The 57,671-nt window shown below is 58.9% G+C and carries 47 protein-coding genes (1 of these 47 running past the window's edge); 22 read left to right on the top strand and 25 right to left on the bottom strand.

Annotation, left to right across the window (positions count from 1 at the left end):
• Nucleotides 1-1,221 carry the 5' portion of a phytase gene (locus KGB18_RS28140; RefSeq protein ID WP_223570845.1) on the bottom strand. 693 nt of this gene lie to the left of the window's left edge, so 1,221 of the gene's 1,914 nt are visible here — the first part of the coding sequence; it begins with the start codon at nt 1,219-1,221; the stop codon falls past the left edge of the window.
• Between the two features lie 63 nt (nt 1,222-1,284).
• Nucleotides 1,285-3,813 carry a TonB-dependent receptor gene (locus tag KGB18_RS28135; RefSeq protein WP_223570844.1) on the bottom strand — a complete coding sequence of 843 codons (2,529 nt, stop codon included), beginning with the start codon at nt 3,811-3,813 and terminating at the stop codon, nt 1,285-1,287.
• Nucleotides 3,814-4,311: 498 nt separating this feature from the next.
• On the opposite strand from KGB18_RS28135, the gene KGB18_RS28130 reads away from it, so the two are divergent.
• The gene (locus KGB18_RS28130; RefSeq protein ID WP_223570843.1) at nt 4,312-5,226 is read left to right on the top strand and encodes a GGDEF domain-containing protein; all 915 of its coding nucleotides are present in this window, start codon (nt 4,312-4,314) and stop codon (nt 5,224-5,226) included.
• A 9-nt stretch (nt 5,227-5,235) separates the two neighbouring features.
• Nucleotides 5,236-6,273 (top strand): AraC family transcriptional regulator, encoded by a 1,038-nt coding sequence (locus tag KGB18_RS28125; protein ID WP_123721210.1) that lies wholly within the window; start codon nt 5,236-5,238, stop codon nt 6,271-6,273.
• Nucleotides 6,274-6,307: 34 nt separating this feature from the next.
• Here the strand turns inward: KGB18_RS28125 and KGB18_RS28120 are convergent, their stop codons facing one another.
• Nucleotides 6,308-7,162 carry a LysR family transcriptional regulator gene (locus KGB18_RS28120; RefSeq protein WP_123721209.1) on the bottom strand — a complete coding sequence of 285 codons (855 nt, stop codon included), beginning with the start codon at nt 7,160-7,162 and terminating at the stop codon, nt 6,308-6,310.
• A gap of 94 nt (nt 7,163-7,256) precedes the next feature.
• Between KGB18_RS28120 and KGB18_RS28115 the strand changes: the two genes are divergently transcribed.
• Entirely contained in the window at nt 7,257-7,898 is a 642-nt protein-coding gene (locus tag KGB18_RS28115) for an FMN-dependent NADH-azoreductase (RefSeq protein ID WP_223570842.1), read from the top strand.
• Between the two features lie 32 nt (nt 7,899-7,930).
• On the top strand, nt 7,931-8,311 hold the full coding sequence (locus tag KGB18_RS28110) for a RidA family protein (RefSeq protein WP_038983873.1): 381 nt from the start codon (nt 7,931-7,933) through the stop codon (nt 8,309-8,311).
• A 108-nt stretch (nt 8,312-8,419) separates the two neighbouring features.
• Here the strand turns inward: KGB18_RS28110 and KGB18_RS28105 are convergent, their stop codons facing one another.
• Entirely contained in the window at nt 8,420-9,433 is a 1,014-nt protein-coding gene (locus KGB18_RS28105; protein WP_187326426.1) for a GlxA family transcriptional regulator, read from the bottom strand.
• Nucleotides 9,434-9,682: 249 nt separating this feature from the next.
• Here KGB18_RS28105 and KGB18_RS28100 point away from each other — a divergent pair, with 249 nt between their 5' ends.
• From KGB18_RS28100 to phnE (KGB18_RS28080), 5 genes are all read left to right on the top strand, one after another.
• Nucleotides 9,683-9,901 (top strand): hypothetical protein, encoded by a 219-nt coding sequence (locus KGB18_RS28100; protein ID WP_123721206.1) that lies wholly within the window; start codon nt 9,683-9,685, stop codon nt 9,899-9,901.
• Between the two features lie 235 nt (nt 9,902-10,136).
• Nucleotides 10,137-10,988 (top strand): putative selenate ABC transporter substrate-binding protein, encoded by an 852-nt coding sequence (locus KGB18_RS28095; protein WP_223570841.1) that lies wholly within the window; start codon nt 10,137-10,139, stop codon nt 10,986-10,988.
• The gene (locus tag KGB18_RS28090) at nt 10,985-11,782 is read left to right on the top strand and encodes a phosphonate ABC transporter ATP-binding protein (protein WP_223570840.1); all 798 of its coding nucleotides are present in this window, start codon (nt 10,985-10,987) and stop codon (nt 11,780-11,782) included. Before KGB18_RS28095 ends, KGB18_RS28090 begins: the two co-directional genes overlap by 4 nt.
• Entirely contained in the window at nt 11,776-12,603 is an 828-nt protein-coding gene (phnE, locus tag KGB18_RS28085) for a phosphonate ABC transporter, permease protein PhnE (protein ID WP_223570839.1), read from the top strand. Before KGB18_RS28090 ends, phnE (KGB18_RS28085) begins: the two co-directional genes overlap by 7 nt.
• Nucleotides 12,600-13,367: a phosphonate ABC transporter, permease protein PhnE gene (phnE, locus tag KGB18_RS28080; RefSeq protein WP_123721202.1), complete on the top strand. Its 768-nt coding sequence runs from the start codon at nt 12,600-12,602 to the stop codon at nt 13,365-13,367. The genes phnE (KGB18_RS28085) and phnE (KGB18_RS28080) overlap by 4 nt, the downstream gene beginning before the upstream one ends.
• 282 nt (nt 13,368-13,649) lie before the next feature.
• On the opposite strand, the gene arsN2 is transcribed toward phnE (KGB18_RS28080), so the two are convergent.
• Nucleotides 13,650-14,099, bottom strand: a complete 450-nt coding sequence (gene arsN2 / locus KGB18_RS28075) for an arsenic resistance N-acetyltransferase ArsN2 (RefSeq protein ID WP_123721260.1) — start codon at nt 14,097-14,099, stop codon at nt 13,650-13,652.
• A 248-nt stretch (nt 14,100-14,347) separates the two neighbouring features.
• Between arsN2 and KGB18_RS28070 the strand changes: the two genes are divergently transcribed.
• Together KGB18_RS28070 and KGB18_RS28065 are read left to right on the top strand one after the other, a co-directional pair.
• Nucleotides 14,348-14,680, top strand: a complete 333-nt coding sequence (locus tag KGB18_RS28070) for a carboxymuconolactone decarboxylase family protein (protein ID WP_123721201.1) — start codon at nt 14,348-14,350, stop codon at nt 14,678-14,680.
• Nucleotides 14,681-14,724: 44 nt separating this feature from the next.
• Complete coding sequence (locus KGB18_RS28065) at nt 14,725-15,837, top strand: alkene reductase (protein ID WP_123721200.1); 1,113 nt, start codon at nt 14,725-14,727, stop codon at nt 15,835-15,837.
• A 41-nt stretch (nt 15,838-15,878) separates the two neighbouring features.
• On the opposite strand, the gene KGB18_RS28060 is transcribed toward KGB18_RS28065, so the two are convergent.
• The 10 genes from KGB18_RS28060 to KGB18_RS28015 all read right to left on the bottom strand — a co-directional run bounded on the left by KGB18_RS28060 (nt 15,879) and on the right by KGB18_RS28015 (nt 26,008).
• On the bottom strand, nt 15,879-16,208 hold the full coding sequence (locus KGB18_RS28060; RefSeq protein WP_123721199.1) for a thioredoxin family protein: 330 nt from the start codon (nt 16,206-16,208) through the stop codon (nt 15,879-15,881).
• 63 nt (nt 16,209-16,271) lie between these two features.
• Nucleotides 16,272-16,964, bottom strand: a complete 693-nt coding sequence (locus KGB18_RS28055; RefSeq protein ID WP_123721198.1) for a DsbA family oxidoreductase — start codon at nt 16,962-16,964, stop codon at nt 16,272-16,274.
• A gap of 119 nt (nt 16,965-17,083) precedes the next feature.
• Nucleotides 17,084-17,857, bottom strand: coding sequence for an SDR family NAD(P)-dependent oxidoreductase (locus KGB18_RS28050; protein ID WP_123721197.1), 774 nt, complete (start codon nt 17,855-17,857; stop codon nt 17,084-17,086).
• Nucleotides 17,858-17,938: 81 nt separating this feature from the next.
• A complete protein-coding gene (locus KGB18_RS28045; RefSeq protein WP_123721196.1) occupies nt 17,939-18,493 on the bottom strand; it encodes an OsmC family protein in 555 nt (184 codons plus the stop codon).
• Between the two features lie 398 nt (nt 18,494-18,891).
• Nucleotides 18,892-19,467, bottom strand: coding sequence for a TetR/AcrR family transcriptional regulator (locus KGB18_RS28040; protein ID WP_123721195.1), 576 nt, complete (start codon nt 19,465-19,467; stop codon nt 18,892-18,894).
• A 238-nt stretch (nt 19,468-19,705) separates the two neighbouring features.
• Nucleotides 19,706-21,025 carry an outer membrane protein transport protein gene (locus KGB18_RS28035; RefSeq protein ID WP_223570838.1) on the bottom strand — a complete coding sequence of 440 codons (1,320 nt, stop codon included), beginning with the start codon at nt 21,023-21,025 and terminating at the stop codon, nt 19,706-19,708.
• 162 nt (nt 21,026-21,187) lie between these two features.
• Nucleotides 21,188-23,089 (bottom strand): acyl-CoA synthetase, encoded by a 1,902-nt coding sequence (locus tag KGB18_RS28030; RefSeq protein ID WP_223570837.1) that lies wholly within the window; start codon nt 23,087-23,089, stop codon nt 21,188-21,190.
• The gene (locus KGB18_RS28025) at nt 23,089-24,045 is read right to left on the bottom strand and encodes a fumarylacetoacetate hydrolase family protein (RefSeq protein ID WP_223570836.1); all 957 of its coding nucleotides are present in this window, start codon (nt 24,043-24,045) and stop codon (nt 23,089-23,091) included. The genes KGB18_RS28030 and KGB18_RS28025 overlap by 1 nt, the downstream gene beginning before the upstream one ends.
• Before the next feature lie 172 nt (nt 24,046-24,217).
• Nucleotides 24,218-25,309 (bottom strand): VOC family protein, encoded by a 1,092-nt coding sequence (locus KGB18_RS28020; protein ID WP_223570835.1) that lies wholly within the window; start codon nt 25,307-25,309, stop codon nt 24,218-24,220.
• Between the two features lie 84 nt (nt 25,310-25,393).
• Complete coding sequence (locus tag KGB18_RS28015; RefSeq protein WP_123721190.1) at nt 25,394-26,008, bottom strand: TetR/AcrR family transcriptional regulator; 615 nt, start codon at nt 26,006-26,008, stop codon at nt 25,394-25,396.
• Nucleotides 26,009-26,363: 355 nt separating this feature from the next.
• On the opposite strand from KGB18_RS28015, the gene KGB18_RS28010 reads away from it, so the two are divergent.
• Nucleotides 26,364-27,599, top strand: a complete 1,236-nt coding sequence (locus KGB18_RS28010) for an NADH:flavin oxidoreductase/NADH oxidase family protein (protein WP_223570834.1) — start codon at nt 26,364-26,366, stop codon at nt 27,597-27,599.
• 22 nt (nt 27,600-27,621) lie between these two features.
• Here the strand turns inward: KGB18_RS28010 and KGB18_RS28005 are convergent, their stop codons facing one another.
• Together KGB18_RS28005 and KGB18_RS28000 are read right to left on the bottom strand one after the other, a co-directional pair.
• On the bottom strand, nt 27,622-28,266 hold the full coding sequence (locus tag KGB18_RS28005) for a TetR/AcrR family transcriptional regulator (protein WP_123721188.1): 645 nt from the start codon (nt 28,264-28,266) through the stop codon (nt 27,622-27,624).
• A gap of 2 nt (nt 28,267-28,268) precedes the next feature.
• Nucleotides 28,269-29,927, bottom strand: coding sequence for a bifunctional 3-(3-hydroxy-phenyl)propionate/3-hydroxycinnamic acid hydroxylase (locus KGB18_RS28000; RefSeq protein ID WP_123721187.1), 1,659 nt, complete (start codon nt 29,925-29,927; stop codon nt 28,269-28,271).
• Nucleotides 29,928-30,204: 277 nt separating this feature from the next.
• Here KGB18_RS28000 and KGB18_RS27995 point away from each other — a divergent pair, with 277 nt between their 5' ends.
• From KGB18_RS27995 to KGB18_RS27975, 5 genes are all read left to right on the top strand, one after another.
• Nucleotides 30,205-33,102, top strand: a complete 2,898-nt coding sequence (locus KGB18_RS27995) for an AAA family ATPase (RefSeq protein WP_223570833.1) — start codon at nt 30,205-30,207, stop codon at nt 33,100-33,102.
• A gap of 122 nt (nt 33,103-33,224) precedes the next feature.
• Complete coding sequence (locus KGB18_RS27990) at nt 33,225-33,440, top strand: hypothetical protein (RefSeq protein WP_123721185.1); 216 nt, start codon at nt 33,225-33,227, stop codon at nt 33,438-33,440.
• Nucleotides 33,441-33,557: 117 nt separating this feature from the next.
• Nucleotides 33,558-35,072, top strand: coding sequence for an efflux transporter outer membrane subunit (locus tag KGB18_RS27985; protein WP_223570854.1), 1,515 nt, complete (start codon nt 33,558-33,560; stop codon nt 35,070-35,072).
• Nucleotides 35,073-35,101: 29 nt separating this feature from the next.
• A complete protein-coding gene (locus KGB18_RS27980; RefSeq protein WP_223570832.1) occupies nt 35,102-36,214 on the top strand; it encodes an efflux RND transporter periplasmic adaptor subunit in 1,113 nt (370 codons plus the stop codon).
• Nucleotides 36,211-39,306: an efflux RND transporter permease subunit gene (locus tag KGB18_RS27975; protein WP_223570831.1), complete on the top strand. Its 3,096-nt coding sequence runs from the start codon at nt 36,211-36,213 to the stop codon at nt 39,304-39,306. Before KGB18_RS27980 ends, KGB18_RS27975 begins: the two co-directional genes overlap by 4 nt.
• A gap of 179 nt (nt 39,307-39,485) precedes the next feature.
• Here KGB18_RS27975 and KGB18_RS27970 read toward each other — a convergent pair whose 3' ends face one another.
• Genes KGB18_RS27970 through KGB18_RS27960 form a run of 3 tightly spaced genes read right to left on the bottom strand, consistent with a single transcriptional unit; the run spans nt 39,486 to nt 43,922 of the window.
• Nucleotides 39,486-42,635 carry an efflux RND transporter permease subunit gene (locus tag KGB18_RS27970; protein ID WP_223570830.1) on the bottom strand — a complete coding sequence of 1,050 codons (3,150 nt, stop codon included), beginning with the start codon at nt 42,633-42,635 and terminating at the stop codon, nt 39,486-39,488.
• Complete coding sequence (locus KGB18_RS27965; RefSeq protein WP_223570829.1) at nt 42,632-43,741, bottom strand: efflux RND transporter periplasmic adaptor subunit; 1,110 nt, start codon at nt 43,739-43,741, stop codon at nt 42,632-42,634. The genes KGB18_RS27970 and KGB18_RS27965 overlap by 4 nt, the downstream gene beginning before the upstream one ends.
• On the bottom strand, nt 43,659-43,922 hold the full coding sequence (locus tag KGB18_RS27960; RefSeq protein ID WP_201060135.1) for a hypothetical protein: 264 nt from the start codon (nt 43,920-43,922) through the stop codon (nt 43,659-43,661). Before KGB18_RS27960 ends, KGB18_RS27965 begins: the two co-directional genes overlap by 83 nt.
• 26 nt (nt 43,923-43,948) lie before the next feature.
• Here KGB18_RS27960 and KGB18_RS27955 point away from each other — a divergent pair, with 26 nt between their 5' ends.
• Both KGB18_RS27955 and KGB18_RS27950 read left to right on the top strand, forming a co-directional pair.
• A complete protein-coding gene (locus tag KGB18_RS27955; protein ID WP_223570828.1) occupies nt 43,949-45,409 on the top strand; it encodes an efflux transporter outer membrane subunit in 1,461 nt (486 codons plus the stop codon).
• Nucleotides 45,410-45,581: 172 nt separating this feature from the next.
• Nucleotides 45,582-46,367 carry an SDR family NAD(P)-dependent oxidoreductase gene (locus tag KGB18_RS27950; RefSeq protein WP_223570827.1) on the top strand — a complete coding sequence of 262 codons (786 nt, stop codon included), beginning with the start codon at nt 45,582-45,584 and terminating at the stop codon, nt 46,365-46,367.
• A 111-nt stretch (nt 46,368-46,478) separates the two neighbouring features.
• Here the strand turns inward: KGB18_RS27950 and KGB18_RS27945 are convergent, their stop codons facing one another.
• From KGB18_RS27945 to KGB18_RS27930, 4 genes are all read right to left on the bottom strand, one after another.
• A complete protein-coding gene (locus KGB18_RS27945; protein WP_223570853.1) occupies nt 46,479-47,750 on the bottom strand; it encodes an OmpP1/FadL family transporter in 1,272 nt (423 codons plus the stop codon).
• Between the two features lie 197 nt (nt 47,751-47,947).
• Nucleotides 47,948-48,574 (bottom strand): TetR/AcrR family transcriptional regulator, encoded by a 627-nt coding sequence (locus tag KGB18_RS27940; protein ID WP_123721178.1) that lies wholly within the window; start codon nt 48,572-48,574, stop codon nt 47,948-47,950.
• 250 nt (nt 48,575-48,824) lie between these two features.
• A complete protein-coding gene (locus KGB18_RS27935; RefSeq protein ID WP_223570826.1) occupies nt 48,825-49,220 on the bottom strand; it encodes a GFA family protein in 396 nt (131 codons plus the stop codon).
• A 164-nt stretch (nt 49,221-49,384) separates the two neighbouring features.
• Nucleotides 49,385-49,921, bottom strand: a complete 537-nt coding sequence (locus KGB18_RS27930) for a DUF2867 domain-containing protein (protein WP_123721176.1) — start codon at nt 49,919-49,921, stop codon at nt 49,385-49,387.
• 426 nt (nt 49,922-50,347) lie between these two features.
• On the opposite strand from KGB18_RS27930, the gene KGB18_RS27925 reads away from it, so the two are divergent.
• From KGB18_RS27925 to KGB18_RS27915, 3 genes are all read left to right on the top strand, one after another.
• Nucleotides 50,348-51,505, top strand: a complete 1,158-nt coding sequence (locus tag KGB18_RS27925) for a two-component system response regulator (protein ID WP_223570825.1) — start codon at nt 50,348-50,350, stop codon at nt 51,503-51,505.
• 43 nt (nt 51,506-51,548) lie between these two features.
• Nucleotides 51,549-55,928, top strand: a complete 4,380-nt coding sequence (locus KGB18_RS27920; RefSeq protein ID WP_223570824.1) for a response regulator — start codon at nt 51,549-51,551, stop codon at nt 55,926-55,928.
• Between the two features lie 112 nt (nt 55,929-56,040).
• On the top strand, nt 56,041-56,658 hold the full coding sequence (locus KGB18_RS27915) for a LysE family translocator (RefSeq protein ID WP_123721173.1): 618 nt from the start codon (nt 56,041-56,043) through the stop codon (nt 56,656-56,658).
• Nucleotides 56,659-56,887: 229 nt separating this feature from the next.
• On the opposite strand, the gene KGB18_RS27910 is transcribed toward KGB18_RS27915, so the two are convergent.
• Nucleotides 56,888-57,409 carry a hypothetical protein gene (locus KGB18_RS27910; protein WP_223570823.1) on the bottom strand — a complete coding sequence of 174 codons (522 nt, stop codon included), beginning with the start codon at nt 57,407-57,409 and terminating at the stop codon, nt 56,888-56,890.
• Between the last annotated feature and the right edge of the window lie 262 nt (nt 57,410-57,671).

Raw genomic sequence — 57,671 nt, 5'->3', positions numbered from 1 at the left:
GTTGTGATCGCGATTGCTCGCCACCGCGAGGTCGACGGTCTGCTGACCGAGCTTGAAGTTCGGCCGTATATCGACGTTGTTCAGTCGCCCCACCGGCAACTCCTGTAGCAGCTTGCCTTGCAGGTCGTACGCCATCAGCCCCTGCTTTTTATTGGTGCCCAGCACCCGACTCAGGGCTGCTTGCTGCGGATGAATCCAGATCGCCGGATCATCCGCGGCATCGCCCTGGCGCCCTACCGGGTCGCTTTGGCTGATTGCTTTTACGTTCGGCAGCACCGGCGCCAAGGGCACCGGCGTGGCTTGCCAGTCGAGTTCGCCCTGATACAGACGACCGTCGTCATCGTCGCGCAGCAGTACTTGCAAGCCTTTGGCCGTCGGGCGCAGAGCGAGGTTTTCCGGCTCGTTCAAGCCTGGCAACGCCAAGGTGGCCTGAGCCGTCCAGCGTTCGCCCTGCTGCTGATAGAGATGCAACTGCGCGGCTTTCGGATCGAGTGCGACGATGCCACCCGGCTCCAGCGCCATCGCACCCGCTGCCTGTTTGATCTCGCCGAACGGTTCGCGCATGGCCACCGGTGTGCGCGTCACATCGGCTTCGGCATGCGCCGGGTAGGCCCACCAACCGACGTTCTCCTCATTGACCACCAATTGATTGGCCGCATCGTCGACCTGACAGAACTGTGCCGACGGCGGCAGCGGCAGACCGCGCACCCGTTGCGGTTGCGGGTTCAAAGTGGCGCCGTTGCCCACCAGCCATTGCTCACCCTTGCCCTCCTCGCCCACCAGAAACAGGAATAGATTGCTGGCTTCGTCGCGGTACAGGCACAGGCCGTTCACCGGGTAATCCCGCGTCGGCAGATACACCGGTTGCCCCCAACTGCGCTTGGCCGGATCGAGGCTGACCAGCAACGCTTGTTGACGGGCGTTGTCGAGGCTAGCCACCAAGACGTGTTGGTCGGCGGCGCGGCTGTCGAGGCTACTGAACGAACCTTTCAGGCGTGCCAGCTCTTTGCCTTGCGCGTCGAGCAGCAGCAAGCCGTCACGCTCGCTGGCGGCCAGGCGTTCGGGGCCGAGGTCGGCGGGCAAAAACGCCACCGCGTCGACCGCCAGGTTCGGTGCCCAGGGTGTGAGGCTCAGGTTCGGCGCGGCCGCCATGGCCTGGCCGATGGTCAAGCTGATCAGGGTGGTCAGCAGACCGTGTTTGGGTAACCACGAAATACTCATGAACAGGCAAAGTCCTTGTCGTGCATCCATCACGGCGGCAACACCGGGCTGCCGCCCCGGGGCTTAGAAGTGGGTAAAGGTCAGGCCGAGCTTGTAGGTCGGGCCGTATTCTTCGTATTGGCCGTTGTAGGAACGGTTGCCGGTGTAGACGAAGTACGGCTCGTCGGTGAGGTTCTGCGCCTCGAAGCTGACTTGCAGGTTTTTGGTCAGCGAGTACCGCGCGCTGAAATCGACGAAGGTCTGGGCATCGACGTGCAGGTCGTGGGCCTTGTCGTTGATCGAGGCCAGCTCAAAGAGGTAATCGGATTTGTAGTTGGCCGACAGACGCAGGCTCAACTTGTCGTCTTCCCAACCGAGCATCAGGTTGCCGACGGTGTCGGACTGATTGGGCAAATCGATGCTGCGCTTGCGGTTGATACCACTGGCGGCGTCAAAGCCTTCGATCTCGGCATCGGAGCGGCTGAAGGTGGTGTTGGCGCCGAGCAGCAGACCGTTCCAGGGCGCTGGCAACCAGTCGAATTTTTGCGAGTAGGCCAGCTCCAGGCCATAGAGTTTGGCGCTGTCGCCGTTAGCGAACGTATGAGCCTCGGAGAAATCGGCCCAGGCGCCGGTGCCGGCCAGGTCAGTGTTGTAGACGAAGTTCTTGATGTCTTTGTAGAACACGAACGCCGAGACCGTGCCGGCATGGCCCATGTAATGCTCAATGCCCAGGTCGAGGTTGCTGGATTCCAGCGGCTTGAGGTCCGGGTTGCCGAAGGTCGCCTCGTCATCGTCAATGACAAAACCCGGTGCCAGTTGGCCGAAAGTCGGACGCACCACGGACTTGGTCCAGGCCGCGCGCACCTGGGTGTTCTTGTCCAGTTGATAGCGCGCATGCAGGCCCGGCAACCAGTGGTGATAACGGCGTTTGGTTTCGGTGGACTGGAACTCGCCATCGGTGGCGCCCGTGCCCTTGGCTTCGAACTCGGTGCCTTCGTAGCGCATGCCGGCAATGAAACGCCAGTCATCGATATCGATGGTGTTCATCAGGTAGCCGGCGTTGATGTCTTCGCTGATCTTGAAGTCGTTGACCCGCGATTCGGTCTCGTCATAGAAGTCCGCTTGATTCAGGCCACCGATCAACTGCTTGATGGCGCTGCCGCTGATGCCCGGGCCGAATTGGCCGAGGCGGTAATCCACGGTGCCTTTCTTGAATCGGCTGAGGTTGAGCTGTTCATCGCTGAAACCCAGATCGTCGAAATCTTCATAGACCCAGGCGTCGAGGTTGTTGTCTTTGTTGCGGCGGCTGACCTTGCCGCCAAATTTTACCTGGGACGCATAGCCGCTGAAGTCGTAGTCGCGGGCCAGGTCCAGGCGCAGGTTTTTCTCGGTGTCGGTGGTTTTCTGTTTTTCCCAATCGACCTTGTCGAGGCTGAAGTTGTCCGGGTTGTAGAAGCCCTGACCGATGATGGGCCGAGGCTTGTCGTTGTCGTAGAAACCGCTGTCGGCAAAGTCGTCGGTGCCATTGAACGCAGCGTTGGCGATGTGGCCCGGGCTGTCTTCGCTGGAGCGACTGTAGCCGGCCTGGCCGCTGAGGGTCCAGAGGCCGAACATACGCTCGCCGCCTAATACGTAGGACTGGATTTCCTGGGTTTCTTCCCGTTGTTTGAGTTTGCGTGAGCCTTCGGCGTCGCCCAACTCCCCCGCCGCCAGCGGGTCGGCGAATTCGAGGCTGGTGGAATTACGCGTCTCGCTATCCTTGTAGCGGCTGTACAGGGTGCGCAGGTAATAGCTACTGAGGTCGTCGGGTTTGTAATCGAAGTTCAGGCCGCCACCGGAGCGTTCACGGCTGATGTCGTAGTCGCGTTGCTCGAACTCCTGCAATTTGGCGCCTTGCTCGAAGTCCCAGGCGCCGCCGGTTTCGACGTTGTCCGAGCCGAAGTCGCGCTTCTGCCAGCTCAGCGCCGCAGCGACGCCGAAGTTGTCGATGCCGTCGCCCAGGCTGAAGCGATCACTTATGGCGCCGGAAAATTTCGGGCTGGTCTGGTGGGTATTCTTGTCGTAACTGGCTTCGCTGCTGCCGGTGTAGAACAGCCCTTTGTGATCGAAGGCCGAGAGGCTTTTCACATCCACGGTACCGCCCAAGGAGTTAGCGTCCATGTCCGGGGTCAGGGTTTTGATCACCGACAAGGATTGCACCAATTCCGAGGGCAGCACATCGAGGGCCACGGCCCGGCGTTCGCTTTCCGGCGATGGCACCAGTGTGCCGTTGATGGTCACGCTGTTCAGATCCGGACCGAGGCCGCGCACGCTGACAAATCGCCCTTCGCCCTGGTCGCGCTCGACGCTGACGCCCGGCAAGCGCTGCACCGCTTCGGCAACGTTTTCGTCCGGCAACTGCGCCACGCCGTCGGCATGCACCACGCTCTTGATGCTGTCGGAACTGCGCTGCTCCTTGAGCGCCTGATCAATGCTCGCCGCCTGGCCCACCACTTCGACGTGTTCGGTGTTCGCCACGGTTTCGGCGGCGCTCAGGCGTTCACTGGCGATCGCCATGGCCAGGGCGGTGAGCGTGAAGCCGACCACTCCGGCGGTGCTGCTGCGCTTGTACATGAATGTCCTCCCCCAAGAGTCCGTTAACGCCAGGCAAGAGGCCCGGCAACTGGGAGGGCACGCTAGGGACGGGGGATGACGGTTCTGTGACAGGGGTTGGCGGGAGGTGCGGTAAACCGGGGTTTTGCCGGGTTTCGGGGAGGGAAGTGAGCTGAAATGACTTGTCAGCCAAGCCATTTCAGCTGCGGAGCACTGTTGTAGCAGCTGTCGAGCTTGCGAGGCTGCGTTCGGCTGCGCAGCAGTCGTGAATCAGGTTGACGCGGTCTGCCTGCCACACCGCAATCTCTGGTTTGACGACTGCTGCGCAGCCGAACGCAGCCTCGCAGGCTCGACAGCTGCTACAGATCGCATTACTGCTTGCTGGTCCTCACTCGCCAGAAAATCCCGCAGGACCATGAGCTGATTCGACCTCACACCTGCCTCACACCCCAGTCACCCGACTGTCACAAACATCTGCTGTGCTGGCGCGCATTGCTTCTTCGCCAAAGGATCGCGGCCATGTTCTCAGTGCTCAAACCTCACCGTTGGAAACTCGCCCTGCTGCTGTTGGCCGCCAACCTGGGGTTGCTTCTGCATCTGGCCTGCGGCGAGGTGAAACCGGTCAGCGAATGGGTCTGGCTGGACATCGTCGGTGAAGGTGGATCGGCGTTGCTGGCGTTGGTCTGGCTGGGATTGGTACTCAAGAGTCGTCCGGCCGGCCGCGTCACCAATTACCTGGCGCTGGGTTTGAGCGGGATCTTTTTTTCCTGGTGGATCGACAGCCTCGACGAGTTCATCCGATTGCCCGACAGCATCACCTGGGATCACTGGCTCGAGTCCGGGCCGATGCCGGTCGGCATGATCCTGCTGACCATAGGCATCTATCACTGGCACCGCGAACAACTGGCAATCAGTGCGCAGATGGAGAAACGCGAGCGGTTGTTCCGCGAGCATCGGTTGTTCGACAAACTCACGCCATTGGGCGGCGCCGATTACCTCAAGCGGCAACTGGCCAGCAGCCTTGAGGAAAGCCACCGCCAACAACAGCCGCTGTCGTTGTTGGCGCTGGACCTGGACAATTTCTCGGCCATCAATCAAGCCTTCGGGCATGCCGAAGGCGACGCCGTGCTGCAAGCGCTCAGTCATTTGCTGCTGCTCAATCTGCGGCGTCAGGACTTGCTCTGCCGACTGGCCGGCGACCGTTTCGTGGTGCTGCTGCCCAACACCGGCGAGAGCCAGGCTCGGTTGCTGGCCCTGGAACTGCAACAGGCGGTTCAGGGCCTGGCGCACAAAACCCGGCAGCACGGCGAACGCTTGCAGCTGTCAGCGAGCACGGCGGTGGTGATGGCGCTGAACGAGTCGCCAGACACCCTGCTCAAGCGCCTTAACCTGGCGCTAGCCCGGGCCAAGCAGCCTCTGGCCAGAACGGCCTGAGGCCCGGCCATGACCCTGAAAACCACTTGGTACGAAACCGACAGCCGTTTCATTCCCGGGCATTATCAGCCGGCAACCCTGATCGATCTGGCGCTGTCCCGGGACATCGACAGTCATCGTCTGCTGCGCGGCACCGGGCTGTTTCATGAAGACATTCTGGCTGGCCAGACCCGCCTCAGCCCCCTGCAGTTTTTCGCGCTGATCGGCAACAGCCGACGTCTGCTGGATGCCGACGACAGCAGTTTTCTGTTCGGTCAGCGCCTGCTGCCCGGACACTACGGCGCCGCCAGCCATGCCCTGCGCCACGCACAAAATCTGCACCAGGCACTCGACACCCTGGTGCAGCAACAGGCGCTGCTCAGCCCGTTAATGACGCCGCGATTGGTGCTGGATGAAAAACACGCCTATCTCTATTGGCTGGACAGTTGCGGGGCCGGCGAGCAATGGCGTTTTCTGCTGGAAGCGAGCATGACCTCGCTGGTGGCCATGAGTCGCGCGCTGAGCGGCCAGCGTCTGCCGTGGGAATGCAGTTTCAGCCATGCCGAGCCCCGTTATGTCGAGCAATATTGGGTGCATTTGGGTGAGCACACTCAGTTCAACCGGCCTCTGGACCTGATGCGCATCCCCCGGGAATTTCTCGCCCAGCGATGGCCCGATGCGTCGGCCATTGCTGGCCAGGTCGCCCGTCAGGAAGCTCAGGGGCAACTGCAACAGTTGGGCTGCACGTCGAGTTTTCTCGACTGCATGTACCGCTATTTACAGCGCCACGTGCGCCACACTCCAAGCCTGGAACAAGCCGCCCAAACCTTCGCCATGAGCCCTGCCACCCTCAAGCGCAAACTGCAAAAACACGACACCGGTTTCCAGCAACAGGTGGATTTGGTGCGCAAGCACGTGGCCCTGTACCTGTACCAGATCAAGGGGTTCAGCAACGAAGCAGTGGCCGAGTACCTGAGCTTCAACGATGCGGCAAACTTCCGCCGCTCGTTCAAACGCTGGACTGGCAGTACGCCCAACCTGATCCGTCAGTTGTTCAATACCGGCTGAGGAGTCATGCGATCCGTAGATACTCTGTTCACCGTCAAGCCCTTCGCGTGGAGCAATATTCCACAATGAGCTGAGTGAGCGCTGCCACAATCGCCTGATCCGCTTCAGCAGAGGTGAACAACCGAAACTGCGCATCCGGCAAATCCGGCAACCCTTGCTCCGCCCCCAGAGCCGCCAGTCCCTGCCCCAATTGACTGACCGTCATGGGCGCCACCGCGAAACCAGCCAGCGCCGCCGCCCGCAACCCGGCGGTGCTGGTGCATGACATCGCCGTACGTTGGGCGATCCCTGCCTGAGCCAGCCGCCTCAGCGCTATCTCACGATAAGGACAGGGTTCAGGAAACAGCGCCAGCGGCAACGGTGTCGGTAACCGGGTGACGGGTTGCGCCGACCAGGCCCACACCAGCGGTTCTTGCCACAGTAGCACCCCCGCTTCGCTGGTTTCGCACAGAGAACCGATGACCAGCTCCAGATCGCCTTGCTTCATCAGGCTCAGCAATGTGCCAGGAATACCCACCTGCACGTCGATTTCCATGCCTGGGTACTGCGTCGCGAAATCCTGAAAAGCCCGCAGCAATCGCGGTTCGACAAAATCCTCCGACACCCCGATCCGCACGCGCCCGTGAAACGGTGTGCGCGTCAGTTGCGCCCAGGCATCACGGTTCAACGCGAGGATCGTCCGCGCATAAGCGATCAGGCGCTCGCCATCGGGCGTCAATTGCTGGGAGCGAGTCGTACGCTTCAACAGCGGTTTACCGACCTGTTCTTCCAGTCGCCGCAAGTGACCGCTGACCGCAGATTGGGTCAGGTGCAGCTTTTCGGCTGCGCGGCTGAAACCGTCTTCATCGACGACGGTGACAAAGGTTTTTAACAACAGCACATCGAACATAGTTCTATTCGTGATTAATGGCTTATTAATTCACGATTTATATTCCAAATAAAACTATGTTGCAATGATCCAACTTCCCCGCCCGAGACACGCCATGACCACCCTTCTGCATATCGAATGCTCTCCGCGCAAACAGCGCTCGGCCTCCCTCGAAGTCGCCCGCAGCTTCATTGCGCGCTATCAAGAAAATACCCCGGACACCGAAATCATCAGCCTCGATCTTTGGAACATGGTTTTGCCGGAATTCGACGAGCTGGCAATGGACGCCAAATATGCCGGGCTCAATGGCACGCCCTTGACCCCGGCGCAGCAAGACGCCTGGAACACCTTGAAAGATCTGGCCGCGCACCTGCACCGCGCAGACGTGCTGGTGATGTCCGTACCGCTGTGGAATTTCAGCATCCCGTACAAACTCAAACACTTCATCGACCTGGTGTCGCAGAAAGACATTTTGTTCAGCTTCGACCCGGAACGCGGTCTGGAAGGCATGCTGCACAACAAAACCGCCGTGGTGATGTACGCCCGCGGCCTGGATTTTTCGGCGCAGTCGATCACGCCAGCGGAGCGCTTCGACTTTCAGAAGCCCTACGTGGAAGCCTGGCTGCAATTTATCGGCGTGAGCGATGTGCACTCGGTGATTGTCGAGAAAACCATTCTGGGGGAAGACGTTGACCTGAGTGCGCGCAAGGCCGCGACTCAGCAGGCCATGAGGCTGGCAGACAGTCTCGTGCTGTAAACTCACCTACCACCTCAAACAAGAGATCCCCCATGGCAAACCACGACATCACCTTTCTGCCCGACCCAGACCCGGAATCCATCTCCTCCGACGTCGCCGGTTTCGGCGGCCTGCTGGTCTCCACTCAAATCCCCACCCGCGCCGACGGCAGTCTGGAGCTGGGCGGCATCGCCGAGCAGAGCGAGTGCACCCTGCAAGCGCTCAAAGTGGCGTTGGAGCTTGCCGGCAGTTCGATGGACCGGGTTCTGCATCTGACCATCTACCTCACCGACATGGCTGACCGCGCCGCTTTCAATGAAGTCTACAAGCGCTTCTTTGCCAAGCCGTGGCCGGTTCGCGCCGCTGTTGGCGTGGCCTCATTGGCGGTCGAAGGTATGCGTGTGGAAGTCACTGCGATGGCGGCCAAGGGCTGAGTCCGTGGACTTGTCCGGTGGCCCTGCTCCAGCGAGCGGCTACCACCGGGTCATTCCCGACAGCAGGTTTTTTGCCGCCGGGACCCCTCGCCGGTACTCAAAAAGCGGCTATTTGACGAGCCGTTTTTCCTTGGAAGGCCTATAGCCGAAGTACGAGCTATAACACTTGCTGAAATGACTGGGCGACACAAAGCCACAGGCAACCAACACGTCTACCTGTGACAGCTCTGTGTGCTGAAGGAGTCGACGCGCTTCGGTGATGCGCAGCTCCATGTAATATCGCTGCGGCGTTGTCCCGAGCTGCTCCTTGAACAAGCGCTCGAGTTGTCGCCGGGAACGGCCCGCGTAGACCGCCAGCTGCTCCAACTCCAGAGGCTCTTCGAGGTTGGCGTCCATCAGCTTGACCACCTCTCGCAGCGGCGCGCTCACACAGATATTTTCAGCCGGTTTGATGCGCCGGTAGCGAGACTCCTCGAAAGCAAGAATGTCCTCGATACCCTCGACCAGGGCTTTATCGTGCAGTTCTTTGATCCAGTCCAACGCCATATGAAATGCGCCAGAGGGGCTGGACGCGGTGAGCCGGTCTCGATCGATGACATAGGGCTCACTGGTGACATGCGTCGCCTTGGAGATTTCCGCCAGTGCGGGACGATGTTCGGGGTGAATGGCGCAACGATATCCATCGAGCAAGCCTGCGCTGCCCAGGAACCATGCACCATTCCACAACCCGGCCAGACTGACGCCCTGATCTGCCGCCGCTCGCAACAGGCTGATGAACTCATCAGTCGCCTTCAGTTCTGTCCTGTAGCCGCCGCAAATAACCAGCAGGTCCAGGTCGTGAATGGCTGAAGAGTCGATGCGCGCATCCGGCCGAATGACCAGGCCCAGATCGCTGACGACCTCCCCCTCATTCAAACCGAACGTTCGGGAAGCGAACAAGCCGGGGCGCAGAAGATTCGCGGTGACAATCGTGTCCAGTGCCTGGGTGAACGCGGGCAGCGAGAAATGCTCGAGCAGCAAAAAGCCCGCCCGAGTCATTCGAGCAGGCTCGCCAGTGTTTTCATTCAGATAGCGGAGGTTTTTCCCCTTCATGCCTCCGCTGAATTGACGTCGTTCGATCAATGTTCGACCCACTCGGTTACGTTAGCCAATCTGCCATTTGGTGCGCCTTATAAAGCGTCATGCTACCTGTAGAAGCTCAAAAAGCCCTAGGGGGCGTTCTCAATTAGTTTCACCGCCGCGCCGAAACTAATTGAGAACGCCCCCTGGTACCATTATGCGACCGATCAGGCTAGTTGAAAGCCGTGACGAAAAACCCGAACTCCATCCATACCGTTGTATCCAATGTGTAGGCCAATGGAGGTGAGTGAAATGAACAATGATGATGTTAATGACGACGAATCAGAAACGACCTCGAACGTCCCGCCTGCCGATACATCTGGCAAACCCGACGATGTGGTCGAAAGAGAACTTGAGGACAGCGACAGTGACGCCGAAAGTTTAGATGAAGCGCGAAACCAGGAGCGGGAGGCTGAAGAGCTCAGGCGAAAAATAGCGGAGATAGAACGTAAAGTGGCGGACGGTAACTAGCAAAATGCCGGAGGGGCGAGAGACATCATGATGCAGATGCTGGCCAAGGGTGATCTCACAAACGGGGTTATGCGCTCCGATAATTGACCGTTTTGAGTTGTGGATTCAACCGGTCGATGCAACAGATTGCAATTGGGCCAAAACCGGTCAATATCGCTCCTTTCGTCTACCCTCACAAAGCGCCAGGCATGCTTGGCGCCTCGACATTCTTTCGTTAATACACCGGAGATCTTCCATGCTCAAGCGCACCCTGGCATTCGCCATCGGCTTGACCCTGTCATTTTGCACCCTGTTGGCGCAGGCCGCCGATACGTTGAAAGTCAGCGCGATTCCCGATGAAGCCCCGACCGAACTGCTCCGCAAGTTCAAGCCGCTTGGCGCCTATCTGGAACAACAGCTGGGCATGAAGGTCGAGTTCGTGCCGGTGAGTGACTATCCAGCCGTGGTCGAAGCGCTAGCCACCGACCGCATCGACCTGGCTTGGCTGGGCGGCTTCACGTTCGTGCAGGCACGCCTGAAAACCGGCAATGCCATTCCGCTGGTACAGCGTGAACAGGACGCTCAATTCACCAGCAAATTCATCACCGCCGACCCTGCCGTCAAGTCCCTCGCCGATCTCAAGGGCAAGACCTTTGCATTCGGCTCGGTGTCCTCTACGTCGGGCAGTCTTATGCCGCGCTACTTTATGCTCAAGGACGGCATCAAGCCGGAAACCTACTTTAGTCGCGTCGGCTACTCCGGCGCCCATGACGCCACTGTCGCCTGGGTCCAGGCTGGCAAGGTGGACGCCGGCGTACTGAACGCCAGCGTGTGGGAAAAACTGGTCGCCGCCGGCAAGGTCGACACCACCAAGGTCAGAGTGTTTGCGACCACCCCGGCCTACTTCGACTACAACTGGACGGTGCGCGGGACCCTCGACCCAGCGCTGGCGGCCAAGATCAAGGCAGCCTTCCTGGCGCTCGATCCGGCGAAGCCTGCGGACAAGGCGATTCTGGATCTGCAGGCCGCCAGCCGATTCATCGAAACCAAGCCTGAGAACTATAAGGGCATCGAGGAAGCCGCCCTCGCCGCCGAACTGCTCAAATGACATTGCGTCTGACCCAGGTCAGCCTTACCCACGTCAACGGCGTCCAGGCGTTGCGTGGCGTGGACCTGCACATCGGTGCCAGCGAACAGGTCGCCATTATCGGCCCGTCCGGCGCGGGTAAGTCGAGCCTGCTCAACCTGCTGGCCACCGCCCTGCGACCGGGCAACGGCGAGTTGCAGGTGCTCGGCGAGCGAGCCTGGCAGCTTTCGGCCCGTCAGCGTCAGCGTCTGCGCGCGCGCATCGGCCTGATACATCAGTCGCCTCCCCTGCCACCGCGCCAACGCGTGGTCACCGCGGTTCTGGCCGGAAAGCTGGGTCAGTGGGGTTTGGGCAAGAGCCTGTTGAACCTGCTGCATCCACTGGATATTCCGGGCGCACGCGCGGCATTGGCCAGGCTGGACCTGAGTGACAAGTTGTTCGCGCAATGCCAGCAACTGTCCGGTGGACAGTTGCAGCGCGTGGGCATTGCCCGCGTGTTGTACCAAGCGCCCGAGGTGTTGCTGGCCGATGAGCCGGTATCGGCCATGGACCCCGTGTTGGCCCAGCACACGCTTTCGGTGCTCTGTAGCCATGCCCGGCAGCACAACGTCACCCTGGTCGCCAGCCTGCATGCAGTGGAGCTGGCCCTGGCGCACTTTTCGCGCATCATCGGCTTGCGTGATGGACAGATCCTGTTCGACCTTCAGGCCAGCGAAGTCGACCGTGAGTTGCTCGACAAGCTCTACGCCAACGAACAATTGCTGTCCCCACCGATTGCTCCGGCGCCCTTGAGTGTGCAGATTCCCCGATGCTGACCCGTGATACCCGAGATCCCGCCACCCGACCCCGCCTGCTGCTCACCTTGCTGGCCCTTGCCTTGCTGTGGCCGGGCATCCACTTCAGCGAGTTGGACCTCAGCGTGCTGGTGGCGAGTGACAGTCAGAGCGAGATGGCCCGGTTTGTATCCGCCTTCTGGCCACCTGCTCATGGCGAGGAGTTCATCGAGCTGCTGTTGCAAGCCACCCTGCAGACCCTGGCCATCGCCACGGCGGGCATGGCCCTGGCGTTGCTGTTGGCAGTTCCCGCCAGTCTGTTGGCCAGCCGTGCTCTGTCGCTGTCTGCTGCCTCCCGCGCCGGCCACCCGAGTTATTGGGGCCAACTGCTGCGTTGGCCCATACGCGGTTTACTGATTTTCCTGCGCAGCGTGCCGGAAATCGTCTGGGCCCTGCTGTTCGTGCGCGCCGTCGGCCTCGGCCCGACTGCCGGGGTGCTGGCCATTGCCATTACCTACAGCGGCATGTTGGGTAAGGTTTACGCGGAAATTTTCGAGTCGGTCGACCAGCGCCCGGCCCACGCGCTACTGCAATCGGGCAGCGGTCGGCTCGCAGCCTTTTGCTATGGGATTCTGCCCAATGTCGCTGCGGAGCTGCTGTCGTACACGGTGTACCGCTGGGAATGCGCAATCCGTGCTTCGGTAGTGATGGGCTTTGTCGGTGCCGGCGGTCTGGGCCAGCAAATGGATCTGTCGTTGCGCATGTTTGCCGGCGGTGAAGTGGCCAGTTTGTTACTGACGTTCCTCGTGCTGGTGCTGCTCGCCGATCAACTCAGCCGCCTGCTGCGCTGGAGGCTGGCATGAATCGCCTGATCAATCTGGCACTGCTGCTCTGCATCGGCGCAGCGGTGGTCGCCTCGTTCATCTACCTGGGCATCGACCTCGGCGAGTTGGGCGGCACCGGCAACCTGAAGCAGATGGGCGCTTATGCGCAGCGTTTTCTCAGCCCGGACCTGAGTTCGGGCCATCTGCAAGCCATCGGCCACGGCGCGCTGGAAACCATTGCCATGTCTGCCCTGGGCACCCTGCTCGCGGCGGTATTCGGTCTGCTATTGGCATTGCCTGCGGCCGGGCGCTTCGGCTGGCCACTGCAGAGCGCGTCGCGCCTGGTGCTCAACGCCTTGCGCGCCGTTCCGGAGCTGGTGTGGGCCGCGCTGATGGTTCTTGCCGCCGGTCTCGGCCCCAATGCCGGCACCCTGGCATTAGCCCTGCACACCACCGGCGTACTTGGTCGGTTATTCGCCGAAGCGCTGGAAAACACCCCACCAGAACCCGCCGAAGCCATCCGTCTGCAGGGCGGCAACGCCGTATGGGCTTTCTGTTACGGCACACTGCCCAACCTGTTGCCACAGCTACTGGCCTACATCCTGTATCGCTGGGAAAACAATATCCGCATGGCCAGTGTGCTCGGTTTCGTCGGCGCCGGTGGTTTGGGGCAAATGCTCTATGTCAGCCTCAGCCTGTTCCAGGAAGCGCAAGCCAGCACAGTTATTCTGGCCATGCTGTTACTGGTACTCGCCGTCGATACATTGAGCAGCTGGAGCCGTCAACGCTGGGTCAAAGCTTGACTGCTTTCGGTGCCGGGCAATCGTTCAGTGGGTCTTCGAAGCTATGCAAACCCGAGGAACGACAGAATAACCACGATGATCACGACTACCCCGACGATGTAGATGATGTTGTTCATGAAGGCTACCTCTCAACCTGGACAGGACTGCGACACGAGGGTGCTACAAATACAAGGTACTGCACCTTTGCGCGCAATTCCATTCGGAACACGCATAGGCTCCGCTCTCGCCGAAATCTTGGTTTGATGCCGTGGTAAAGGGGACGAAGTCATTTCCCTGAACGGGTTACTCCGAAACCACCGAGGTGCCTAACGACTTTCGTAAATAGGTTGCCGACGCAGGACACAAATGCTTGAACTGGGCGGTTTGACGAATAGCGAGCGGCGCTTCATCCCTATCGAAAATTTCATACCCAGTGGTTGTAAAAAATCCAGTAGCGCTTTGAGTTAACAAGTGCAACCGAAGCGCACCCTGGGAGGCAGCATATCGTTCCAGCTCAGACAGCACAGCTTTGCTCAGCCCCTTCCCACGTTGCAACTCGCAAACGACCAGTGAGCGAAGCAGCATGTCTTGACCAGCCCCCTCCAGACCGCCGTACGCGATCGATTTACCGTCCATCTCAAAACGGAAAAACTGCCGACCCGGGTCGCTTACATCATCAAAGGGCAATGCTGCTTGACTCAGAGCCTCACGGAGCTGAATCAATCCGTTCGCCTCGATTTTAAACATCTGCATTATCAGCCCTTCTATAGCCCCCAAAGCCCTCAAGGCTAGCAGACCTAGCCGCTGCAACCTTGTCACCTGTCGACGGCGCGGTATTGGCCGCGTTCTGTTGCCAAAGACGAGGCCACCCCCTTTCTTCGATTGTGTTGATAGTAACAATCAGCACGAACTCATTGTTAGCCTACCAACTGGATGGTAGCTTGTTATCGAGTTTCAAACATCACTGTAACCACCACCATCCATATCCCTGTGAGAATCCCATGCAAGACTGGAAGCAAACTCGTAAAGACATCAACACTCGTCTGGTAGAGCTTAACGGCCTTTCTCCGGAAACAATGAAAGGCATGGCGTCACTCGGCGCCGCAGGCGCCAAGACCAATCATCTAGACGCAAAGACCCGCGAATTGATTTCCCTGGCCGTGGCCGTGACCACTCGCTGCGACGGTTGCATCGCCTTCCACGCCGCCGAAGCGAAGAAAGTCGGTGTTACCAGCGAGGAAATCGGTGAAGCGCTTGGCGTAGCCATCAATATGAACGCCGGCGCCGCGCTGGTCTACAGCACACACGTGCTGGACGCATTCGATAAGTCATAAATCAAACGCTGGCTTTCAACCTGTCAACGACGTCGAGTTTAATCATGAATAAGTTGTTCACCCCTTACGATCTGTCCGGTACCGCATTGGCCAACCGTGTTGTCATGGCTCCGATGACCCGCACTCGAACCCTGGAAAACATCCCTAATGAATTCACCGCGCTGTATTACGCTCAGCGCGCAAGCGCCGGCCTGATCATCACCGAAGGCCTGCCGATTTCCGAAGAAGCCCGCGGCTATCTGTATACCCCGGGCATTTACGCCGATGAACACTTGCCAGGCTGGCGTCAGGTCACCGATGCCGTGCATGCCAAGGGTGGGAAGATTTTCGCGCAGTTGTGGCACGTCGGCCGCATGTCCCATGTATCGGTACACCCGGATAACGCGGTCCCGGTTTCTTCAGGTACGCAGCCGGCGGTCGACACCACGGTTTACGCATGGATCGAACCGGGCAAGTCCGGCCACGTGCAACCCAGCGTGCCACGTGCGTTGGAGACGAACGAAGTAAAACGCGTCACCGCCGACTTTGTGAAGTCTGCGCGGCTGGCGATGGAAGCAGGTTTTGACGGCATCGAAATCATGGCGGCCAACGGCTTTCTGTTCGACCAGTTCCTCAGCAGCACCCTGAACACCCGCACTGACCAGTACGGCGGCTCAATCGCCAATCGCCAGCGTTTCCTGCTGGAAACCATTGACGCGATTGCTGATGAAATCGGCAGTTCGAACGTTGCCGTGCGCTTTTCGCCATTTGGCCGTCTTTATGACTTTGGTGTGTACGAAGGCGAAGAAGAGACCTGGATGAGCATGGCGGCAGCGCTCAACGAACGTGAGCTGGCGTACGTTCACCTGAACTATCAACCGACCATCCTCGCCGCCCAGACGCCGCCTGGTTTCGGTGCTGCGTTTCGTGAAGCCTACAAAGGTACGTTGATGGCAGCCGGCGGGTTTACCCAACCGCTCGCTGAATCGGAACTTGCCAAGGGCGAGCTCGATTTGATCGCCTTCGGCACCGCCTATATCGCCAACCCCGATCTGGTGGAACGCATGCAGTACGGCTGGCCATTGGCTGAGGGTGATCGCGCGACCTACTACGGGGTGAGCGAAACGATTGCCAAGGGTTACACCGACTATCCGGCATATGCCGCGGGCGAAGCCTGATATCCAGAAAGTGGCGTTCAATGCTGAACAGAGGAGCCTGGTTACACGGTCACTTCCAACTCCGCAAGAACCGCTTTTTTCAGCGCTGCAACTGAACGGGATCCGGGCATGACCCGGAGCAACCGACCCTCGTGAAACACCGCCAAGGATGGCACTGCACGGATGCCGTACATCTGCGAGATCGTCGGAGACATCGCCACATCGATCTTTCCAAAAACCGCCAAGGCGTGGAGCTTTTCTTCCAAGGCATGAAAGACCGGCTTCATCTCCTGACAAGGCTTGCACCACGACGCGGAAAACAGCACGACGCTGCTGCCTTTGGCAACAAAACGGGCGAACTGTGGGGCACTCAACTCAACGATACGGCTCATTTTTGCCTCGTTTTCGATGCTACTGGAAAGCGGCACTACTCAGTGCCGCACACCTTCTGCCGATCAAGTCTTGCAGCCATCTATACCGCAGATCTGGCCGATGAACGCGTCATCCTCTGACTTCGCTTGCAGCTTGTTCAGCGCTTCAAGAAACGCGGCCTCGGGCTGAGCGCCGGATAATGAGAAGGCATTGTCGAATACAAACAAAGGAACACCCGAACCCAGTTGCGCAGCAATATGTTCGTCCTCCTCCATCTCTGCCCGCAATTCAACGGATGACCACGCCAGTTGAATTGACTCATCCGATACACCAACTGCCTTGGCAATGGTCTTCAGGCTGCTGCGATCAAACAGCGACTTACCATGGGTCGTACTCTGCTCATACAGCGCCTCTACCAGACGCTTCTTCGCTGCCGGATCTTCAACCGCCTTGACCAATACGTGGGCATCAGCGGTGTCGCCAAACAGCATGGTGTCAAAACGGTAATTCAGCTCATCGGCTTGGCCATATTTACTGACGGTGCTCATCATCGCGGCGGCGGAGTCCGGGTTTCCAAGCTTGCGCCCAAGAGCCGCAACCATAGGCTCTGGTGCCTGATTCGCCGCCAGACGATAGGCCCTGACATTTACCTGCACACTGTTTTTTTCAGGAAAACGCTCCAGCGCTTTCTCGAAGCGACGCTTGGCAATCCAGCACCAGGGGCAGACAAAATCAGACCAGATATCCACTGCATATTTTTTTGAAGGGGTTTGCATAATTCATCCTGCACCAAAATTAATAGAGACCGCGTTGCCGGCGTTTCAAGCAAATAGTTGGAGTAACGCAGAAAGCCCCCCAACGGGAGACTTTCATAAGGTCGCGCTTGCTGATGTGGTCAGGCACGTACCGCCATGACCCCGGCGTCCACATCCCAGATAGCGCCGGTCACCCAGGACGCCTTGTCGGAAAGCAGGAACAGGATGGTATTAGCCACATCTTCGGGAACACCGACTCGCCCGAGTGGGTGGAAATCGTTAAGCGACTTCATTGCCTCCGGGATCGCTTCTTTGTCCATGAAACCCTCGTAGATTGAGGTATGGACGATTCCTGGCGAGACTGCATTGACCCGGATTCCGGAGTGGGCCAATTCAATGGCCAGGTTGCGGGTCAACGCATGCAGACCTGCTTTGGCCATGGAATAGGCCGATGCCGGTGAACCGGCCAATGCTGCCTGTGCACCGATGGAGCCGACGTTGACAATCGCGCCTTCGCGCTTCGCGGCAAGCATGTTCTTGACCACGGCTTGCGTAATGAAAAAAGTCGCACGGTTGAGCGACAGGTACATGTCGTACTCGGCTTCGTCGTGCTCAGTGAACGGCTTGGGAATAAAAATCCCGGCAGAGTTCACCATCAGGCTGATATCGCTGTGGTGGGTGTTGATTTCCTGCCGAACGGAATTCATGCCCTCTTCAGTCATCAGGTTTGCGACGATCACGGACACAGAACCCAACGGGCTCAATTCCTGGCGTGCAGCCTCGGCCTTATCCTGCTTGCTTCCGGTAAGCACCACGCTACCGCCCGCCTTGAGAACCATGCGGGCCGTTTCCAGGCCCATTCCGCTGGTGCCACCGACGACCAACAGTTTCCGACCTTTAAAGAAATCGCTCATTTCATTAGTCCTTCTGATCAAGATTCAAAACTTGGCACCAGGACGATTCATCGCCTGCTGGTGCGTGGAGAGTCGGCGAAATCAGCCTTCACGAACTTCGAGGGTGGGCACCATACGGATGGCTTTCGAGAAGTTTGCGTAATTGACCGACGTCTTGAGCACCACTTTGTGCAGCTCTTCAACGCGCTCACGGGAAGCGTCGGTGTGCAGGCGAATAACCACACTTACCTCGTCGTAGCCCGGATTGACACTCTCTTCAATCCCCAGAAAACCGCGCAAGTCGAGGGTGCCATCCGTCTCGATTTCCAGGCTATGAATCTTGATACCCATCATCGCAGCGTTGGCGGCATAACCGACCGACATGCAGGCATTGAGTGCTGCCATCAACAGTTCCTGGGGGTTAGGCGCGGTGTTCTGGCCCAGCAATTCATTTGGCTCATCGGCCACGATTTCAAAATCGCGTGAGTAGGTTTCACCTGCCAAGCTGTAACGGCTGACTTTCGCGACTGAGCGAGTCTGGTGCTCCCATTGGGTCTTGACGTTGAAACTTGCCTTGCGCTTGGTCACATCCTCAGCAACGCCTTGGGCAAACTGCTGGAGTGCGGCTACGTCGATACCATTCAGGTTGTTGCTCATTTATTCAATCCTCTTTGTGGACAGGGCGTTTGGACGCCCGAAAGAGATACAACCCTACCAACTAGTAGGCAGCCATTCAAGAGATCTTTAAACCCATCCCCCAGCTGCCGAACAAATGCACCCGCGACCCGGCCGGTCTGGAATACGCAGACATCATTATTAAAATGTAGGGCTTGCCATCTTATTGGTTATAGCCTTTCCACCTCAGGCCATAGGCATGGGCAGATATCCGCAGCACAACCGGGAGACGAGATAGGCTCTCGTCAGTCCAGTACGCGGGAATAAAATTCAGGAGGTGAGCGACAAGCGGATGGAGCCACTTACTTGGGAGGAACAGCAGACCGAGCTGGCGATGGCAGAATCGGTCGTCTCATAAAGCAAAAAAAGCGGATCGGGCATTAGTGGCGCGGTTCGGCCACCCGAAGTCCATCTAAAATTAAATCGAATCCAGAAGAACGGTCGTACTTGTCGTTCAATGCCCAGGCTACAAAGCTGCCACCTTCCAACGTATTCAAGATGACTCTGGCGATCTTCACGCCGTCCAGCTCAGCTTTGATCTCCCCTGCCGCTTGGCCTAGAGCGATATTGGCCTGAAGCCAGTCGAGATGGATTTCGAAAAAGTCCCGCGTCATTTCCTTCAGGCTTTGCGGCAATGCCAGTAACTCCGCGGCCAAGGCGCCACAGAGCGGCAACATGCCGTTCTCACTGCTTTGCGCAAACATCAGGGCGAAGGCATTGAGACGTTCAATAATGCCGGTATATTCATCATTGATAATCTCAAGCTGCTTCTTGTACCGGAACAGGTAGCTCTCAACAATGGCAATTGCCAGACCTTCCTTGGTCGGAAAATGGTGGTGAATACTCGCCTTCTTGATGCCGATGTCAGCCGCGAGATCGGCGTAACTGAAAGCTGCATAGCCCTTTGTACGCAACAATAGTTCAGCGGTGGTCAGAAGATCGGAACGTGTACTCATGATGCCGTATCCAAATTTATCAATGCAGCATCATAAATTAGTACATCTGCATAAGACAGCGCTCAGGCTTCCTCGACCGCCGCAGTCATTTCATCTTCATACTTGTCCCCCGCTGCTCGCTCATCCACCGCCAGAGGTGTGGCACGGTAGGTCGCGAAGGCATCTTCTGTCCGAGCCAGATCCGTCGCCAAGTTCTGGTAAACACGCCTCTTGTCCGCTTCGGAAACGTCACCAGCGATCAGTACCGATAGGTTGCCTGCACTGAAATTCCATGCGCACTATTTTCGTAGTTGGCACTGTATTCCGGTTGAAGACCGGAGTTGTTCGACTGCTTTACAGAGACTTTGGAATCCCAGAGATAACCATAAGCAAAGTCTATCGTCAGATCGGAATTCGGTGAGTAAGCGCCGCCCAAGGTCACTGCCTGCCGATTCCCGACCGGAACGCGCACGCTCCGATCGGCATTTCTGATGGGCGACGGATCATAGGCGTAGCCTGCGCGCAGCAGCCATTGTTGGTTCAATTGATAGGATGCGCCAACCGCGGTGGACCAAGTGTCGCGCCAGTTCATTTCTTCGGTCACACGTCCCAGGCCAGCCGCCTGGCCCAGAGGGGAAAGACCGCTGTTGACTGCCTCGACCTTCTGGATCCGGCTCCAACGTGTCCAGGTGGCCCCCAGGTATCCCGTCCAGCGACTATTGAAATGATGGGTGATGGATGTGTCCACGGATTCGGGCATCGTGAGGTCTATCTTGTTGTCATACTTTCCGTCCAGGGGGATAACGCTCGGGGAGCCAGAAACCTCAGTATGCCCTTCGAGTTCATAGCTCACCTTCGAGTGATAGGTAATCCCCCAGGTAGTTGCCTCACTCAAGTCAACCAAGAGGCCGACGTTGTAGCCAATGGCCGTGTCATCGCCTTTGATGGTGACCAGTGTGTCCTGACCGTTGTTCAGGGCGCCGGTAGCCAGGTAATTCTGAAGCTTTGCACTGAAATGGTTTATGGTCGGTCCACCACCAATGGACACGTAATCATTGATCCGATAGGCAATGGTTGGCTGCAGGGTTATCTCCTTGGTCGTGCTGTAGGAACCATGGTAGCGGCCCTGAAAAGAGCCCTCGTAATCATTGATCAGACCACTCGGAGCATAGAGGCCCAGACCCATCGAAAAACGATCATCAAGCGGCGTCGACATATAGGCGAAGGGCACGACCACCAAAGGTACCGAGTCCCCTTCATTCGTTCCTGGGGCACTGCTCTGCGCATCACTAATGTCGTTGCTCACCGAGACGACCGCCGCCCCGCCGGAAATCTCACTGCGCTTCAACTTGGTCAGGCCTGCAGGATTTCCATAGATCGTGCTGGCGTCCAGCGCGGATGACGACCTTCCCGCATAAGCAGTTCCCGCACTGCTTGCACTTTGTTCGTTCACGCCAATGCCATTGGCACCTGCAATAGAAGAGGCGCTGAGGAGTGCCATGGCACTGGTGAACTTAATCCAGACAGCACACTTTCGCTGAGCAGAGAGACACGGGATCACACGGCTATTCAGTTTCATTTTCCACCTCTTGTTTATTGTTTTTGTTGATTGCACGCAGGCAAGGCTTCGCCTTCCTGTGCACTTTTCAGTGCCGGTTGGAGTTGATCGAAGTTGTGTTAAACGCCCTGGCCGAACAGCGCCAGGGCACGACTGCTGGACTTACAGATGTGAATCAGAAACTCAATTAAGCCACTCGACTTGAAAGCTATAGCGCCCCAAGAGCGGAGCCAGGATTTCCTGGCCCGTTCCGGCCCTGATGCAGGCGACATGCCCACGGCGATTGTCCTGCACGACCTCAACGGCAATATTCGAAAGACCCAGGCGTTCCACTTCTTCCTGGACTACTTTGGCAATCTCCCGCTGTTGCAAAGCAGGCTTGAATATCTTGCCCACGGCAGTCAGTGGCAACGCCTCGACGATTTCAATGCGCTTGGGGACTGCTGCCCGCTCGCTGATATTGAGATGAGCGAACGCCTCAAGCTCTTCGGCGTTGCAAACTTGCCCCGGGCGCAGTTGAACGTACGCGACTGGCACCTCGCCCGAGTAGGCATTGGGGCTGCCGATTGCAGCGGCCAAGGCGACGGCGGGATGCGCCTGCAAAGCCTCCTCGATTTGCTTGGGATCGATGTTGTGGCCGCCGCGAATGATCAACTCCTTCTTGCGTCCGGTCAGCCAGAAGTAACCCTGCACATCCTGGCGACCCAGATCGCCCGTATTCAGCCAGCGCTGACCGTCGATATCGATCCAAAGGCCCTGGTTATGACGCTCCTCCAGATAGCCATCGAAGAGGTTCGGACCACTGATCGTGATGAGGCCGATCTCATCCACGTTGGCATCGCGCAGGTACTCTCCAGAATCATTGAGCACGATCGCGCGCATATTCTGGTAGGCGATCCGTATCCCGATGGAGCCGATACGGCGCTCTCCATGAGGCGGATTGACTGAGGAAACGCAGGCGCCCTCGGTAAGACCGTAACCTTCAAGGATCTTTAGCCCGGTACGGCGCTCGAACTCCCGGAAAAGCTCAGCCGGCATGGGTGCGGCGCCACACATTGCATAGCGAAGGCTGGACAGGTCGCGGCCCTCACATTCATTTTGCAGAAGTGCGGCATAGACAGTTGGCACACCGGAAAAGAAGTTGATACCGAAGTGCTCGACCATCTCCCAGAATCGCGGGATCACCCCCTCACCACGATACCCATGAGGCGTCCCGAGAATCACATGGTCGCCTTGAGTCCAAGGCATCAGTCCCGTCACCAGCTGTCCATTGACATGAAACAGCGGCAGACCACAAAAGATAACCTGGCCACCGCTGCGTGGCTGCATATGAGCAGCCATGGCCCATGCATTGAATACTTCCGAGCCATGGGTACGCGCGGCGATCTTCGGGAGCCCGGTGGTGCCGCCCGTGCATATGTAGGAGGAGCACTCATCCTGGCGGATTTGACGACCACTCTTCAGGTATGTGTGCGGTTGAGTACTCATCAGCGATTGCCAATCGTGGATCGCGATATCGCGGTGTAAGTCGCGTTCCTTCAGTGCCGCTGCTTTCAGGGCCCCACGCACTGGTTCGGCGACATAGGGCTCCATGCTGACCCAAACGACAGACCTGACCGTAGGCAACTGATCCAGCTGCGAAGCCAGTTTGGGCCAAAGATCGCTGCCCGCCGTCGGGGCGAGCGTCACCACCACGGATGCCTTCGCAGCATTCAGCAAGCCAGCCATCTGCTTGGCCTCGAGCAGAGGATTGATCGCCATGACGATGCCCGCCGCCTCCCCGCCCCATATCGTGAAATGGGTTTCCGGCAGATTGGGCAAGATAAAGGCAAGCACCTCGCCCGGTTTTATACCCAGATCATCGAAGGCATTCGCCGCGCGGGTGATATCCCCGAAGAGCCGGGAGTAGTTCCACTTGTAGGTACGCCTGAAATCCGCGGCATCGGCAAAGAAGCTTAGCGCCGGTGCCTGGGGGGAGCACCGGGCCGCCTGTCGCAGCGCTTCATAAGTGCTGCAAGCCAGGCCACGTTCCGACAGGGGGACTTGTTCGAGGCTTTCAATGTCACTCAGGGTCTGCACAACCATCAGGCTTCCTCCACGACTCGGTTGCGTTGCACACCGAGGTCGATCACACCATCGGCGCTGCGAATGCGCGCCTCGACTACGTCACCTGGCTTGAGATATTGCGTCCGACCTTCCTGCGCCTTGAGGAAAAGCTTCCATTTGGTGGCTTCTGGCATCAGGGCCGCAATACGCTGTTTGGCAGGCGAAGGAATCGTTAGCGCACAGCCGGCAGGCGTACCAGTGGCGATCAGGTCACCAACGGCGAGATCTTGCACGGAGGAGAGCTCGGTAAGGGTTTCAGCGGGGCCGTAAACCAGGTTGGCCGTGCTGTCGTTCTGTCGCACCTGGTCGTTGACCGTCAGGCGCAACTGCAGCTCTTTCAGGTAACGAATGTTCGTGGCATCCAGAAGGCAGAGGTACGGGCCGACCGGACCGAAAGTGCGGAAGCTCTTGCCCTTGTAGAACTGCATCTGGGGAATCTGAATGTCCCGAGCCGAGTAGTCATTGACGATGACGACGCCTGCGATGAACTCATGCAGATTGGCGTCGGTGACAGCAACAGCGCCGGTGATCGCGCGTTTCATCACCAGCCCCAGTTCGATCTCGTAGTCGAGGAAGCGCACGTTACTTGGCTTGATCAGGTCGCTGTCAGCCGCCACCAGGCAACTCGTCGCCTTGGTGAAGATCATGTTGAATTTCTTCGCATCCGGGTCCATGCCCGACTCGATCATGTGCTGACGGTAATTGGCGCCCTGGCAGACGAACTGCTGGTTACGGGTCACCGGCGACAGTAGTTTCACTTCGCTCTCCGCAAGCTCCGTACCTTTCAATTGAACGAGGTCGTCGATACTGTTCTGGCTAATGAAATCACCGGTGGTTTCAAAAGTACCGGGGACAACCGTGATACGGCCCTGGCGTAGCACGCCCCAGTGGATACCATTCTGAAATTCAAAACGGACTACGTGTACTGCAGACATTGAAGGCACTCCTGGAGCAGTCTTTGTCCCGTGCTCGGCGGCGCGAGAACTGTGGTGTTGTTCTGAGGGGGGGCTGGCAACGCTGTAGACCAACGAGCCGCCGACGATCAAGGCGCCGGCTTTGAGCATATCCCGCCGGCCATACCTGGTTGCATTGCCCGACATGGCGGCTCTACCCGAACATCCGCATAAGTGTTATCAACTTGCGAATGCTCAAGTCCGGACTGCGTCGCAGGTTACGGATCAGCGCACGCAGATTGGCCAAGCTCATCTTCGGTTTTGTAAAACGCTTGGGCATGCGCTGCCCCCACTGCGCCATTGCCTCGGGGCTCACGGGATGAATGCCCGTAGGCTGTGCGGCCGTGAAGATATCCCCGTCGCAGTAATGCTCGTGCTTATCGCCCCAAGGGTCTTGCCAGTAATCGAAGATCTGACTGCCCAGAATGTGTCGGCCGATTCCCCATGAGTGCTCCCAACCGCGCTCGCGCAGGACGCGTTGCCCCATTCCCACGGCGTCTGCATCGATGACTTCATAGGCGCTATGGCTGTAGGTCGCCATGAACCCTTGTGCTATCGCGAGCGTATGGTGATCCGCTGGAATGTCACCGAGGTCAAGGCGCATGAAGGCGACGATAGGTGTGCCATCGGGGAGTACCTGCACATCGCTGGGAATCAACCCGAAATGCTTCGTATACCAGGCACAGGTCGCCTGGTAGTCAGCCACTTCGATGACGATGTGGCCCAGTTTTAGTACTTCAGCCGGAGCAATCGGCGGGCGCTGCGTGGCGTTGATTCGCGGTTGTTCCTGCGCCAGATTCCAGGGAAGAGGAGCTCTGTGTCCCAGCGTTATACCTGCCGTCTGGTCGCAAACAGCTTCCACAATGAAACCGGAAGGATCGGTCAATCTGACGTAAGACCCGCCACCAGGATGTTCCGATTTTTCTATCGGTGACGCGCCGGGGATTCGCGTCAGTTTTTCCAGATCCTTGAGCGACTGGACTGCCAGTCCGAACCCGACAAAACGTGCATGTTCTGCACGATGGATGCGGTAACAGTATGCAGTAGGGTCGGCGGCGCGCAGGTAAAGCGTATCGGCGTCCTGCTGACTTGTCGTCAGGCCGAAGTCGGTCAGGAACCGCGCCGCCTCCTTCAAGTCCGGCCTTTGAAAGATCAGGTGAGTCAGATCCTGAGCCTTCACCGTCGGTTGCGGATGCCGGGCAGGTTGTGGTGTCGCTAACCGGGGCATTTCATTTTTGTGGGTCATTGTTCTTGTTTTCCGGGTTTTCAGAGCAAAGCCGTCCCCGCACCCCTGAAAATCAGGGGTGTCTGGTTGGGTCAGTTAACTAACTCAGTCGAGAGAAGGAAGTGCTGGCAACTCTGTGGTCGCCAGCGCACGAGCCTCCTCTGGTGACACACCCAATGCGCGCAGCACCAGTTCGGCCGTGTCAGAGCCCGATTCGCGCCACGTTCTGTGCCCTTCCAGCACCAGGAAAATCGAGCCCAGGACGCTGCTCGATATCAGCGTCAGTACAGAGAGCAATTGCTCCTTTTCAAACGTGTACCGCCCACTGGACAGTCCGCTCAGAAGATCCGTCGTCGCTTGGCTGCTGAACATTTCGCGCAATGAAGAATTGCTCATGGCGAATTTATGTATGAACGCCCCCCACTGGGAGTCTTCGTGCGCTCGACGAATGAACAACCGAATGCCATTGGCAAGGCGCTGAGCCGGATCAGTGAGGGAATTGAAGCTCTTGTTAACGCGCTCATGCATCTCCTTCGCGAGATGGCTGGCGACCGCCTCGAACAGGCTCTCCATGCTGTCGATGTTGCTATAGACCGTTCCGCGCGCCACGCCTGCCTCTTGTGCGAGGTCGAGAATGTTCACTTGTGAGGTGCCTCTTTCAGCGAACAGGCGAAAGGCGGCTTGATGAATGCGGCGCTGTGTTGGATTTAGGGATTCCACGGTTCTCTCTCCAGGATTACCTTATGGACCGATTGAACACTTGTGTTCAGTTTACGTCAACAACGTTTTTTGAATTAAATACGCTTTTTTCAATGAAATCCTTTCTATGGCGTAAAGAACCGGATGGATAGATTGGATATGGCAGGACCGATGAAGGGTTCTATACATTGACACAATTGAACACGCGTGTTCAGCTATGTCGTGTTTCTGGCTCGCCGTCCCGGCAGGCCATCAAGCCGGCCCATCGATGCAAACCAGGACCTCAACAACCTGAGCAAGCACAGTGCAGATAGTGCTCAAACGGTATGACCCTTAGTGATGGCTGGCCGAATTTTCATCAGCTGAAGGACAGAACATGACCGGCTCAAAGCTCTTCAAACCGCTTCGTTTGCCCAACGGCACGGTGATTCCAAACCGAATCGCCAAGGCTGCCATGGAGGAGAATCTTGCCAATGAGGATCACGCTCCAGGGGAAGCGCTGGTTAAGCTTTATCAGCGTTGGGCGGACGGTGGAGCCGGCCTGATCATCACTGGCAACGTCATGGTTGATCGCCATGCCTTGACCGGACCGGCTGGTGTGGTGCTTGAGGACGATCGAAACCTGGGTCAATTCAGGTTATGGGCCGATGCTTGCCGCAGTCGCGGAGCCCAGGCCTGGATGCAAATCAATCATCCCGGACGGCAGCTATTGGCTTCCATGGGGCAATCGGCACGGGGCCCCTCTGCGGTGGCTGTCGACATTCCCGGACTATCCAAGGCTTTTGTACCGCCCAGAGCCTTGAATGAGCAGGAGATCGAAGAGCTGATTGAGCGCTATACCCAGGCTGCAGTGCTGGCTGAGCGTGCCGGATTCACCGGCGTGGAGATTCATGCCGCGCATGGTTACCTGTTCAGCCAATTCCTTTCGCCCTTGACCAACCGGCGTAGCGACCGCTGGGGTGGCAGCCTGGAAAATCGTGCGCAAATTCTCCTGCAAACCATCGATGCAATACGTCAGCGAGTGGCACCGATCTTTTGCGTCGCTGTGAAGCTCAATTCCGCGGACTTTCAGCGCGGTGGTTTCGATGCCGAGGATGCGGCTCGCGTAGTGGAAATGCTCAACGCCAAGGCGGTCGACCTGGTCGAGTTGTCCGGTGGCAGCTACGAAAGCCCGGCGATGCAGGGGCAAACCCGCGATGGCAGCCGCTTGGCTCGAGAAGCGTATTTTCTCGAATGCGCGGAAAGAATAGGAGAAATAGCGCGCATGCCGCTGATGGTCACCGGCGGCGTGCGCAGAAAGGAGGTCGCGGAGCGAGTGGTGAGCGGCTCAGTGTCGATGGTGGGGCTTGCCACTGCACTGGCAATCGAGCCGGCCCTGCCAAGCCAGTGGATGGCAGGTCAGGACACCGAAGTGGAGCCCATCGTCGTCCGCTGGAAGAATAAGGCGCTGGCATCGCTTGCAGTGGCCTCGGTGATCAAGAAGCAACTCGGCTTGTTGAGCCAAGGCAAGCAGACAAAACCCAGGACGTCGCCACTCATGGCATTGATCGGTAATCAGCTGAAGTCTCGTCGCCAGGCGAAGAACTATCGGCAATGGATTGGCCGGGCATAGCCGGCCGAGGATGACATCAGGACTAGGGTAGCGGCTTATCGGCGATTTTCTTGGCTTTAGCAGGTGTTACGCCCAGAGCCTTGAGAATCATCTCGGCGACCCGCTGGTCATGCTCCGCCACCACACGCCCTTCCACAACCGAGCGCATGGCGCCGGTTGTGCACGATACAACCATGTCCAGGGCAATCCCTTCATCCTCATAAGCGAAAGTGCCCGCGCGCAGACCTTCACGCAGATCGCCCAGCACATGAGCAGCCAAGCGCGAGCGCATGGTTTGATCGGAATGGATGATGCGCAGCAGAGCGTTGGCCCATTGATGGTCGTACGCGGCCCGGCATACGAACATGCGCACACCAATCGAAAGCCGCTGTGCACCGCAGTGCACGTCCGAACTCAGGGCGGAAATGGCATCCGAGAACTCGCTCGCCATGGCGATGCCAACCGCCTCGAGGACTTCGTCGCGCGTTCGAAAATAGTTGTAGATGGTGCCGTTGGATACCGCGGCCTCCGAGGCGACATCGAGCAGTGCAATCTCCCCCACCTCCTTACGTGCGACAAGACGCAATGCCGCGTCCACCAGACCGCGACGAGTGCGTTCACGCTTCTTGTGGCCTCGAGTAAGAGGCTCTTGCTCAGTTGTTTCTGAAGGAAAAGTGGGGGAAGGCATCTTCACGCTCTTAATCGAGGAGGCTCGTTGATGGTAATGGAAACGTTGTCGGCAGTGGAATCGGCGCTCCCCATCAGAATCACGCAGTCTCGAACCAGACTGCTCGCCTCTGCGCCGGGAGCGTGGTGCATGATGATGCGGTCAGGGCGGATCGCGACGAGCGTGCCTTTGGCAGCCAGCGGCAGGATGTCATGGTTGAGGTCTTCGATGAAGTCGCAAGCGCTGTCGGAGCGCTGACCGCAGGCTCCGATCTGCAAGAAGTCTCCTCCCATCCTTATCCAGGAAAAGACCTCAGCAGTGCTCAACAGTGACAACGGGTCAACACCCAATCCAACCAGGGTCAGGTTGTGTCCAAGAGCATCGTCGCTCAGTTGGATCTGCTGTTGCGTGTTGCGAACCCAGGCCTGGGGAAACAGGCTGCCACGAACCAGCTTGTCGCCACGACGATGCTGCACGAACAGACCCTGTTTGAAGATGTTCTTCGGCTTGATGTCCAGCTGCTCGAAGTACTTTCTGGAAGCGGGAGTCAACGCCAGCGCGCGCATCATTCCGTGGATGAAGAAAGCGGCGACCTTGTTTCTCGGCATCACCAGACGGCCCATGAGTTTCGCCAGATTGATCATCGCCTGGGCATGGGGGCGACGCTCTACGTCATAGGTATTGAGTATTGAAGGCGCGGCTTGACCGTGAAGGACCCAAGCCAGTTTCCAGGCAAGGTTGGCGCCATCTCGAAGTCCCGCTACGAGACCTTGCCCGACAAACGGAGGGGTGATGTGGGCTGCATCCCCGACAAGAAAAGTTCGCCCCTTGCTGAATCTGTTGCAGCAACGCGCGTGGAATCGATACACCGCCTTGCGCTCGATTTCCAGTTCCTGCGGATTGACCCATGGCGCGATCAGCCGGGCGATGCTTTCCGGGCTTTCCAGCTCTTCCCGGGATTCGCCTGGATGTAGCATGAACTCCCAACGCTCCCTTCCACCGGGCGCGGGCATGTGCGGCGTTGGGCGCCGTGGATCACAGAGAAACTCAACGTGATCAATGGCTGATTTATGCCGGTTTTTGGCATCGACAATCAGCCAATCCTCTGCATAGGTTTGTCCTTCGAATTCCTGGCCAATCAAGGCCCTGACCCTGGAGCTAGCACCATCCGCACCGACCAGGTATCGGGCGCGAATGAAATGCAGATTGCCGTCCTGGTCCCGCACGGAGGCGACGACACAATCCGGTTCCTCGACCAGATGCTCGAGCTCGAATCCACCCAGGCTGGTCACTGACTTCAGCCCAGAGACCTGTTTACGCATCGCGTGTTCGAGGTCGGGTTGATAGAAAGTCACCAGTTTTGGGTGACCGTCGATGCACCCGGCGGTGTTGGCCCGACTGAATTGCCCGAGGACCGGGGAGTGCATCTTCACTTCAGGGATAACGATCTTCTCGAAAGCATCTTCCGACAATCCGGCGAGTTGCAGGATGCGAAGCGCCTCGTTGTCCAGAGCTATGGCGCGGGGCATCAGCAGGACCTCATGGGTCTTGTCCAATACCAGTGTCGTTACCCCATAGCGGCCGAGCAGCGCCGCGATTGTCGCCCCTACCGGACCGTTACCGACGACCAGCACATCGACGGCGGTGGGAGGCAGTTCGGTACCTTTCTTGTTGTTGTTCATCTCGAGCCCTTGTTGTGATTGAAGTCGTGAGATGTGGAGATCTCATCGTCAGGCAAGGTGAAGGTAAGTAAAATTGAGACATTTTTCAATATTGATATTTTTGTCATTAGTTTTTTGGGATCATTAGCGCACCGCGATGAGGCCATGTGGGGCTGTGCCGAGGGCCAGTTTCCGACCGGTGAGGCTTGGCTTCTGAGCCGATCAGCGTTGTTATTGGAATTACCACGTGCCATGCCTCACGAGGGCACACCCATGTTTTAGTTTTCAGGAATCCAACGTGGCGCGTCCGCAGCCTCATCCGACCCCAGTCCAGCTCTGCTTCGTCGAGTTCGAGCTCGACGAAGCCAACGCCTGCTTGTTGCGTAACGGAGAAACCGTGGCGCTGGCGCCAACGCCTTTCACTCTGCTGTGCGTACTTGCGCGCCAGCCTGGGTCGCTGGTGACCAAAGATGCTTTGCTTGATGCCGTGTGGGGGCATCGGTTCGTCAGCGATTCAGTGCTGAAGACGGCCATCAGCGATCTGCGCAAGGTGCTGGGCGATGACCCAAGACAGCCTCGCTTCATCGAGACTGTGTCGCGGCGTGGCTATCGCTTTATCGCCACGCCCTCCCCTGCGCCTTCGATGCCACCGACACCCACGCCGGTGTCAGCGGCCGATGCGTATCCGTCACCGCCATTCATTGGTCGCACCGACAAGCTCTCAAGACTGCAACGGGCGTGGGAGCGGGCTTACAACGGGCAGCGTGCAGTGGTCTGGCTTGCCGGAGAACCGGGGATTGGCAAGACCACGTTGATCGAGCATTTCCTCGCCAGCCTTGGCGGCATCGCCTGCGCACGTGGCCATTGCGTGGAGCACTACGGCACCGGCGAGCCGTACCTGCCGGTGCTGGAGGCGTTGGCCGATCTGTGCCGCAGCGACCCCGCCCTGCCGACGCTGATGCGCGCCGTGGCGCCGACCTGGCTACTGCAACTGCCGTGGCTGAGCACCGCGCAAGAGCGAGACGCGTTACGGCGCGAGCTTGCCGGCATCGGTCCGGATCGCATGTTGCGGGAAATGGGTGAACTGCTGGACCGCTACACCGAACAACGGCCGCTGTTGCTGATAACCGAAGACCTGCATTGGAGCGATCGGGCGACGGTCCAGCTCATCGACTATGTGGCGCGGCGACGTGGCCGCACGCGGCTTATGTGGCTGGCGAGCTTTCGCGTCGCCGAGGTGGTGGCGCTCGATCATCCGCTTAACTCGTTGCGCCACGAACTGCGCCAGCAACGTCTGTGCGAGGAAGTGGTGCTCGATCCGTTCTCGGAAACCGAGGTCGCTGACTATGTCGCGCTGCGTTCGACCTCTCTGGCCCGCGATGAAGCCTTCGTGCGTGCCCTGCATGAGCGCACCGACGGTGTGCCGCTGTTCGTGTCGTCAGTCATCAGTGAAGTGATGGACACCACGGACGACGACGCCACCATCGAGGCCCGGCTGGCGGGGATGGCGGTTCCCGAGAACCTCGCGGCCATCATTGATCACTACATCAGCAAGCTCGGGCCGGAGCAGCGTGCACTGCTCTCGGCGGCAGCGGTATGCGGAGTTGAATTCCGGGTCGAGACGGTTTCGCTGGCCCTCGAGCACGACCTCGTTTCGGTGGCCGACACCTGCGAGGAGCTGGTGCGCGAGCAGGTATGGCTGACGCGGTCGCGGGCCACCGAACTTGAAGGAATGATGGAGCTACCCTACTCGTTCCGGCATGCCCTCTTCCGCCAGGTACTGTACGACCGCACGCCGCGCTCATTGCGCACCCTCCTTCATTGCCAGGTTGGCGCTGCCCTCGAACGCGAGCGCATGGCCGGCGTGCCGGTTGCAGCCTCGGAGTTGGCGACGCATTTCGACCGGGCTCGGCAGCCAATGATCGCGCTGCGCTACTACGCCGAGGCCGCGGAAGCCGCGCTACTGCACTTCAGTCCGGCTTTGTGCATCAGTCTCACTGAGCGCGCGTTGGTCTTGCTGCGCCAAGCGCCAGAAGGGATAGAGCGCGATACGCTCGAAATCACCTTGGCCACGCTGCAAGGCGTGTCGGCGTTCCACACACTCGGTGTCGGCAGCGAAGCCAGGAACGCGTTCGAACGCGCCTACACGTTGCTAGCGGATGTACCCGAGCATCCGATGCGCGGTCGCCTGCTGCACGGATTCGGCTATCTGCTCGGTCTGCGCGGCGACTATACGCAGGCGTTGGCGGTAGCGGAGCGCGCCGAAGCCCTCTCGTCCGAGGCGAACGATCCAGCGCTCACGCTGGTGGCGTGCATCGTGCAGGGCGAGGTGCATCATCTCCAGGGTCGCACGCAGGCGACCCGCCGATGGCTGGAGCGCGCCCTCGCAATCGCCGAGCCGCTAGACATCGGGGCGAACGAGATCTTTGCGGCCGACCCTCAGGTCATGCTGCACGGAATGTTGGCCATAGAACTTGTGCGTTCTGGCCTGGTTGAGCAAGGCCGGGCTCACATGCAGCAGGCACGGACCCGCGCACAAACGCTTCGCCAGCCTATGACCTGGCTGGTCGCCACCTGGCAAGAGGTGTTGATCGAGGTGCGGATGGGGAACCCTGTACGTGTGGCAGCGCTGGCCGACGACATGCAGACGCTGGTCGACGAGTATTCGCTCGCACTCGGGCGCACGGCTTGCCGCTGGTGGCGCGGCTGGGCCGACGCGCGCAACGGCGCACCGCGCGACGGCTACCGCAGCATCCGCGAGGCCTACGACGAACACACCGGACTCGGCATGCGCTCCGGTGCCAGCGAGGTGCTCGGCTACGCCGCCGAAGCGTTGCTGCTGGCGGGTGATTACGACGCTGCGCAAGCCGAGCTACAGGAAGCCTTACGGATGGGGGAAGAGCTGGGCGAGCGCGTGTACCTGCCGCAACTGTTGCTGCTGGAGGCTTCGATTGCGCGGATGCAGGGCCGGCTCGATGCCGGCAGCATCACGGTGCGGCGTGCGGTTGAAGAGGCTCGCACCCAGGAAGCACCGTGGCTGGAGCTGCAGGCGCTGGTAGAGCTGTGTGAGCAATACGACGCCACAACCGAGGACCGCCAGGCCCTGGCGGCGCTGCTTGACCAGTTGCCCGATACGGAGGGAACCGAGCTGGTGAAACGTGCGCGCTCGCTGCTTCAGGCGGCAAAGTCTGGTTGAAGAGTTAAGGGCACAGACCTGTGGGAGCGGCGCTGTCCCGACCGAAGTCTGACCTTTCGCTTACGACTCGCCCCAGGGGACGGCCTACGCTGTCGTCGAACTTTCTTGCCCCCTGGTCTGTGATGAGTCTGAACCCTGAATCCAAGTACCCCAATCGTCGCTCGTACGTCCTGAAGCTGCGCAGCGATGCCACGCCCGGCGCTCTCGTGGGCCGTCTCGAAAACCTGGTCACCGGGCGTCAGCGCGAGTTTTCGTCCGCCGATGAGTTGCTGGAGTCGATTGACTCGGACCTCACGTCGGCGGCCGGCGAGCACGCGGCAGATACCGACGGCGAGTGACGCCTCCAACATGAATGAGCGCTCGATATGGCGACCGAACGGCGACGCTTCGCTGACGACTTCGCGCACACCGGGCCCTACGCTGATGCCACCTCGAATCTACACGAGTCCAATCCGATGCCGCGACTTCAAATCCCCCATCCACTGACCCGCTACGCCGGGCAGACGCCCCTGCAACATGCCGAACGCCTGTTCGGCGTCGTCGTGGGTGCGGCGCTCGCCGCGTCTTTCGCTCTGGTCTTGACCGGTTGTTCCACAGAAGTCGCCAAGCCGTCGGTAGACCTGCCGGCCAAGTTTGCCGCAAGCACGGCCTCCGAGATGGAACCCGAAGCCGCGTGGTGGGAGACGTTCAACGACCCGGTGTTGACGGATCTGGTGCGCCGCGCGATGCGCGAGAACCGTGACATCAAGATCGCCGCCGAGCGTGTGCGCACCGCTCGCGCCGGTGAGACGATCAGTCGCTCCTGGCTCTTTCCGAGTGTCGGAATGTCCGCCTTCGGCTCTGACCGTAGCAGCGGCTACAGCACTGCCAAGAAGCAGGCTTATCCAGATACCAAGACCGTGGGTGCAGGCCTGGACGTCTCGTGGGAACTTGACCTGAGCGGACGCCTTCGCGCTGGCGCGGCAGCAGCCGAGGCCGAGGCACTGGCCGCGGAGGACGGCGTACGCGGCGTGCGTCTGCTGGTGATGAGCGACATCGCCAGCAACTACTTCACGCTGGTCGGCGCACTGCGCCAGGCCGAAACACTACGCGCGATCTCGACGGCGCAAGACGAGACATTGCGCCTGGTTAATGCCCGCCACCGTGTAGGGTTGGCGACCTCTTTCGACGTCGAGCGCGCACAGACCGATGCCGCATCGGCGCACGCGCAGATCCCACCGCTGGAGACGCTGGCAGCCGTATCGCGACACCGCATCGCGGTACTGATCGGTGACCAGGCCTTTAATGCCACGAGCATCCAGCCCTCCCGTGGCAACGCGGTGGCGCCCGAGGCACGCCAGGGGCAACCCGCCACCCTGCTACAGCGTCGGCCTGATGTATTGGCGCTGATGGCGCAGCTCGATGCCGCCAATGCACGCCGTAAACAAGCCGCGGCTGAGTGGTTCCCGCGGCTGTTCCTCGGTGCATCCTACGGCCGCCAGGGCCTTGAGCTGAACGGTCTGGATCTGGGCGCCGCCCGCTTCACCAACGTGGCCGGCCTGCTCGCGATGCCGCTCTTCAACGCCGGGCGTACGCGCGCGATCAACGAGGTCGCCGAGAGCGGCCAGCGTGAGGCGCTACTGCGCGCCGAGGACGGCATAGTGCGCGCGCTCGAGGACGTGGAGAACGCCCTCGTCACGCAGACGCAAGAGCGTCAGCGCGCCCAGTCGTTGCAGTCGGCCACCGAGTCTGCGGAAGCAGCGCTGAGCCACGCGCAGTCGCTCTACGACAGGGGGCAGATCGACCTGTTGCCGCTGCTGGACGCGCAACGGGCGCGTTTGTCGGTGCGCCTGAGCGCCAACGACAGCAACACCCGACTGCTGCTCGATAGCGTGCAGCTCTATAAGGCACTGGGCGGGGGCTGGCAGGTGTTCGAACAACCCGCCACTCCCACCGCAGCGACCAAAGCCGACCGGCCACCACTTTCTTAAGAAACTGCCTTTTTCAAAGAGGAACCGCCTTGAAAACCTCCCTTACTGCGGCCGGCGCTTTGGCCGTAGCCGTCATGCTGTCCGCGTGCAGCCCGGACCAGCCGACCGTTCAGGCGCCACGACCGGTACGCACCGTTGAAATCAGCTACGACAATGCTCGCGACGTCAGTCGCTACGTGGGCACCGTACAGTCGCGACATGAAGTCGACCAGGCCTTCCGCGTGGGCGGCAAAGTCGCCCAGCGCAACGTCGATGTAGGCCAGTTTGTGCGCGAAGGCAGCATCCTGGCTGTGCTGGATGACAGCGACTACCGCCTCGCGGAAGAAGCCTCGCGACAACAATGGGCGGTCGCCGTCGAGCAGACGCGCCAGGCCGACTCGGACCGCCAGCGCCTGACCGCGCTGAAGGCTGACGGCTCGGTCAGTGCGGCCGACGACGAGCGCGCGCATACAAATGCCCAGACCGCGCATGCAACCGCTGAAGCCGAGGCGCGAAAGCTCGAGCTTGCGCGCAACCGGCTCAAGTACACCGTGCTGCGCGCCTCGCGTAGCGGCGTCGTCACGGCCGTGCGCTTTGAGGCCGGACAGGTCGTTCCGGAGGGCCAACCGGTTGTATCGATCGCGAATCCGGATGAATCCGAGATCGTCATTGATGTGCCCGAGGATCAGTTGTCCGTCTTCAAGGAGGCGCGTTTCAAGGCCTCGCTGGCCAGTGCGCCGAACGAGATCTTCGATGCCACACTGCGCGAACTGTCGCCGCAGGCCGCGGCGCAAACGCGCACCTATCGCGCGCGGCTCAAACCGATGCAGGCGCTGCCCCTGGGTGCCACTGCCACGGTAACGGCCGAGCGCGTGATGACCAGTGTCTCGGTGGCAGCGGTGCCAGCCACGGCATTGACGCAAAACGGCGGCCAGCCGGCGCTGTGGGTGGTCACGCCCGAGGGCAAGGATCCGGTAGGCGTCGTCGAACTGGTGCAGGTGGCCGTGTTGGGCTACCGCAACGACGAGGTGCTCGTCTCCGGGCCGCAGGCCGGCGCATTGGTCGTCACCGCCGGGGTGCAGAAGATGGCATCCGGACTGAAGGTCGCGCTTCCCGGCGCGGCGATTGTTGACGCGAACACCACGCAGCAGGCCGCCCGATGAACAACCTGAACCTCACCGACTGGGCGCTGCGCCATCGCGCCATCGTCCTGTTCATGCTCCTCATTGTCGCAGTGGCCGGCGCCTTCAGCTTCACCAGGCTCGGTCAGCTCGAGGATCCGAACTTTTCCGTGCCCTCCATGACCGCCATGGTCATCTGGCCGGGCGCCACCGCCCAGCAGATGCAGGACCAGGTCCTCAACCGCATGGAGAAGAAATTCGAGCAGATCGACAACTTCGAGAAGGTGGTCACCTACGCGCGGCAAGGCTACGCCGGCATGACGCTCACCGTACGCGGCGGCACCTCCAAGGCTGACCAGCGCGAGGCCTGGTACCAGGCGCGCAAGAAACTCAACGACCTGAGCCGCGAGCTGCCTGACGGTGTGATCGGCCCGATCGTAAACGACGAGTACGGCGACGTGTATGGCCTGATGTACGCGGTCAAGGGCGACGGCATCGGCCACGCCGACCTGTCGGACGCGGCGGAGGACATCAAGCGCCAGATGCTGAGGGTGCCGATGGTCAAGAAGATCGATCTCATCGGCAAGCAGGCCAAGCGTGTCTACGTCGAGTTCTCGCACGAGCGCCTGGCAGCGCTGGGCATTACACCGCTGGCCATCGCCGAAAGCCTCAAAAGCCAGAACGCCATGTTGCCCGCAGGCCAGATCGACACCAACGGCGACCGCGTCATGGTGCGCGTGAGCGGCCAGTTCGCCAACGAAGAGGCTATCCGCAACGTGCCCATCGCTGCAGGCGGCCGGCAGATCAAGCTCGGCGACATCGCGACCGTTACACGTGGCTTCGAGGATCCGCCGACCTACACGGTGCGCCACAACGGCCAGCCAGTGCTGATGCTCGGCATCACGATGACCAGCGACGGCAACATCGTGGACCTTGGCAAGGCGATGGACACGGCAGTCACCAAGATCCAGTCGGAACTTCCGCACGGCGTGGAGCTGGAGCTCGTGGCCGACCAACCCACCACGGTGAAGGATGCCATCCACGACTTCGCGCACGCGCTGGCCGAGGCGCTGATCATCGTGATCGCGGTGAGCCTCGCCAGCCTGGGCTGGCGCGCCGGCCTCGTGGTCGCGACCACGGTGCCGCTGGTGTTGGGCGGCGTGGCGCTGGTGATGCTGGCGATGGGCTGGAACCTGGAGCGTATCTCGCTCGGCTCGCTGATTATCGCGTTGGGACTGCTAGTGGATGACGCCATCATCGCCATCGAGATGATGGTAGCGAAAATGGAAACCGGCATGGACCGCGTAAAGGCGGCCGCCTTCTCCTATCAGTCCACCGCCATGCCGCGCCTGACCGGCGCTCTGATCACCGTCGTGGGCTTCCTGCCGATCGGCCTCTCGAAGTCCACCACCGGCGAGTACGCGGGTGGCATTTTCTGGATCGTCGGCGCCGCGGTGCTGTTCTCGTGGATCTGTTCCGGCATCTTCACGCCGTACCTGGCGGTCAAGATGCTGCCCAACGACTTGGGCAAGCACCAGCATGGTGATCTGTACGACACGAAGTTCTACCGCACCCTGCGCCGCCTGATCGACGCCGCCATCGAGCGCCGCTGGGTGGTCATCGGTGCGACGATTGGCGCTCTGGTGCTTGCCCTGGCCTGTATCAAACTAGTGCCGCAGCAATTCTTCCCCAACAGTTCGCGCCCTGAACTGGTCATTGACCTGCGCGTCAAGGAAGGCGCCTCGTTCGCCGCGACGACCGAGCAGGTCAAGCACATGGAGGAGATCCTGGCGAAGGATGAGGACGTGCGTTTCTATACCGCCTACACCGGCGCCGGCGCACCGCGCTTCTATCTCTCGCTCAACCCCGAACTGCCAAATCCGGGATTTGCCCAGCTCGTTGTGATGACCAAGGACCTGGATGCACGCGAGCGGGTACGTGCGCGGCTGGTGGCCTCGGCCGACCAACAATTCCCGCAGGCGTGGGTGCGTGTGACCCGACTCGAGTTGGGGCCGCCTGTCGGCTACCCAGTACAGTTTCGCGTCGTCGGCCCCGATACCCAAGTGGTGCGCCGGATCGCCCGTGAGGTGGAGAACGTAGTTGCGTCCAACCCGAAGGTGCGCGACCTCCAGCTCGACTGGAACGACCCGGTGCGCACGCTGAAGGTCGAGCTTGATCAGGATAAGGCGAGCGCGCTAGGCCTCACGCCGGCCGACGTGTCGCTGGCGACCCAGACCGTGATGAACGGCGCCACCCTGTCGCAGCTGCGTGAGCACGAGGACCTGATCGACATCGTGGCCCGTGCCGTACCTGAAGAGCGCTTGAGCCTCGACACATTGAAAGACATCAACCTCTACACGCGCCAGGGCACGGTTGTGCCACTGTCGCAAGTCGCACAGATGCGCTCTGGGCTGGAAGAACCAGTACTGTGGCGCCGCAACCGCGACATGGCGATCACGGTGCGTGCCGACGTGAAGGATGGCGAGCAAGGTGTATCGGTGACGCAGGAGATCCAGCCGTTGCTTAAGGATATCGAAGCGAAGCTGCCGTCGGGCTACCGCATCGACGTCGGCGGCGCGGTGGAGGAAAGTGACAAAGCCAACAAGGCACTGCTGGCGGTGGCTCCGCTGATGCTGATCAGCATCCTGCTGCTGCTTATGTTGCAACTGCAGAGCTTCTCTCGCATGTGGATGGTGGTGCTGACCGCACCGCTGGGCCTGATCGGTGTGGTGCCGGCGCTGTTGGTGTTCCAGTCGCCGCTGGGCTTCGTCGCAATCCTGGGCATCATCGCATTGGGTGGCATGATCATGCGCAACTCGGTGATCCTGATCGATCAGGTACAAACCGAGATCGCCGAAGGACGCGACCCGTGGAATGCTGTGCTGGATGCCGCCATTCACCGAGCCCGTCCGGTGATGCTGACGGCGCTGGCTACCGTGCTCGCAATGATCCCGCTAACACGCAGTGTGTTCTGGGGGCCGATGGCAATTGCGATCATGGGCGGCCTTACCGTGGCGACGCTACTGACGATCTTCTTCGTCCCGGCGCTATACGCCGCATGGTTCAAAGTGAATCGCCAGACGGCCACTGACAGCCAACAAGTGATGAGGGACGGCGCGCTCGCTTCTGAGTGAGGCGTGCCGTGACACCCCGACCTCACCGCTATTAGAAGGACTTGCTCAGCGCCGTTTCTGAAAACCATCGAGGTCAGCCGCGAGGTTCTGCGAACGTTACTTTCTTTCGCTCCCTCGCGGCTTGCAGGAAATCCTGATGGGCTCGACGCCCACTAAAAGCAGCAAGCTATGGCCTATGGCTAAGGCTTTGTGGTCAGGTGAACGGCGAGAGGACGGGGTGGCGTCCTACCCCCTAGGCTTGCTTGCTTATTCGCTGTTTCAGTTTGACCCGTATTGTCAGGACGGATCTTGAACCAGATGGAGTACATCGCTGGCAGGAACACCAGCGTCATGATGGTTCCGACGAACGTGCCTCCGATCAGCGTGTAGGCCAGCGTCCCCCAGAAGACGGAGTGTGTCAGCGGAATGAATGCCAGGATGGCCGCAAGCGCTGTCAGCAGTACCGGGCGGGCACGTTGTACCGTGGCTTCGACCACTGCGTGAAACGGGTCCAGCCCTTCTTGCGCGTTGTGGTGGATTTGCCCAATCAGAATCAGCGTATTGCGCATCAAAATGCCCGAAAGGGCGATTAGACCGACCAGAGCGTTGATACCAAAAGGCTGCTGGAAGATAAGCAGTGTTGGCACCACACCAATCAACCCCAGTGGCGAGGTGAGGAATACCATAATCATCGCCGAGATCGAACGGACCTGCAGAATGATGACCAGCAGCGTCATGGCAATCATGATCGGGAATAACGGCAACATCGCTTTAGCGGCCTTGCCCGACTCCTCGATTGCACCCGCCTGCTCAATCCGGTACCCGCCAGGCAGCTTGTCTATGACCGGCTGCAGCTCCTTGATGATCACGCTCGAGACGTCCGGTGGCTGCAAGCCTTCGGCAATGTCGCCGCGCACGGTAATGGTCGGCGTGCGGTCACGACGTCGGAGGATCGGATCCTCCATACGAACATCGACCTCTCCCACCTGAGACAGCGGAATCCGCTGACCCGCCGTGCCTACCAGCGTAAAACCTTCTATCTTGGCGGGATCGAGCCTGATATCACCCGCTGCGCGACCAACCACCTGCACCGAGCGAATGTCCTCACGAACCGCGGTGATCGGTACTCCGGCCAGCAGGAACTGCAGTTGCTGCGCGACTGAGTTTGACGTCAACCCCACCGCCTCCAAGCGATCCTGATCCAGAGCAAAATGCAGCGTCGGCGTCAGCGGTCCCCAATCGGTGTTGACGGTTCTCATCATCGGGCTCGACTGCAACACGTCCTGTACCTGGCCCGCAATCTCGCGCAACTTTGACGGATCAGGTCCCATCACCCGGTAGGCAACAGGGAATGGCGAGTACGGCCCGAAAACAAGCTGAGTCACCCTGACACGCGCTTCTGGAGCAAGTCCCTCAGCCGCCGCTTCGCGGATACGGAACTTGAGGGTCTCGCGCTCCTCCTGGCTGTCCGTCAGCACCACAATCTTCGCGAATGACGGATCAGGGAGTTCCGGTGCCATCGCTAGATAGAAGCGCGGCGCGCCCTGCCCGATATAGGCCGTGACGATCTTTGCCTCATCCTGCTTTTGCAGCCAGGTCTCTATCTTGGCGGTGGTCGAGCTGGTCTGCTCAATGGAGGCTCCATAAGGCATTTGCACTTCAATCAATACCTCGGGACGGTCCGAGGTAGGGAAGAACTGCTTCTTGACCAGGCTCATGCCGAGGATCGCCACGACAAACGAAGCGATGACAGTGCCGGCCACCAGCCATTTGCGAGCGATGACTCGCGTCAAAACATGGCGGAAGCGGTTGTAGTTAGGGGTGTTGTAGATGGCCGCGTGACCACCCTCGACTTTCTTGATGTTCGGCAACATCTTCACCCCCAGGTATGGGGTAAAAGCGACCGCAACCACCCAGGAGGCAATCAGGGCAATGCCCACGATCCAGAACATGTTGCTGGTGTACTCGCCGGCTGTCGATTGCGCGAAGCCGTTGGGCATAAAGCCGATAGCCGTCACTAGCGTACCGGAAAGCATCGGCGCGGCCGTATGACTCCAGGCGTACGCGGAAGCTTTGATGCGGTCGTAGCCCTCTTCCATTTTCACCACCATCATTTCGATAGCAATGATGGCGTCGTCCACCAGCAGTCCAAGCGCCAGAATCAACGAGCCAAGGGTGATACGGTCAAAGTTCTTTCCAGTGGCCGCCATCACCACAAACACCACAGCCAACGTCAATGGCACAGCCGCAGCGACCACAACGCCTACACGCCAGCCCATGCTGAGAAAGCAGACAAGCATCACCACAAGCAGCGCGACGAAAAATTTGACCATGAACTCGCCGACGGCCGAATCGATATTTACAGATTGATCGGTGACCTTGGACAGCGTCATGCCCAAAGGCATGCCTTCATTTATCTTGACCGTCTCCGCGTCCAACGCCTTGCCGAGGTCAAGACCGTTCCAACCCTCACGCATCACGATCCCCAGCAACAAGGCCTCTTCACCGTTATTGCGTACGAGAAAGGTTGCGGGATCTTCATAACCACGTTCGATCGTCGCCACGTCAGAGAGTTTGAGTGTGCGCCCCTGAACCGCAATGGGTGTGTCACGAATCTTCTGCACCTTATCGAAGGCGCCATCCAGCCGGAGGAAGACCTGCGGCCCATTGGTTTCGATCGAACCGGCGGGCGTGAGCACGTTTTGATTATTCAGCGCGGCAAAGATGTCCTGAGGAGATACGCCCAAGGTGGCCAACCGATCGTGCGAGAAGGAAACAAAGATACGTTCGGGCTGCTCCCCAATAATGTTGACCTTCTTCACACCCGGCACATGCAACAGTTGTTGGCGCAACGACTCTGCATCACGCACCAACAGTCGCTGCGGCTCGCCTTTGGCTTTCAGGGCGAACAGCGCAAATGTCACGTCCGAAAATTCGTCGTTGACCATTGGCCCGATGACACCCGCCGGCAGCTTCCTGGCCTCATCGTCGAGCTTTTTGCGCGCCTGATAGAACTCCTCCTGCACTTGCGAGGGCGGCGTGCTATCGAGCAGTGACACCATCGTGAAAGCGAGGCCAGGACGGGTGTAGGTTTCCGTGCGGTCGTACCATTTCAGTTCTTGCAGGCGTTTTTCAAGTGGCTCTGCGACCTGATCCTGCATCTCCTGCGCCGTGGCGCCCGGCCACGCGGTAATGACCGTCAACTGCTTGACCGTAAAGGGAGGATCTTCCGCACGCCCCAGCTGAAAGAACGCCAAGATGCCCGCAACGGCAATCAGGAAGATCAGAAACACCGTGATAGAGCGCTCACGAACTGCGATCGCGGAAAGATTGAAGCGCCCCTCGCTCATGGACGACCCCCGGCAACTTTGACGTCATCCTGTTGAAGCAATCTCACCTCTTCACCTTCGCGCAACAGATGTGCGCCTAACGCTACGATCTGCTCGCCGACTTTGAGGTCACCCGCGACTCGCACTGTGTCGTCGCTCAAGCCCAGGATGTGTACAGGTCGCCAGGCCACCTTCGCCGGTGTACCGGCGATGACCCACACGCCAGTGCCTTGGCCTGGGTCATAAACGGCAGCGATCGGTACTTGCAGCCCCTGCCCTTGCGTGGCGCCTTCAGCGATCCGCAGCGTGACGGTCGAACCTATCGGTGCATTGGCCTGCGCCCCCTCAAGCACATACCGCGCCTCGAAGGTGCGTGTCATTCGATCGGCCGAGTCAGAAAGCAGCCTCAGCTTCGCTGTAACAGCATCCGTGGTATTGCCATAAAGCGTCGCCTGCGCGATGGATCCTGCTGCGGGGCGCAACGTCTCGGGCAGGTGCACGATGGCTTCGCGCTGCCCTGCCCGCGCCAGTCGAACCACGGGCTGTCCCGGGCTGACAACTTGTCCGGGCTCGGCGAGCGTCTCCACCACAACGCCGTCGGAATCCGCAAACAGCACCGCATAACCAGAAGCATTGCGGGCTACATCAGCCTGCGCTTCAGCGGCGCTAAGCTGCGCCTTTGCGGTATCCGCTGCGGCTTTGATCTGGTCATAGGCCGATGCAGAAATAGCACCTGCGGCGACCAGGTCACGATATCGAGCCTCGTCATCTGCTGTCTGTTTGGCTCGGGCCCGAGCGGCTATGACTGACTCTTGCTGTGCTCGCGCCTGCAACCCCAGGTCGACTGGGTCGAGACGCATGAGTGGCTGACCACGTTTAACGGTCTGACCGGTGTCAACCAGACGCTCAAGCACCTTGCCTGATACCCGAAAACCCAGATCGCCCTGGACGCGGGCAGCCACGACACCAGTGAAAGAACGTGAGGCGTCGGAGGCCCCCTGAACCGCTGCGGACCTAACCAGAGGAGCATGCGTGCGCGGATCTTCAACGGTAGATGAGTCGCCACATGCCGTCAGGACGAGAGGCAACAAGCAAGCGGCAATGGGGAAAGGTCGAAGCCGGCGCATAGGTTCCCTTACTTAAAAATAGGACGAGCGCCATATTCTCAGCCCAGTGACCATATGTGTCAATGGTCACAAACCATGAAACATTCGGCTTCTCAAGCTCAACACAGAAACCACAGCTACCAATGAGAAAACCCAAAATCACCTCAATTGACAGGGTGTGACTATTGAGTAATATGGTCACAAATATCCTCTATTGAAGGAACCTCAATGCCTCCCCTCCGTCCAATTGCTCTTTTGGTCAGCGCCGGCTTATTGGCAGGTTGCGCGGTCGGTCCGGACTACCATCGTCCAGACGCTCCGCTTTCGGATCGTTACTTGGGTCAGCCTTCTGTCGAACAGCGTCGTGGAGCGACGCCGACCAGTCTTGTAGCTTGGTGGGAAGGCTTTGGTGATCCAGTGCTAACCGACTTCATCTCGAAGGCGCTTGAGCAGAATCTGGACCTGGCGCAGGCGTCGGCGCGAGTCACACAGGCGCGGGCCGGACTAGGTGCTGCAAATGCCGCTTTACTCCCCTCAGGGAACATCAGCGGACAGGCCGCACGCTCCTACCAGTCAATCGAGACGCCGCTCGGCCAAGTGCTGAACTCGACTCCTGGCTATGATCGGTACGGAAGTTCCTACGAGGCCAACCTCGATGCCAGCTGGGAGGTAGATGTCTTTGGCGGATTGCGCCGCGGACGCGAGGCTGCTGTGGCCGAGTACCAGGCGTCCCAGGCGGGCGTCGCTGCCACACGATTGGCCATCGCCGCCCAGACCGCTGATATCTACATCACTATCCGCGGACTGCAGACCCGGCTGGACATTGCGAATCGGCAAGTTAAAACGCAGCAGGAGTTGCTGGAGAAAGTCCAATTGCTCTACAGCAAGGGGCTCGCCGCCAACTATCAGGTTCACCAGACAGAGGGCGCGCTATCGCAGGTCCAAGCGACAGTGCCGGTCCTGCAGACCGGTCTGGATGCGGCCATGAATGCGCTGGATGTAATGCTCGGCACGCCGCCAGGCACTCACCGCACGCAACTGGCAAGTGCGGGGAGCATTCCTGTAGCGCCGCAGTTAAAGGCGATGGGAACGCCGGCCGATTTGCTGCGCCGCAGGCCAGACCTCATTGTGGCTGAGCGCCGTCTTGCGGCCTCAAACGCACGTATCGGGGAGGCGATTGCTGAGTACTACCCGAAATTCTCCCTTAGCGCATTGCTGGGCAGTGCCACGGCTGTATCCGCAGGCAACCTTTTTACCGGCGGCGCCAGCCAGTCGGCGGGCGTATTGGGACTGCGCTGGAGACTCTTCGACTTCGGTCGCATAAACGCCCAAATCGACCAAGCCAAGGGACAGGAAGCCGAAACCCTGGCCGCTTACCGCCAGTCTGTGCTGCGCGCCACCGAGGATGTCGAGAACGCGTTCTCCGCCCTGGTGAATCGGGAAGCTCAAGCAACCACCCTCACCGGGGGAGAGGCGTCTCTGACACAGGCTCGCCAATCGTCGTTCATTGCCTATGAGAAAGGCACGGCCAGCCTGATCGATGTCCTGCACGCTGACGAGACGATGCTGCAAGCTTCCGATGCTCGGGCGCAAGCGCGAACGGAATCGGCACGAGCGGCGGTTGCGGCATTCAAATCGCTAGGTGGTGGCTGGCAACCTCCTGAAGCCCAGCCTGTTGCGACACGATGATTTAACCAGGTGACGTAGCACTTGATGCACGCACCTCCACGTCCTCTCTTCGCTACTACCCAACCCGAGAGCGGGATTCGCTCATCGACTGACGACCAGTGGTCTCAGGCCGCTCTGTTGGGACGTGCTCAGCAACCCATTGCTCAATAGAAACCAACCGGAGTACAGCGAAATGAAATCGAACGAGAATTCCTGGGTGCTCATCACCGGAGCATCAAGCGGATTTGGCGAGGAGTTTGCCCGGCAATATGCAGCGCAGGGAAAATCGCTCGTTCTGGTAGCAAGAAGGCTGAGTAAGCTCGAAGCGCTATCGGCGCAGTTGCGCGAACGCTTCGGCGTTGATGTGATAGTCGAACAAGTAGACCTGTCCTCGATCCCGGCGATCATCGAACTGCATGAGCGACTCAGCGAACGCAATGTAGTGATCGATGTGCTCATCAACAATGCGGGTCATGGATTGCAGGGGCCTTTCCTGGATCAACCTCTGGATGAGTCCCTGACCATGATTGATTTGGATATCGCCAGCCTGACCGCCCTGACACGCCTTTTCGCGGCCGACATGCGAACCCGCAAACGTGGGCACATCCTGATGGTCGCAAGCTTGCTGTCCTTCCAGGGCGTGAAGAATTTCGCCGTTTACTCTGCCGCGAAAGCCTATGTTCTTCGCTTCTCTGATGCGCTTCATCGTGAACTGAAAAATGACGGTGTCGTCGTTACCGCACTTTGCCCTGGGATGTCAGATACCGGATTTGCAGAAAGCGCCAAACAACGGATCACGCCAGTCTTAAAAAGAGTGATGATGCAGCCTCAACCCGTCGTGCGTGCAGGCATCCGTGCACTGCAAGCCGGACGCATGAGTGTGGTGCCGGGTTTTGGCAACAAGGCCATTACTGTCTTGACGTGGGCCACTCCACGTCGGTTTCATCAGAGCCTGATGGCGCAGGTGATGGGCGTCTGAGGGGGTGACAAAGAGGCCTTTTACCTCAGGGGAAAGGCCCGAGATGTGTCCTTAAAGGTCGGGAGGCAACGCATGCTCCCGACAGGACATTTATCGTGTAACAGCACTCAATTAGAAGCGGTAACTGACAGACGTACCGAGCCCGCTCGCACTGTTCTTATATTTGGCACTGTATGCACCTCTGGTCGCAGAGGCGTCGTTGATCTGCACGCTCTCCTCCCATAGGTAGGAATAAGCAACATCGATGGTGACATTGTCCGCCGGAGTCCAGCCCGCACCGAAGCTGATAACCTTCCGGTCGCCCGTGGGAATACGTGGTCCTCGGTTGGTGTTGTTGGCGGGCGACTGATCAACCGAAAGACCTGCGCGAAGTACCCATTGGTTGTTCAGTTGATACGCCGCACCGATAGCGTGAGCCCACGTATCGTGCCAATTCTGCTCTTCGGTAATGGTGCCCAGAGAGCCGCTCAACGCAGGGGGTAAACCCGTGTTCTCGATAGTTAACTCTTTGAAGCGACTCCAGCGAGTCCAAGTGCTCCCCAAGTACAGGGTCCAGTCGTTATTAAGCTGATGAGTCACCGAGAAATCCACTGACTCTGGGGTATCCACATCCAGCGAAGCGTCATAACTCCGGCCGCTGACCCCCAACACGCTAAAGATGCCGTCAGTGACCTTGGTCTTCGCATCCAATTGATAACTGACTCTGGAGTGGTAGGTCATGCCCAAACGGGTTCGGTCTGTAGCCTGCACCAGAATACCGGCGTTGAAACCGAGGGCAGTGTCGTCGCCAGTGCTTTTGAGTTTTCCGTCATTGCGACCAGGACTAAGTGGATTGGGCACCATACCAGACAGCTCACCGCTGATACGGTTGATGGTCGGACCGAACCCGATCGAAACTTTGTCGTTAAAGGCATAGCTGATGGTGGGCTGGAAGGTAAGGGTCGTGACCTCGCTTTTGTTGGCGTAGTAACGCCCGGCAAAACCGCTGCCATAGTCAGTCATCAGACCGAAAGGTACATAAAACCCTACACCGAACGCCCAATGCTCATCGATGGGTTTGACGTAGTAACCCATAGGCACTGTGGTGGTTGGCACCATGTCGCCGTCTTCCTGGCCGCCGAATGTACTGCGGGTGTGGCTTATGTCGGACTTGGCGAAAAGAGTCGCCGCCCCCACGCTAACCTGCTCTCTTTTCAAGCGAGACATTCCCGCGGGATTACCGAAGACCGTACTCGCATCTTCAGCGGAGGAGGAGCGTCCGGCAAACCCGGACCCCATCCCGCTGATGCTTTGCTCATTGAGAGCGAAGCCGCTTGCAAAAACGTTTGAGGATACGAGCACGACAGCAAGGCCAAATGGGCTCTTGAGCAATATTGTTTTCATTGTTTGAACTCTATGGGTATCACTGAGATGAAACAGTAGAAGCGACGCATCACCATATTTGTTCATGTGACCAATTCATTCAATAGTCACAACATAGATAAGTAAAATGCCCTTCGACGGATGGAAGAAGGGCAAAGTGAGAGCCGTTTTGGTGAACTGTCGCTTACCCGGGTATTCCGTAAACCTTTAGCCGAAGGTCAAGGCATGAGGCTACGCAAGATGAGATTGGAGGTGAGCGTGGGCGCCTCCTCGACGAAATCAAGGTTGTACTGCAACAGCAAAGGGTTGACGAATGGCCGTAGCGCGAGATGTATCGCTTCTACTGTCTCGTCCAGCGGAGTCTTGCGTTCAAATTCGCCGATCTCTCGCCCCTCTCGCACTATTTGCGACACGAAGCGTTTGATCTGTGCGTCATAAGCCTGCGTACTGGGCCAGCTTTCCGACGCCGCGAATGCTGCAATGTCATAGAGTTTTCGGTCGTTAAAGAAAAGATTCACACCTGTGGCGATCACAGTTTTGACCAAACGTCGAAAGCGCTCCGTCGGCGACAGGCCTTCCACATTGATAGCCTGCTCCACAGTCGCGACGATTTCTGCCAGACAATTAGCGCAGATGGCTTCACCGATCGCCTGCTTGGAATCAAAAAATTTGTAGATGTAGGCCTTTGAAAACCCGATGGCCTTGGCCAGGTCGGAAACCGTGGTTTTACCGTAGCCGTATTGACTGAAGTGCTCGTTGGCCGCCGCGACAATCTGGTCTCGAATGTCGTGATCGGCTGGGCCACGGGGGCTGGGCGAAGATGAAGATATCGATGGCTGATTCATGGGAACAGCTTACTCACCCTATCGAGGACTGACAACTTGTGACCGATAAGATATATAGTCACAAATCGACCATTTTTAACGACTTTTCCGAGCAATCACAAACTTCAGCCGATCAGGCGCGAAACGGGCTGACGCTTGAGTGATCGAACATGACGGATTAACGCTCCGCAGATCCAGAGCCAGTCGCCGCCAATAAGTTGGATTAGATTGAGTTGCCACGTTCAAACCTTCGTCGGGGGCGCCTACCGTCTTATCGGTGTGGATGTTCCAGAAACTGCTCGGCGCTGTCGCAGATGTCGTACCAGCTTGGCTTTTCCTTGACGAACTCATGGAAGAGATTGGTGACGGTCAATGCCTCATCGATGCAGTTCGCAGCCAGGGGAAACGACTCGGCGGTTGACGTCACCTCGCCCAATGCTGTTCCGCAGTGCGAACAGAAGCAACGGTTGTACTTATAAGGTGCTTCTGGCTTGAAGGTGGTGATGGAATCCGAGCCGGAAATCAGCTCGAACGATGAGCGCTTTACGAAGACGAAGGTACTTGCTCCGACCTTTCTGCAACGAGAGCAGTGACATGTTCCCATCATTGTTGGAGGACTCGACACCAAGAACTTCACTGCTCCGCAGCAGCAACTACCTTTAAGCATGGCTTTCTCTCCAAATGAAACAACTGTACATAAATACAGTGCCCGTAGGAAGAGTGTTTTACCAAAACTTCAGGTATCTCAGATGGACTAGGGCAGCTTTGGGCCGGATAGCGACGGTCTAGCATCGACCGTCCCTATAGATGGTCAGACTTCCCTCTGTCCTGTCATTTCCCGGGGCAGGTAACCAGAGGCCAACCGATGCGCGCTGCACGCAGGAGACTGGCCTTAACAACCAAGCGGTGAAATGGGGCGATGATGAAGATGTAGGCCCGGCCTAGACGGTTGTGGCACTGGACCACGGTTGAAACAACGAGTTGGTGACTGCCTTCTGGCTCTGCCTCTCCAGAACACAGAACCGATATCCGGAAGTCGAGGTGCTTGTCGTCCTCTCCCAACACGATTTCAGTCTGGTTCGTGCTGTAGACCTTGAAGATTCCAATCCGATTAGCAAGTGATGCCAAGTGTTTGGCTGTCTTGAGACCAAAACAGGCAACGATAGTGTCTCGGACATTCATGAGCCATCCGATCCAGGATGGCTGGTGGGAAAAGATGAATCGAGCTAATAAATCTGGATTGCTGGATGTGCCCGCAGGGAGCCGAATCGCAAAAGCGTCCGCTAGGTTCATCGACTTGTAAAAGTGGGAGATGCCGGACCTCGAGGGGACTGGCACGGACGTAATGAGTTCGAATTCTCTGGGCATCGGGGATCTCTCCTTAGATCTAACTACTAATTAGGCGACATGCCATGTCACGTCACGTCACGTTTCTTGTTGCGATGGCTTGTCGTATAACGCTCCTTGTCGCCCTGTCAGTGCTTGTCTAGCTTAGAAGCCGTTGCGGCAAACGCGACATCGCCTGAGAGAAACACTACAAAAGCGACGGTAAGCCCTGTCGCCTTCTAGATTCGAAAGCAGCATCGGTAACGCTACCCATTTGCCATCACTGTGTCCACCGTCCGCTCCTGGCCGGTTTCAGCCGATCGGGGAAGGCACAAATCGGCCAGAAGCGGACACCCATAAGCCTCCGACTTTCTCCTAGCGATTGCAGTTTTTTTAGCTACGCTTGCCAGCAAGGGAATGGCGTAGGTGCGGCCCTCTCCTTAATGTCAGGCAAGGGAGCCAATATCTATGGATAGCTTGCAGAACGTTTATCCATCAGCCACCGTTCTGGTGGTCGACGACACCCCCGACAACCTAATGTTGATAACCGAGTTGCTCAAGGACAGATATCGGGTCAAGGCAGCCAACAGCGGCGAGAAAGCGTTGCGTCTGCTCCAGGGCGATCCACTTCCCGACCTGATCCTGCTGGACATCATGATGCCGGGCCTGTCCGGCTACGACGTTGCCGAGCAGCTCAAACTTGACACCCGCACTCGCCACATTCCGATCATTTTCCTTACCGCCATGGCTGCCACCGAGGACGAGATTCGCGGCCTGAGCCTGGGCGCTGCGGATTACATCACCAAACCGATCATCCCCCCGGTACTGATGGCCAGGGTCGCGACCCAGATCAAGATCAAGGCGGCTGCGGATTTCCTGCGCGACAAGAACGAATTTCTGGAGCAGGAGGTGCAGCGCCGCACCCGCGAGGTGATCGCCATCCAGGATGTCACCATCCACGCCATGGCATCGCTGGCTGAAACCCGCGACAACGAAACCGGCAACCACATTCGTCGTACCCAGCACTACATCAAACTGCTGGCCGAGCTGCTGCGCGAGCATCCACGCTTCCGCCACTTCCTCGACGAAGAAACTATCAAGCTGCTATTCAAGTCGGCACCGCTGCACGATATCGGCAAGATCGGCATTCCCGATCGCATCCTGCTCAAGCCGGGACGTCTCACCCCGCAAGAGTTCGAGATCATGAAGACCCACACTACATTGGGGCGCGATGCCATCCAGCACGCCGAGGATCAGTTGGGGATAGGCGTCGACTTCCTTCTTCTGGCCAAGGAAATCGCCTACGGGCACCAGGAAAAATGGGATGGCAGTGGCTATCCGCAAGGGGTGGCCACCGACGACATTCCCATCAGCGCCCGTTTGATGGCCGTGGCGGATGTCTACGATGCGCTGATCAGCCGCCGCGTGTACAAGCCCGGCATGCCCCATGAGCAGGCGGTGGAAATTATCCGCGAAGGCCGCGGTTCGCATTTCGACCCAGACATCTGCGACGCCTTTCTGGCCAATGCCGAGCGGTTCCGGGAAATTGCCGCGCGGTTCGCCGATAGCGACCAGGACATGGCCAAGCAGTTGGCCTCACTTGAGCAGATCGCTGAGCAGCCCTGAGCCCTTTGCATCATTCTGCACATCAAGCTAAACGAGGCGGTATATGAACAGACTGTTCGAGCTGCTCGAGCGCCTGTCCCTGCGCAGCAAATTGATCATCGGCTTCGCTGCGTTGCTGATATTGATCCTGATGCTGGGCGTGCAAAGCCTACGCACCCAGTATTCACTCAGGTACGAAATGCAGCAGTTGTACCAGCAGGATTTGGTCGGTATCCAGCATGTGCAGGAGGTTCGGGTGCAGCTGCCGCATCTATTGCTGGCACTGCAACGCGCCGTCGCTACCAGCAACGCGGACATCCGCATCAGCGCCAGGGCCCAGATGGCCGTCGCCCAGGAGCGTCTGCACGAGGCTCTGGAGCAGGTTCGCCCAACGCTGCGGCGACAGAGCAGCCTCAACAGCTTGTTGGCGTTTGAGGTGGTATTGCAGCGCCTGCAAAAAAATGGCGATGAAGCGCTGGAGTTGGCCGGTCAGGGTTCCCTGGGTCAGGCGTTGAAGTTGCTCAACAGTAAGGTATTTCTCGCGCTGGAGCAGGAAAGCGACGGACTGCTCATCCAGATAGAGAAAAACAAAGAAGCCGACATCCACGATACGGCGAAGAATCTGGCCGAGTATGCGCAACGCAGCAGCACGATCACTTATGTATTGCTGCTGGGCGGTTCGACGCTGGCCTTGCTGCTGACCTGGCTGGTCAGCCGCTCCATCCGCGTGCCGCTGAACCGAGTACGCGCGGCGGTTGACGAGCTGGCATCCGGCAAGTTGGACAGTCAGATCCCTCACACCGACCTGCGCAACGAAACCGGTGACCTGGCGCGCGCCATCGCCACGCTGCAACTGGAGGCTTGTCAACTTGAGCGCCAGCGCTGGGTCAAAGCCCATGCCTCGCTCCTGCAAGTGGATCTGCAACAGGCGGAGACGCCGCAGCAGTTGGCCCAGGCTTTCTTTTGCCGCATCGCGCCGCAGCTGGGCATGTGTCAGGGGGCGCTGTACGTTCTCTATGAAGGTGCGCCACGCCTGCAATTGCTGGGTGGTTATGCGGCGGACACTGAGCACCCACTGCGCGCTGAACTGGAGCTCGGTGAAGGGCTACTTGGCCAGTGCGCACTGGATCGCCAACCCCGCCAGCTCAATGATCTGCCTGAGCAATTCTGGCGTGTACGCGCACAGTTGGGCGAAGCCCCTGCCAGCCATCTGCTGGTTCAGCCTGTGCTGCGTGGCGAGCGTCTGCTCGGGGTTGTGGAAATGGCCGGCTTTCGCCCGTTGGAAGAAAATGAGGCACTGCTGCTGCAGGAAGTGCTCCCGAGGCTGGCCGGTGCGATGGCCATTATGGAGCGCAGCGAGGCGGCCCAGGCGCTGCTGCAGGAAACTCGTCGCCAGGCTGACGAAATGGGTGCCCAGGCCCTGCAACTGGAACTCCAGGCCCAGGAGCTGGAGGCTCAGCAGACGGCACTGCGCGCCACCGAGGCGTGGTACCGCGGCATTATCGAGGCAGCACCGGACGGCATGCTGGTGCTGGGCGCCGACGGTCACATCCTGATGACCAACCCGCAGATGGATGCCCTGTTTGGCTACGAACACGGCGAACTGATCAGTGCCAGCATCGAGCGTCTGGTGCCGCAGGCGGCTCGCGAGCGGCATGTTCGGCTACGCGACGGGTTCATTGCCAGCGGCGGAACCCGGCAGATGGGCGGCGATTTGAATGACCTGCACGGCGTACGCAAGGACGGCAGCCTGTTCTCCGTGGAAATTGGTCTGTCCCATCTGCCCCGCTTGGAGGGGCGTGGCGTCTGTGTTTGTGCCTCGGTACGCGACGTGAGTGAGCGCAGGGCGATGGAGGCCAAGCTACGTACTGCCAGTGATCGCCTGAATCTGGCGCAAGAGGCCGGGGACATCGGTCTATTCGACGTTGATCTGGTCAGCGGCAAAAACTATTGGACGCCACAGCTCGAAGCGCTGTTCGGGCTTGAGCCTGGCGGATTCGGTGGCACTCTGGAGCACTGGAAGGCGTTGGTGCATCCCGATGACGTGGCGCGTATCAGCCGTACGTTCGAGAGCGCAGTCCAAAGTGACGATGATCGCGTCGAGTTCGACTTCCGCATCGTGCGGCAAAACGATGGGCTGGTGCGCACGTTCAAATCGCTCAACCGATTCTCACGCACGCCTGACGGCAAGCCATTGCGCGCAACCGGAATCAACATCGATGTGACTGCACTGGCAGAGGCAAGGGCGGCGGCCGAGGACGCGACCCAGGCCAAAAGCGAGTTCCTCGCCAACATGAGCCACGAGATCCGCACGCCAATGAACGCCATCATCGGCATGAGCCACTTGGCGCTGCGTACCGAACTGGATAATCGCCAACGCAACTACATTGGAAAGGTGCACCGCTCGGCGGAGAACCTGCTGGGGATCATCAACGACATCCTCGACTTCTCCAAGATCGAGGCCGGCAGGATGAACCTCGAACAAACCCCCTTCCGCCTGGAGGACGTACTCGACAGCTTCGCCGCCATGATCGGCCTCAAGACCGAGGACAAGGGCCTGGAGTTGTTGTTCCAGACCCAGCCTGAGTTACCCACCGCACTGCTCGGAGACCCCTTGCGCCTGGGTCAAGTGCTGATCAACCTGGGCAACAACGCTGCCAAATTCACCGAGCACGGCGAGATTGTGGTCGGGGTGGAAGAAATTGGCACGCACGAGGAGCGCGTGCAGCTGCATTTCTGGGTGCGCGACACTGGCATCGGCATGACCGTCGAGCAGTGTTCGCGCATGTTTCAGTCGTTTAGTCAGGCCGACAGCTCGACCACGCGCAAGTACGGTGGCACCGGGCTGGGCTTGTCCATCTCGAAGAAGTTGGTGGAGCTGATGGACGGCCACATTTGGGTTGAGAGCGAGCCTGGGGTCGGCTCCACGTTCCATTTCCAGGTACGCATTGGCGTGCAGCAAGGCGTTCAGCCGCGTCGCATGTTCAAGGCCGACGAACTGCTGGGTATGCGGGTGCTGGTAGTGGACGACAACGCTAGTGCTCGTGAAATCCTCTCGGGCATGGCACGCAGCTTTGGCCTGGAGGTGGATGTCGCGGAGAATGGTAGCCTGGCGCTGCGCATGCTGGCCGACGCCGAGCATAAGGCGATACCCTACGATCTGGTGCTGATGGACTGGCGGATGCCTGGCATGGATGGCATGGAAACCGTGAGTAGAATGCATTCCGCCAGCCTGACGCATACGCCGTCGGTGATCATGGTCACCGCCTTTGGCCGCGAGGAGGCACGCGAGGAAGCCGAGCGCCAGGGCATCCAGTTACCGGTGGTGCTGACCAAGCCAGTAACACCGTCCTCTTTGCTCGAAGCCATCGGTGTGGTGCTGCGTAAAGGCCCGCAGGGCGATACTCGGGCCGGCGAACGCTCCCAACAGAATGCCAGCACCGTAGCCAGCCTGAATGGTGCCCGGCTGCTGCTGGTAGAAGACAACGAGCTGAATCAGGAACTGGCCTGCGAGCTGCTGGAGAGTGTCGGAATACAGCTGCGACTGGCCAGGCACGGCCAGGAGGCTCTGGACATCCTGACCGAGGATGGCAGCTTCGACGGCGTGCTGATGGATTGCCAAATGCCGGTGATGGACGGCTACACCGCCACCCAGAGGATTCGCCAACAGCCGCGCTTTAATGCTTTGCCGGTGATCGCCATGACCGCCAACGCCATGGACGGTGATCGCGAGCGAGCCCTGAACAGTGGCATGAACGACCATATATCCAAGCCACTCAATGTCGATGACATGTTCGCCACACTGGCAAAATGGATCAGGCCACAGGCTGCTCCAGCATCGCCAAATGTAGGCCTGTCAGGTGGGCTTCCGGATCGTCTTGAGGGCATTGATATGGTTGCCGGCCTGGCGACCTGTATGGGCCGGCGAGAACTCTATCTGCGCCTGCTCTGCAAGTTTCGCGACACTCAGGCAGGTTTTGCCGAGCAATTCCAGGCCGCACTGGCCGACTCGGATGATAGCGCGGCCGGACGTGTGGCCCACAGTCTGCGCGGCACGGCCGGCAACATCGGTGCCAGGGCCGTGGCGCAGGCCGCCGCGGTGCTGGAACTGGCCTGCCAGAACGACGAGCCCGCTATGGTGGTGCAAGAGCTGGCGACAGAGGTCGAGCGTTGCCTGCTGCCGACATTGACCGCTCTGGCCGGCCTCGCCGGAAACGCCCCAGCATCAATGGGCGAGGCCCCGCAGGATGGCCCAGAGTTGAGCGAGCAGTTGAACAGGCTCAAGGGTCTGTTGGCCGAAAGCGACACGGCAGCCATGGATGCGCTTACCGAGCTGCGCAATCTGTCACTCGATCGGGCCTTGGCCAAGCGTCTGACTCTGGTCGCGGAGCAGGTGCAACTGTTCGACTTTGATCGTGCCCTGGAACTGTTGCAGGACTGCTGAATTTTGCCAGGAAAGGAGCTACTGACCTCTTCTGGCAACTAGAGACCGACTGGCTGGTTTGGGTCGAGAGCGTGTAAAACACAACTACGAACAACACTCGCAAGGAATGCAGATGATCGATGGTCCCGCCGTTTTGACAGTCTTTTTGGTTTACCTGGCCGGTGTCATTATTCCAGGGCCAAATTTCGTTGCAGTAGTCCACAAAGCGGTCGCTGCTACGCGGTCAGAAGCTTTGGCCTTGGTAGCAGGCATCGTATTGGTCAATTTATTCTGGGCTACCTGTGCAATCGCAGGTATCGGCGTTGTATTTACTGCGTTCCCTTGGGCGGCGCTGATCGTAAAAGTTCTGGGGGCAGCCTATCTGATGTGGTTTGGATTCCGACTGCTGCTCAAGGCCGGGAAGAGCGCGCTTGCCCCCTGTAATAATGCTGTCGTCGGAAACTTTCGGCAGTCATTCATTCAGGGGGTCGTTACGAACATTGGCAATCCTAAATCCATGGCCTTCTATGCCGCTATTTTCTCAGCGGCAGCCCCCGCTCACGTTTCACCAAGCACGTTTTTGTCGATGCTGGCAGTCGTAGTGGTGGTTTCGATGACTTGGTATGGAGTGGTCGCAATCGCTCTTTCGCAACCTGAGATCGCTTCTGCGTATCGAAGGAGGAAAAAAGCTATTGATCGATTATGCGGTGGTTTGATTTTGTCTCTAGGGATCCGGCAGCTGGTTCAATAAGTCTACGATTGAGTATCTATCCCATCCGAAAGCCCTTGCTATGATTTCAGAGAATTTCATCGCAAGGATTGCCCATGAAGCGCTTTATTCAAGGTGAACATCTAGCGCGTTTTCACACAACTTGGGTCGATAGCAGCCCTTTGTGACAGACAGGAATCGGCCAAAAACTGACAGAGGAAAGGGTACAAATTGTGCCTTTTCTCGGCTCCGAGCCAAGCAGCCTATTGCTCTACTTGACGAACCTGAGGCACGCAAAACCCGTCTTGATACGCAACTGTTGAATGGGTTCGACGCTCTCCTGAGTTCCGACTTTCTTGACTACGCCAAGTCCGCAGTAATATTGGTCGCTGGTGAAGATGGGTAGGATGCCCGTCTTGGACTCACTCCAGGAGCCCGACTTCAAGGTGTAAGTTGCTCCCTCCTGAGGCGTGAAGGAAAAGGGGATTTGACACATGCTACCCGCGACTACTTGCCGGTAGGTCAATACCAGCTCTTTGCCCACTGCTACCTGCGCTTCGATAAAACCGTCGGTGTATGGCAATGGCGTGAAGCCCGCGTAACAACCCGATTCGTTAAAGGTCATAGCGTCAAGATTGGTGCCACTTTCATATTTAAGGCGAACCGTCGCCGAGGGTTCATCCGGCCGGGGAAAGAGATACTGCTTGCCCTGAAATAGTGAAGTACAACCGCTGAGTGCCACTGCTCCAGCCAGCAGCGCATACGTCCAGCCAAACTTGTCATTCCCGTACATCAACTGCTCCCTGATACCTCCGGACTTCCTTGAAAATCTCGGGGTCGGACGATATTGAAAAATGGCCTTATGATACTAAATCTTGTGAAGGCCCAGGCAGCTTGTACACGGTGGGTTGAGGAAACGTCCGCTCCTGGCCCAGAGTGTGTAAAAACGTTAGATCCCGTTTCGATCTTCAAGGCTGTCCGGCTGTCCGGCTTCGTAGCCTGATCAAGGCACGATGTCCCTTCCTGATGAGCTAAACCTCCCCAGCAACGCGCCA

Origin of the sequence: Pseudomonas sp. BF-R-26 (assembly GCF_019947395.1) — a bacterium.
Lineage (GTDB): Bacteria > Pseudomonadota > Gammaproteobacteria > Pseudomonadales > Pseudomonadaceae > Aquipseudomonas > Aquipseudomonas farris.
The sequence above is the reverse complement of the archived record's forward strand: the minus strand, read 5'-3'. Positions and strand labels throughout refer to the sequence as shown.

Bases quoted from the DNA above. Each gene is read 5' to 3' on its own strand.
- KGB18_RS28135 (WP_223570844.1), bottom strand. From the start codon at position 3,813: ATGTACAAGCGCAGCAGCACCGCCGGAGTGGTCGGCTTCACGCTCACC.
- KGB18_RS28130 (WP_223570843.1), top strand. From the start codon at position 4,312: ATGTTCTCAGTGCTCAAACCTCACCGTTGGAAACTCGCCCTGCTGCTG.
- KGB18_RS28125 (WP_123721210.1), top strand. From the start codon at position 5,236: ATGACCCTGAAAACCACTTGGTACGAAACCGACAGCCGTTTCATTCCC.
- KGB18_RS28120 (WP_123721209.1), bottom strand. From the start codon at position 7,162: ATGTTCGATGTGCTGTTGTTAAAAACCTTTGTCACCGTCGTCGATGAA.
- KGB18_RS28115 (WP_223570842.1), top strand. From the start codon at position 7,257: ATGACCACCCTTCTGCATATCGAATGCTCTCCGCGCAAACAGCGCTCG.
- KGB18_RS28110 (WP_038983873.1), top strand. From the start codon at position 7,931: ATGGCAAACCACGACATCACCTTTCTGCCCGACCCAGACCCGGAATCC.
- KGB18_RS28100 (WP_123721206.1), top strand. From the start codon at position 9,683: ATGAACAATGATGATGTTAATGACGACGAATCAGAAACGACCTCGAAC.
- KGB18_RS28095 (WP_223570841.1), top strand. From the start codon at position 10,137: ATGCTCAAGCGCACCCTGGCATTCGCCATCGGCTTGACCCTGTCATTT.
- KGB18_RS28090 (WP_223570840.1), top strand. From the start codon at position 10,985: ATGACATTGCGTCTGACCCAGGTCAGCCTTACCCACGTCAACGGCGTC.
- phnE (WP_223570839.1), top strand. From the start codon at position 11,776: ATGCTGACCCGTGATACCCGAGATCCCGCCACCCGACCCCGCCTGCTG.
- phnE (WP_123721202.1), top strand. From the start codon at position 12,600: ATGAATCGCCTGATCAATCTGGCACTGCTGCTCTGCATCGGCGCAGCG.
- arsN2 (WP_123721260.1), bottom strand. From the start codon at position 14,099: ATGCAGATGTTTAAAATCGAGGCGAACGGATTGATTCAGCTCCGTGAG.
- KGB18_RS28070 (WP_123721201.1), top strand. From the start codon at position 14,348: ATGCAAGACTGGAAGCAAACTCGTAAAGACATCAACACTCGTCTGGTA.
- KGB18_RS28065 (WP_123721200.1), top strand. From the start codon at position 14,725: ATGAATAAGTTGTTCACCCCTTACGATCTGTCCGGTACCGCATTGGCC.
- KGB18_RS28060 (WP_123721199.1), bottom strand. From the start codon at position 16,208: ATGAGCCGTATCGTTGAGTTGAGTGCCCCACAGTTCGCCCGTTTTGTT.
- KGB18_RS28055 (WP_123721198.1), bottom strand. From the start codon at position 16,964: ATGCAAACCCCTTCAAAAAAATATGCAGTGGATATCTGGTCTGATTTT.
- KGB18_RS28050 (WP_123721197.1), bottom strand. From the start codon at position 17,857: ATGAGCGATTTCTTTAAAGGTCGGAAACTGTTGGTCGTCGGTGGCACC.
- KGB18_RS28045 (WP_123721196.1), bottom strand. From the start codon at position 18,493: ATGAGCAACAACCTGAATGGTATCGACGTAGCCGCACTCCAGCAGTTT.
- KGB18_RS28040 (WP_123721195.1), bottom strand. From the start codon at position 19,467: ATGAGTACACGTTCCGATCTTCTGACCACCGCTGAACTATTGTTGCGT.
- KGB18_RS28035 (WP_223570838.1), bottom strand. From the start codon at position 21,025: ATGAAACTGAATAGCCGTGTGATCCCGTGTCTCTCTGCTCAGCGAAAG.
- KGB18_RS28030 (WP_223570837.1), bottom strand. From the start codon at position 23,089: ATGGTTGTGCAGACCCTGAGTGACATTGAAAGCCTCGAACAAGTCCCC.
- KGB18_RS28025 (WP_223570836.1), bottom strand. From the start codon at position 24,045: ATGTCTGCAGTACACGTAGTCCGTTTTGAATTTCAGAATGGTATCCAC.
- KGB18_RS28020 (WP_223570835.1), bottom strand. From the start codon at position 25,309: ATGACCCACAAAAATGAAATGCCCCGGTTAGCGACACCACAACCTGCC.
- KGB18_RS28010 (WP_223570834.1), top strand. From the start codon at position 26,364: ATGACCGGCTCAAAGCTCTTCAAACCGCTTCGTTTGCCCAACGGCACG.
- KGB18_RS28005 (WP_123721188.1), bottom strand. From the start codon at position 28,266: ATGCCTTCCCCCACTTTTCCTTCAGAAACAACTGAGCAAGAGCCTCTT.
- KGB18_RS28000 (WP_123721187.1), bottom strand. From the start codon at position 29,927: ATGAACAACAACAAGAAAGGTACCGAACTGCCTCCCACCGCCGTCGAT.
- KGB18_RS27990 (WP_123721185.1), top strand. From the start codon at position 33,225: ATGAGTCTGAACCCTGAATCCAAGTACCCCAATCGTCGCTCGTACGTC.
- KGB18_RS27985 (WP_223570854.1), top strand. From the start codon at position 33,558: ATGCCGCGACTTCAAATCCCCCATCCACTGACCCGCTACGCCGGGCAG.
- KGB18_RS27975 (WP_223570831.1), top strand. From the start codon at position 36,211: ATGAACAACCTGAACCTCACCGACTGGGCGCTGCGCCATCGCGCCATC.
- KGB18_RS27970 (WP_223570830.1), bottom strand. From the start codon at position 42,635: ATGAGCGAGGGGCGCTTCAATCTTTCCGCGATCGCAGTTCGTGAGCGC.
- KGB18_RS27965 (WP_223570829.1), bottom strand. From the start codon at position 43,741: ATGCGCCGGCTTCGACCTTTCCCCATTGCCGCTTGCTTGTTGCCTCTC.
- KGB18_RS27955 (WP_223570828.1), top strand. From the start codon at position 43,949: ATGCCTCCCCTCCGTCCAATTGCTCTTTTGGTCAGCGCCGGCTTATTG.
- KGB18_RS27950 (WP_223570827.1), top strand. From the start codon at position 45,582: ATGAAATCGAACGAGAATTCCTGGGTGCTCATCACCGGAGCATCAAGC.
- KGB18_RS27945 (WP_223570853.1), bottom strand. From the start codon at position 47,750: ATGAAAACAATATTGCTCAAGAGCCCATTTGGCCTTGCTGTCGTGCTC.
- KGB18_RS27940 (WP_123721178.1), bottom strand. From the start codon at position 48,574: ATGAATCAGCCATCGATATCTTCATCTTCGCCCAGCCCCCGTGGCCCA.
- KGB18_RS27935 (WP_223570826.1), bottom strand. From the start codon at position 49,220: ATGCTTAAAGGTAGTTGCTGCTGCGGAGCAGTGAAGTTCTTGGTGTCG.
- KGB18_RS27930 (WP_123721176.1), bottom strand. From the start codon at position 49,921: ATGCCCAGAGAATTCGAACTCATTACGTCCGTGCCAGTCCCCTCGAGG.
- KGB18_RS27925 (WP_223570825.1), top strand. From the start codon at position 50,348: ATGGATAGCTTGCAGAACGTTTATCCATCAGCCACCGTTCTGGTGGTC.
- KGB18_RS27920 (WP_223570824.1), top strand. From the start codon at position 51,549: ATGAACAGACTGTTCGAGCTGCTCGAGCGCCTGTCCCTGCGCAGCAAA.
- KGB18_RS27915 (WP_123721173.1), top strand. From the start codon at position 56,041: ATGATCGATGGTCCCGCCGTTTTGACAGTCTTTTTGGTTTACCTGGCC.
- KGB18_RS27910 (WP_223570823.1), bottom strand. From the start codon at position 57,409: ATGTACGGGAATGACAAGTTTGGCTGGACGTATGCGCTGCTGGCTGGA.